Source organism: Limosilactobacillus agrestimuris (genome assembly GCF_943193105.1).
In the GTDB taxonomy this organism is placed as follows: domain Bacteria; phylum Bacillota; class Bacilli; order Lactobacillales; family Lactobacillaceae; genus Limosilactobacillus; species Limosilactobacillus agrestimuris.
Genome location: NZ_CALPCW010000003.1, coordinates 1 through 57,671, shown reverse-complemented (window position 1 = coordinate 57,671; position 57,671 = coordinate 1). Strand labels below are relative to the sequence as shown.

General features: G+C 39.1%; 61 protein-coding genes, 1 tRNA gene and 1 pseudogene (1 of these 63 running past the window's edge). 22 read left to right on the top strand and 41 right to left on the bottom strand.

Going from position 1 to position 57,671, the window contains the following annotated elements; genetic code table 11:
• Together NFR46_RS03070 and NFR46_RS03065 are read left to right on the top strand one after the other, a co-directional pair.
• Window positions 1-701, top strand: the 3' portion of a protein-coding gene (locus tag NFR46_RS03070) for a glucose 1-dehydrogenase (protein ID WP_251574601.1). The gene continues 37 nt to the left of window position 1, outside the view; 701 of the gene's 738 nt are visible here — the last part of the coding sequence; its start codon lies off the left edge, out of view; it ends in the stop codon at window positions 699-701.
• Window positions 702-1,042: 341 nt separating this feature from the next.
• Complete coding sequence (locus NFR46_RS03065; protein ID WP_251574600.1) at window positions 1,043-1,537, top strand: DUF805 domain-containing protein; 495 nt, start codon at window positions 1,043-1,045, stop codon at window positions 1,535-1,537.
• Window positions 1,538-1,631: 94 nt separating this feature from the next.
• Here the strand turns inward: NFR46_RS03065 and NFR46_RS03060 are convergent, their stop codons facing one another.
• Window positions 1,632-3,488: a hypothetical protein gene (locus NFR46_RS03060; RefSeq protein ID WP_251574599.1), complete on the bottom strand. Its 1,857-nt coding sequence runs from the start codon at window positions 3,486-3,488 to the stop codon at window positions 1,632-1,634.
• A 93-nt stretch (window positions 3,489-3,581) separates the two neighbouring features.
• On the bottom strand, window positions 3,582-3,860 hold the full coding sequence (locus NFR46_RS03055) for a hypothetical protein (protein ID WP_251574598.1): 279 nt from the start codon (window positions 3,858-3,860) through the stop codon (window positions 3,582-3,584).
• Window positions 3,861-4,034: 174 nt separating this feature from the next.
• Here NFR46_RS03055 and NFR46_RS03050 point away from each other — a divergent pair, with 174 nt between their 5' ends.
• The 3 genes from NFR46_RS03050 (at window position 4,035) to NFR46_RS03040 (ending at window position 6,520) form a co-directional block, all read left to right on the top strand.
• Window positions 4,035-4,322 carry a HigA family addiction module antitoxin gene (locus NFR46_RS03050; protein ID WP_251574596.1) on the top strand — a complete coding sequence of 96 codons (288 nt, stop codon included), beginning with the start codon at window positions 4,035-4,037 and terminating at the stop codon, window positions 4,320-4,322.
• A 636-nt stretch (window positions 4,323-4,958) separates the two neighbouring features.
• The gene (locus tag NFR46_RS03045; protein WP_251574593.1) at window positions 4,959-5,672 is read left to right on the top strand and encodes a helix-turn-helix domain-containing protein; all 714 of its coding nucleotides are present in this window, start codon (window positions 4,959-4,961) and stop codon (window positions 5,670-5,672) included.
• 137 nt (window positions 5,673-5,809) lie between these two features.
• Complete coding sequence (locus NFR46_RS03040; protein ID WP_251574591.1) at window positions 5,810-6,520, top strand: DDE-type integrase/transposase/recombinase; 711 nt, start codon at window positions 5,810-5,812, stop codon at window positions 6,518-6,520.
• Between the two features lie 63 nt (window positions 6,521-6,583).
• Here NFR46_RS03040 and NFR46_RS03035 read toward each other — a convergent pair whose 3' ends face one another.
• The 4 genes from NFR46_RS03035 to NFR46_RS03020 all read right to left on the bottom strand — a co-directional run bounded on the left by NFR46_RS03035 (window position 6,584) and on the right by NFR46_RS03020 (window position 10,208).
• Window positions 6,584-6,793, bottom strand: a complete 210-nt coding sequence (locus NFR46_RS03035; protein ID WP_251574586.1) for a hypothetical protein — start codon at window positions 6,791-6,793, stop codon at window positions 6,584-6,586.
• A 303-nt stretch (window positions 6,794-7,096) separates the two neighbouring features.
• Window positions 7,097-7,609 carry a hypothetical protein gene (locus NFR46_RS03030; RefSeq protein ID WP_251574584.1) on the bottom strand — a complete coding sequence of 171 codons (513 nt, stop codon included), beginning with the start codon at window positions 7,607-7,609 and terminating at the stop codon, window positions 7,097-7,099.
• Between the two features lie 366 nt (window positions 7,610-7,975).
• The gene (locus tag NFR46_RS03025) at window positions 7,976-9,064 is read right to left on the bottom strand and encodes a tyrosine-type recombinase/integrase (RefSeq protein WP_251574582.1); all 1,089 of its coding nucleotides are present in this window, start codon (window positions 9,062-9,064) and stop codon (window positions 7,976-7,978) included.
• A gap of 463 nt (window positions 9,065-9,527) precedes the next feature.
• Window positions 9,528-10,208: a helix-turn-helix domain-containing protein gene (locus NFR46_RS03020; protein WP_251574580.1), complete on the bottom strand. Its 681-nt coding sequence runs from the start codon at window positions 10,206-10,208 to the stop codon at window positions 9,528-9,530.
• A gap of 116 nt (window positions 10,209-10,324) precedes the next feature.
• On the opposite strand from NFR46_RS03020, the gene NFR46_RS03015 reads away from it, so the two are divergent.
• The 11 genes from NFR46_RS03015 to NFR46_RS02970 all read left to right on the top strand — a co-directional run bounded on the left by NFR46_RS03015 (window position 10,325) and on the right by NFR46_RS02970 (window position 17,986).
• Window positions 10,325-10,510: a helix-turn-helix domain-containing protein gene (locus NFR46_RS03015; protein WP_251574578.1), complete on the top strand. Its 186-nt coding sequence runs from the start codon at window positions 10,325-10,327 to the stop codon at window positions 10,508-10,510.
• 174 nt (window positions 10,511-10,684) lie between these two features.
• Entirely contained in the window at window positions 10,685-11,470 is a 786-nt protein-coding gene (locus NFR46_RS03010; protein WP_251574576.1) for a Rha family transcriptional regulator, read from the top strand.
• Window positions 11,470-11,772 carry a helix-turn-helix domain-containing protein gene (locus NFR46_RS03005; RefSeq protein ID WP_251574574.1) on the top strand — a complete coding sequence of 101 codons (303 nt, stop codon included), beginning with the start codon at window positions 11,470-11,472 and terminating at the stop codon, window positions 11,770-11,772. Before NFR46_RS03010 ends, NFR46_RS03005 begins: the two co-directional genes overlap by 1 nt.
• Before the next feature lie 193 nt (window positions 11,773-11,965).
• A complete protein-coding gene (locus tag NFR46_RS03000) occupies window positions 11,966-12,277 on the top strand; it encodes a hypothetical protein (RefSeq protein ID WP_251574572.1) in 312 nt (103 codons plus the stop codon).
• A 166-nt stretch (window positions 12,278-12,443) separates the two neighbouring features.
• Window positions 12,444-12,653, top strand: coding sequence for a hypothetical protein (locus tag NFR46_RS02995; protein WP_251574570.1), 210 nt, complete (start codon window positions 12,444-12,446; stop codon window positions 12,651-12,653).
• Window positions 12,644-13,114, top strand: a complete 471-nt coding sequence (locus tag NFR46_RS02990) for a hypothetical protein (RefSeq protein ID WP_251574568.1) — start codon at window positions 12,644-12,646, stop codon at window positions 13,112-13,114. Before NFR46_RS02995 ends, NFR46_RS02990 begins: the two co-directional genes overlap by 10 nt.
• A gap of 2 nt (window positions 13,115-13,116) precedes the next feature.
• Window positions 13,117-13,893 (top strand): bifunctional DNA primase/polymerase, encoded by a 777-nt coding sequence (locus NFR46_RS02985; protein ID WP_251574566.1) that lies wholly within the window; start codon window positions 13,117-13,119, stop codon window positions 13,891-13,893.
• Window positions 13,890-15,458, top strand: coding sequence for a DNA primase family protein (locus tag NFR46_RS02980; RefSeq protein WP_251574564.1), 1,569 nt, complete (start codon window positions 13,890-13,892; stop codon window positions 15,456-15,458). Before NFR46_RS02985 ends, NFR46_RS02980 begins: the two co-directional genes overlap by 4 nt.
• 909 nt (window positions 15,459-16,367) lie before the next feature.
• Window positions 16,368-16,499 carry a hypothetical protein gene (locus tag NFR46_RS09375; RefSeq protein WP_277612844.1) on the top strand — a complete coding sequence of 44 codons (132 nt, stop codon included), beginning with the start codon at window positions 16,368-16,370 and terminating at the stop codon, window positions 16,497-16,499.
• Entirely contained in the window at window positions 16,496-16,861 is a 366-nt protein-coding gene (locus NFR46_RS02975; protein WP_251574562.1) for a hypothetical protein, read from the top strand. Before NFR46_RS09375 ends, NFR46_RS02975 begins: the two co-directional genes overlap by 4 nt.
• 732 nt (window positions 16,862-17,593) lie before the next feature.
• Window positions 17,594-17,986: a hypothetical protein gene (locus tag NFR46_RS02970; protein WP_251574560.1), complete on the top strand. Its 393-nt coding sequence runs from the start codon at window positions 17,594-17,596 to the stop codon at window positions 17,984-17,986.
• A gap of 493 nt (window positions 17,987-18,479) precedes the next feature.
• Here the strand turns inward: NFR46_RS02970 and NFR46_RS02965 are convergent.
• The 8 genes from NFR46_RS02965 to uvrC form a co-directional block, all read right to left on the bottom strand.
• Window positions 18,480-18,568, bottom strand: a tRNA-Ser gene (locus NFR46_RS02965).
• Window positions 18,569-18,637: 69 nt separating this feature from the next.
• The gene (locus NFR46_RS02960; protein ID WP_251574557.1) at window positions 18,638-19,243 is read right to left on the bottom strand and encodes a DUF308 domain-containing protein; all 606 of its coding nucleotides are present in this window, start codon (window positions 19,241-19,243) and stop codon (window positions 18,638-18,640) included.
• 25 nt (window positions 19,244-19,268) lie between these two features.
• Window positions 19,269-19,787 (bottom strand): adenine phosphoribosyltransferase, encoded by a 519-nt coding sequence (locus NFR46_RS02955; RefSeq protein WP_191683742.1) that lies wholly within the window; start codon window positions 19,785-19,787, stop codon window positions 19,269-19,271.
• An 18-nt stretch (window positions 19,788-19,805) separates the two neighbouring features.
• Entirely contained in the window at window positions 19,806-22,130 is a 2,325-nt protein-coding gene (gene recJ, locus NFR46_RS02950) for a single-stranded-DNA-specific exonuclease RecJ (protein WP_251574555.1), read from the bottom strand.
• Between the two features lie 86 nt (window positions 22,131-22,216).
• Entirely contained in the window at window positions 22,217-23,050 is an 834-nt protein-coding gene (locus NFR46_RS02945) for an SDR family NAD(P)-dependent oxidoreductase (protein ID WP_251574553.1), read from the bottom strand.
• A 24-nt stretch (window positions 23,051-23,074) separates the two neighbouring features.
• On the bottom strand, window positions 23,075-24,004 hold the full coding sequence (gene rnz / locus NFR46_RS02940) for a ribonuclease Z (RefSeq protein ID WP_251574551.1): 930 nt from the start codon (window positions 24,002-24,004) through the stop codon (window positions 23,075-23,077).
• Between the two features lie 33 nt (window positions 24,005-24,037).
• Window positions 24,038-25,351 carry a GTPase ObgE gene (gene obgE / locus NFR46_RS02935; RefSeq protein WP_191683738.1) on the bottom strand — a complete coding sequence of 438 codons (1,314 nt, stop codon included), beginning with the start codon at window positions 25,349-25,351 and terminating at the stop codon, window positions 24,038-24,040.
• Window positions 25,352-25,416: 65 nt separating this feature from the next.
• The gene (gene uvrC / locus NFR46_RS02930) at window positions 25,417-27,228 is read right to left on the bottom strand and encodes an excinuclease ABC subunit UvrC (protein WP_251574549.1); all 1,812 of its coding nucleotides are present in this window, start codon (window positions 27,226-27,228) and stop codon (window positions 25,417-25,419) included.
• 136 nt (window positions 27,229-27,364) lie between these two features.
• On the opposite strand from uvrC, the gene NFR46_RS02925 reads away from it, so the two are divergent.
• Window positions 27,365-27,508, top strand: a complete 144-nt coding sequence (locus tag NFR46_RS02925; RefSeq protein WP_251574547.1) for an SPJ_0845 family protein — start codon at window positions 27,365-27,367, stop codon at window positions 27,506-27,508.
• A 60-nt stretch (window positions 27,509-27,568) separates the two neighbouring features.
• Here the strand turns inward: NFR46_RS02925 and NFR46_RS02920 are convergent, their stop codons facing one another.
• The 8 genes from NFR46_RS02920 to rpsO form a co-directional block, all read right to left on the bottom strand.
• Window positions 27,569-27,868 (bottom strand): nucleoside triphosphate pyrophosphohydrolase family protein, encoded by a 300-nt coding sequence (locus tag NFR46_RS02920; protein WP_251574545.1) that lies wholly within the window; start codon window positions 27,866-27,868, stop codon window positions 27,569-27,571.
• A gap of 6 nt (window positions 27,869-27,874) precedes the next feature.
• On the bottom strand, window positions 27,875-28,465 hold the full coding sequence (gene yihA / locus NFR46_RS02915; protein ID WP_251574543.1) for a ribosome biogenesis GTP-binding protein YihA/YsxC: 591 nt from the start codon (window positions 28,463-28,465) through the stop codon (window positions 27,875-27,877).
• Between the two features lie 25 nt (window positions 28,466-28,490).
• A complete protein-coding gene (gene clpX / locus NFR46_RS02910) occupies window positions 28,491-29,744 on the bottom strand; it encodes an ATP-dependent Clp protease ATP-binding subunit ClpX (RefSeq protein WP_251574541.1) in 1,254 nt (417 codons plus the stop codon).
• 162 nt (window positions 29,745-29,906) lie between these two features.
• Complete coding sequence (gene tig / locus NFR46_RS02905; RefSeq protein WP_251574539.1) at window positions 29,907-31,223, bottom strand: trigger factor; 1,317 nt, start codon at window positions 31,221-31,223, stop codon at window positions 29,907-29,909.
• Window positions 31,224-31,407: 184 nt separating this feature from the next.
• Window positions 31,408-32,598, bottom strand: coding sequence for an elongation factor Tu (tuf, locus tag NFR46_RS02900; RefSeq protein ID WP_251574537.1), 1,191 nt, complete (start codon window positions 32,596-32,598; stop codon window positions 31,408-31,410).
• A gap of 186 nt (window positions 32,599-32,784) precedes the next feature.
• Window positions 32,785-33,678: a hypothetical protein gene (locus tag NFR46_RS02895; RefSeq protein WP_251574535.1), complete on the bottom strand. Its 894-nt coding sequence runs from the start codon at window positions 33,676-33,678 to the stop codon at window positions 32,785-32,787.
• A 76-nt stretch (window positions 33,679-33,754) separates the two neighbouring features.
• Window positions 33,755-35,554 (bottom strand): ribonuclease J, encoded by a 1,800-nt coding sequence (locus NFR46_RS02890; RefSeq protein WP_251574533.1) that lies wholly within the window; start codon window positions 35,552-35,554, stop codon window positions 33,755-33,757.
• A 165-nt stretch (window positions 35,555-35,719) separates the two neighbouring features.
• Complete coding sequence (gene rpsO, locus NFR46_RS02885) at window positions 35,720-35,989, bottom strand: 30S ribosomal protein S15 (protein WP_102169068.1); 270 nt, start codon at window positions 35,987-35,989, stop codon at window positions 35,720-35,722.
• Between the two features lie 242 nt (window positions 35,990-36,231).
• Here rpsO and rpsT point away from each other — a divergent pair, with 242 nt between their 5' ends.
• The gene (rpsT, locus tag NFR46_RS02880) at window positions 36,232-36,486 is read left to right on the top strand and encodes a 30S ribosomal protein S20 (RefSeq protein ID WP_003716879.1); all 255 of its coding nucleotides are present in this window, start codon (window positions 36,232-36,234) and stop codon (window positions 36,484-36,486) included.
• 97 nt (window positions 36,487-36,583) lie between these two features.
• Here the strand turns inward: rpsT and holA are convergent, their stop codons facing one another.
• From holA to pdhA, 16 genes are all read right to left on the bottom strand, one after another.
• On the bottom strand, window positions 36,584-37,621 hold the full coding sequence (gene holA / locus NFR46_RS02875; protein ID WP_251574531.1) for a DNA polymerase III subunit delta: 1,038 nt from the start codon (window positions 37,619-37,621) through the stop codon (window positions 36,584-36,586).
• Complete coding sequence (locus NFR46_RS02870; protein ID WP_478335188.1) at window positions 37,591-39,654, bottom strand: DNA internalization-related competence protein ComEC/Rec2; 2,064 nt, start codon at window positions 39,652-39,654, stop codon at window positions 37,591-37,593. The genes holA and NFR46_RS02870 overlap by 31 nt, the downstream gene beginning before the upstream one ends.
• 206 nt (window positions 39,655-39,860) lie before the next feature.
• Window positions 39,861-40,346 carry a ComE operon protein 2 gene (locus NFR46_RS02865; RefSeq protein WP_251574527.1) on the bottom strand — a complete coding sequence of 162 codons (486 nt, stop codon included), beginning with the start codon at window positions 40,344-40,346 and terminating at the stop codon, window positions 39,861-39,863.
• Between the two features lie 63 nt (window positions 40,347-40,409).
• Window positions 40,410-41,054, bottom strand: coding sequence for a helix-hairpin-helix domain-containing protein (locus NFR46_RS02860; RefSeq protein ID WP_251574525.1), 645 nt, complete (start codon window positions 41,052-41,054; stop codon window positions 40,410-40,412).
• Window positions 41,055-41,158: 104 nt separating this feature from the next.
• Window positions 41,159-42,208 carry a SepM family pheromone-processing serine protease gene (locus NFR46_RS02855; RefSeq protein WP_251574523.1) on the bottom strand — a complete coding sequence of 350 codons (1,050 nt, stop codon included), beginning with the start codon at window positions 42,206-42,208 and terminating at the stop codon, window positions 41,159-41,161.
• Window positions 42,192-42,713, bottom strand: a complete 522-nt coding sequence (gene coaD / locus NFR46_RS02850; RefSeq protein ID WP_251574521.1) for a pantetheine-phosphate adenylyltransferase — start codon at window positions 42,711-42,713, stop codon at window positions 42,192-42,194. Before coaD ends, NFR46_RS02855 begins: the two co-directional genes overlap by 17 nt.
• Window positions 42,714-42,718: 5 nt before the next feature.
• Window positions 42,719-43,276, bottom strand: a complete 558-nt coding sequence (gene rsmD, locus NFR46_RS02845; RefSeq protein WP_251574519.1) for a 16S rRNA (guanine(966)-N(2))-methyltransferase RsmD — start codon at window positions 43,274-43,276, stop codon at window positions 42,719-42,721.
• A 2-nt stretch (window positions 43,277-43,278) separates the two neighbouring features.
• The gene (locus NFR46_RS02840; protein ID WP_251574517.1) at window positions 43,279-43,557 is read right to left on the bottom strand and encodes a DUF2129 domain-containing protein; all 279 of its coding nucleotides are present in this window, start codon (window positions 43,555-43,557) and stop codon (window positions 43,279-43,281) included.
• The gene (locus NFR46_RS02835; protein WP_420908576.1) at window positions 43,550-44,758 is read right to left on the bottom strand and encodes an FtsW/RodA/SpoVE family cell cycle protein; all 1,209 of its coding nucleotides are present in this window, start codon (window positions 44,756-44,758) and stop codon (window positions 43,550-43,552) included. The genes NFR46_RS02840 and NFR46_RS02835 overlap by 8 nt, the downstream gene beginning before the upstream one ends.
• A gap of 117 nt (window positions 44,759-44,875) precedes the next feature.
• Window positions 44,876-46,720, bottom strand: coding sequence for a translational GTPase TypA (gene typA / locus NFR46_RS02830; RefSeq protein WP_191683720.1), 1,845 nt, complete (start codon window positions 46,718-46,720; stop codon window positions 44,876-44,878).
• 107 nt (window positions 46,721-46,827) lie between these two features.
• Window positions 46,828-47,619 carry an inositol monophosphatase family protein gene (locus NFR46_RS02825; protein ID WP_251574513.1) on the bottom strand — a complete coding sequence of 264 codons (792 nt, stop codon included), beginning with the start codon at window positions 47,617-47,619 and terminating at the stop codon, window positions 46,828-46,830.
• Window positions 47,603-47,899, bottom strand: a complete 297-nt coding sequence (locus NFR46_RS02820) for a UPF0223 family protein (RefSeq protein ID WP_251574511.1) — start codon at window positions 47,897-47,899, stop codon at window positions 47,603-47,605. The genes NFR46_RS02825 and NFR46_RS02820 overlap by 17 nt, the downstream gene beginning before the upstream one ends.
• Before the next feature lie 119 nt (window positions 47,900-48,018).
• A complete protein-coding gene (lpdA, locus tag NFR46_RS02815; protein WP_251574508.1) occupies window positions 48,019-49,461 on the bottom strand; it encodes a dihydrolipoyl dehydrogenase in 1,443 nt (480 codons plus the stop codon).
• A 7-nt stretch (window positions 49,462-49,468) separates the two neighbouring features.
• Window positions 49,469-50,803, bottom strand: a complete 1,335-nt coding sequence (locus tag NFR46_RS02810; RefSeq protein ID WP_251574506.1) for a 2-oxo acid dehydrogenase subunit E2 — start codon at window positions 50,801-50,803, stop codon at window positions 49,469-49,471.
• A gap of 44 nt (window positions 50,804-50,847) precedes the next feature.
• Window positions 50,848-51,825: an alpha-ketoacid dehydrogenase subunit beta gene (locus NFR46_RS02805; protein ID WP_251574504.1), complete on the bottom strand. Its 978-nt coding sequence runs from the start codon at window positions 51,823-51,825 to the stop codon at window positions 50,848-50,850.
• A 2-nt stretch (window positions 51,826-51,827) separates the two neighbouring features.
• Complete coding sequence (gene pdhA, locus NFR46_RS02800) at window positions 51,828-52,934, bottom strand: pyruvate dehydrogenase (acetyl-transferring) E1 component subunit alpha (RefSeq protein ID WP_251574503.1); 1,107 nt, start codon at window positions 52,932-52,934, stop codon at window positions 51,828-51,830.
• A gap of 287 nt (window positions 52,935-53,221) precedes the next feature.
• Here pdhA and def point away from each other — a divergent pair, with 287 nt between their 5' ends.
• Complete coding sequence (def, locus tag NFR46_RS02795; protein ID WP_251574502.1) at window positions 53,222-53,785, top strand: peptide deformylase; 564 nt, start codon at window positions 53,222-53,224, stop codon at window positions 53,783-53,785.
• 104 nt (window positions 53,786-53,889) lie between these two features.
• Here the strand turns inward: def and NFR46_RS02790 are convergent, their stop codons facing one another.
• The gene (locus NFR46_RS02790; RefSeq protein ID WP_251574501.1) at window positions 53,890-54,363 is read right to left on the bottom strand and encodes a hypothetical protein; all 474 of its coding nucleotides are present in this window, start codon (window positions 54,361-54,363) and stop codon (window positions 53,890-53,892) included.
• A gap of 135 nt (window positions 54,364-54,498) precedes the next feature.
• Between NFR46_RS02790 and NFR46_RS02785 the strand changes: the two genes are divergently transcribed.
• Complete coding sequence (locus tag NFR46_RS02785; RefSeq protein WP_003716860.1) at window positions 54,499-54,711, top strand: DNA-directed RNA polymerase subunit epsilon; 213 nt, start codon at window positions 54,499-54,501, stop codon at window positions 54,709-54,711.
• A gap of 71 nt (window positions 54,712-54,782) precedes the next feature.
• Window positions 54,783-55,715 carry a diacylglycerol/lipid kinase family protein gene (locus NFR46_RS02780; protein WP_251574500.1) on the top strand — a complete coding sequence of 311 codons (933 nt, stop codon included), beginning with the start codon at window positions 54,783-54,785 and terminating at the stop codon, window positions 55,713-55,715.
• A gap of 68 nt (window positions 55,716-55,783) precedes the next feature.
• On the opposite strand, the pseudogene NFR46_RS02775 reads toward NFR46_RS02780, so the two are convergent.
• Window positions 55,784-56,419: pseudogene (locus NFR46_RS02775) on the bottom strand (DUF421 domain-containing protein).
• A 12-nt stretch (window positions 56,420-56,431) separates the two neighbouring features.
• Window positions 56,432-56,875 carry a DUF3290 family protein gene (locus tag NFR46_RS02770; protein ID WP_251574499.1) on the bottom strand — a complete coding sequence of 148 codons (444 nt, stop codon included), beginning with the start codon at window positions 56,873-56,875 and terminating at the stop codon, window positions 56,432-56,434.
• A 187-nt stretch (window positions 56,876-57,062) separates the two neighbouring features.
• Between NFR46_RS02770 and NFR46_RS02765 the strand changes: the two genes are divergently transcribed.
• Window positions 57,063-57,671 (top strand): transposase (locus tag NFR46_RS02765; RefSeq protein WP_478335187.1); only part of this gene is annotated, 609 nt, incomplete at its 3' end.

The window sequence follows — 57,671 nt, the reverse complement described above, 5'->3', positions numbered from 1 at the left end:
GTGCAGCCAAAGGTTTCGGCCTTGCAAGTACCAAGGCATTTATTAACGAAGGTGCCAAAGTTGTAATGACCGACGTTGACGATGCTGAAGGACAAAAGCAAGCAGACAAACTAGACGATAAGGCAATCTTTATCAAGCAAGACGTTTCAGATGAAAACTCTTGGCCAGAAGTATTCAAGAAGGCTGAAGAAACTTTCGGTCCAGTAAATATGCTATTAAATAATGCCGGAATTCTTCTTTTCGATAATGCTGAAGACGTTAAGATGGAAGACTTCCACAAGATTCTTTCCGTTGATCTGGACGGGGTCATGCTTGGGCAAAAGTACGCCATTAAGCACATGAAAGAAAATGGTGGTTCAATCATTAACCTTTGCTCAATCGCAGGCTTAATTGGGATTCCAAACCTCTTCTCTTACAACGCTGCTAAGGGTGCCGTTCGTCTGATTACTAAGTCAGCTGCCCTCAACTGCTGCGATAAGAAGTACCCAATCCGGATTAACTCTGTTCACCCTGGTTATGCTCACACCCCAATGGTTGACGCTTACCCAGAAATGCGGACTGATTTGGAAGCATTGCACCCAATGGGCCGGCTTGGGAATGCAGATGAAATTGCTAACATGTGTGTCTTCCTTGCCTCTGACCGTTCCTCCTTCAGTACCGGTTCAGAATTCGTCACTGACGGTGGATACACTGCCCAATAATCAGTCAACTAATTTTTAAGCCATTAATACCAAAATAAACTGCCGCTCGAGTTAATTCGAACGGCAGTTTATTTATGTTGTTATTAAAAAATTACTTTCCGTGAACCTTTGCAAAAATGCAAACTGGCAAAGCAATTGCACCGGTAATTAAACTAACAGCAGCAACTTTTTGCTTCTTTGAAAGTGGCTTCGTTACAATTTTCATTTGAAACAACTCCTTTGCATGAACAACCATCTAATCCTTTCCACACCCTTATTCTACTGGGAATTAACGATAATATAAAATGATATGCATTCTAAGTATGGTATAGTAAAATTGAAAAGAATTGGAGGAGTCAATTATGTTTAAAGCTTATAAATATTACTGGGAAAACTCATTTAAATACCAGGCTACATCTACACGCGCTGACTACTGGTGGCCCGTGTTAGCTAACTTAATTATTTACGCAATCTTATGGCTATTGCTCGTTGCTTGCGGTGTCTCATCATTTAGTTCATTAATTAATGGCAGTACTCAGGGACTGGGTGCAATCCTAATTATCGCAGTCTTAATGGCAGTCTTTGGGATTGCTAATATCTTCCCCGGAATTGCAATTACTGTTCGCCGGCTTCGGGACGTTGGCATCTCCGGCTGGTTCCTGTTTGCAGCTTGGTTACTTTCAATCATCTTGGGCAATGTTGACAACGAATTCTGCAACGGCTTAATGGCCATCCTAGAAATCGTCATCTGGGTTTTCATGTGCCTGCCAACCAACTACATCAGTAAGCAAGGCTGGTGGAGTCCAAACAAGAGTGAAGATAAGGAAATCCCTAGTTTGCGGAATGAAAATGAATAAGATTTGAATAGTATAACTAAAATAGCCACCTAGTTATTAAATCTCTTAATAATTAGGTGGCTTTTATATTGACTTTATTAATTAATAATTTCTACTACATCGATTTATGAAATAGTCGTGAGAATACCCCTTGTTTCTTTGGCTCATCTGGTGATAATTTCTTCATCATTTCCTGCATTAACTTAGTTTGGTTTTGAATTACCTGTTCTTGTTGTTGATCACGCTTCTTTTGTGATTCTAAAATCGCTGCTAATTGATCACCGCGTTTTTCAGCTTGATGAACCTTGTTGTAATAATTCCGAATTAACGGTTCACCAATATAGCGATCAAAATTATCGATATTCAAAATCATCCCGTTATCGTATTGATAAATAGCAACTCCCAGATCACGTGGAAACATGTTAAAGTAGTTATCTAACGTCTGGTTAATATTCTCATAGGTACTTCCCTTGATATTATTAAAAATTGCCTTAGAAACTGTAAACTGTTGATCGTCACCTTCTGTAAATGCAACGTGTTTAAAAGCATCATCCCGGATCAGCATTTTCCAAGTAATCCGGTTTCGATCAACCTTATAGTTATAATTTTGGTCAATAATTTCTGCTAGTTCTTTTTCCAAGCCAAAATGAGAAAATAGTTCCTTAATAATTGCTCGTGTCTGGCTTAAACAATCATCAATTAGTTCACTTTCTTGCATTCCCGGGAGGTTATTTAACCGTTCATTAAGTCTAGCGATTACGTAACGATAAATATGATCATTAGTGTTATTGACAAGAATTTCATAATTATGTTTTTGCTGCTTCCGTTCCAGCCATCCCGCTTCAAAAGAAAGATAATAAACTCGTTTGGTAATTTCTTCGAGGTTATTAATACTCTTACTTCCGGCATTATGGTTCATCGCAAAGATATTGACGTTATGAATCCCCTTAATCGTGTTCGACCACTGTTTGATCGCATTAGTAGAAACCTTACTATGAAGGAAATTCTCATTTAGTTCATCAATAATCATCGGTGAAATAAATCGACCTGATTGCAAATAATTACCGAGAAAGTCAACTGCCCGATTTGTGTGGGAACTAACTCCCTCATTAATTTGAATATACTCAATGTTTTCGGAACGATCACCGATAAAGCGTTTGAAGTAATCGCGAACTAATAATGTTTTTCCCGTGGTTCCTCGACCAATCAAGACCATCGATACAGGAACCTGATCCGGACTCTTAGCAAAGTTAGACTCCCGATAAATCTGACGGATTTTCCAGATTAATGGGGTCGTCATTAAGTACATAAAGGCTGACAGTGCTTGTTGGCTTTCATCTTGAATCTTGTTATAACGAAAGCTTTTAATTATTTGAATAAAGTTAACAACATCTTCGCGTGTTACATCATCCAAACTCACGGTTAGGGGATGAGAGGTATCCCCTGTCTCATTTGCAATGATAATTTGGTTATCGTCACTATAGGACCACATCGGCCGTGGATAGAGTGAGTTGGCCTTGATTTCCTGTTTCTCATTACCAGTAGTAAAACCCCGGTAAATAATTTTTTGTACCTTTTTCTGGGATTCTTGGAGATTCCGCCGTTTATTTCCCTTGGGAGTGTAAATTGTCTTTAAAACCTTAGTAGTTGCTTCCGGTAATAATTGGTAACTATCCGTTGACGGTTGCTTTTCACCGGTAACTTTAGCAATCTCTTCGGCCTTAAACGATAGTTGATTATTTTGTACCTGACTAAAAAGGTCACCAAGTAACATTTCACTAACTTCTTGGAGAGACTTACCGCGTAAATCTTTAATTGTTTTCCGGTCTAGGTATTCATTACTCTCCTCACCAAAGTTTTGCTTAAATAATTGCAAATGAGCTTGATACAGAGAATCATCATCTTTTCGTTCACCAGAATACATCCACATCAATTCATGATTTGAACTAGTTGCTCGCTTTGTTAAGTTCATGGAACCATTAAAGATTCGAAAGCTGTTCTCATTCTCAAGGATAAAATGCTTACTATGAAATAACGGTCCCTTGGTAAATTTTAAATGGAGGGTTTAATCCGCTAACCGTTTGAGGAAGTCTTCGTTTACTCTTGCTAATTCTTTAGCTTTTTGACTGATATTAAAGTACTGATTAAGGACTTGACTCGTTTTCTGGTCTTCCAATCCTAAGACAAGATCCACTTGTTTGAATCGCGGTAGTAATTTTTGTTCGATGATTTTAAAATCACCAACAAACGAGACACCCTTAAATGTCTCATAACCCTCAAGGAGGGAAAAGAAATCTGGCTTTCCTAGCATTACTTGCTGTTTTAAGTCATAAATATTGAGCATCGATAATCTCCTTAAATTATATTTCTTGAGTTACTTCACCAAAGTTTAAAAATAAATATTATAACATGGCTTTTCTAGCATTACAAACTATGGTTCAAAATTATTTGATGCTCTAGGTTAAAATAATACTAAAGATGGTGAGAACGTCGATTATCATTAGGAAGGAGTCATATTATGAAAGATATTCCAATACCAACGATTGGTGAAATTTTAAAAGAAGAATTCATGGAACCATTTGGACTTTCAGCATACCGTGTTGCAAAAGAAATTGATGTCCCCACATCAAGAATTCAAGATATTCTTCATGATAGAAGGCAAATTACAGTTAACACCTCAATCCGTTTAGGAAGATTGTTTGGTGTTTCTGATCGATACTTCTTGAACTTACAGAACGACATCGACATTCGCAATGCCGAAGAAAAAAGTAGCAATGAATTCAATCAAATAAAAGCATCTCCCTAGTTGGATTTTTCGTCCAATTAGGGGGCTCACTTCATTTTATATGTTTTATATTCGCTACAAAAGTTTTCAACTGCCCATTAACTGAACTCTTGAAACTTCGATACAAGTTACTCACTCCTCCGACAATTCTTTATTTAATAATAGGTAGCCTAATATTTGTGTTCCTTTTATATTTTAGTTTATTTACGTTTTCATAGAGAACTGTTAATTCTGTTAAAAGTGTTGAATTATTAATCAACCAATTAAATATCCTCTTAAATATGTGAATAAAAATCAAAAGTATAATTACATATACTGCTTCATTTATCACTAACTCACCAAAATTTTTACTTAATGATGCCACCTTATCAGTAATCCTATCATTCAACAATAATAAAATTGTCCCACTACCAATTAAGGAAAAAACAATATTAATAGTCTTCCTTAATTCATTGCTCTTACTTTTAATTTCATTAATCCTTTAATTCAATAAGTGATCTACATAATTAAGATCTAAATCATATCGAAATGATGCGACATAGATACTACTATATGTAAAGGACGATTATAAAATGTAGGACATCGGCGGGGCTATAATGCCCTCTAAGTATACAGGTGAAATAGAAAATTCATCTGATACTTGGAGGGTATTTCTATATGGGAAGAAGATCTAAATTTTCACTCCAACAAAAACTAAGTATTATTAATGAAGCTAAAATAGTATCCACTGAAAAAGTAGCTAAGAAATTTGGTGTGAGCGCTCATACCATCAAAAGATGGCAAGAAATCTTTCAATATCAAGGAATTGATGGGCTTGAAAATACCCATCATAATAAAAATTATTCTATCGAGTTCAAACGACAATTGGTTGTAGAATTTGAGCAATCAATGGACTCTTTAGAGAATTTTGCCTTAAAACACGGTTTAAAATCCGATTGGCAACTAGCAAATTGGATTATCCAGTATAATGAATCAAAACTGAAGGCTTATATGCCAAGAAAGCGGGATTCAATTATGCCAGAACGTAAGACTACTTTTGAAGAACGATTATTGATAATTGAAAAACTGATTAAACATGATATTAACTACAACTGGACAGTGAACAAATATCATGTTAGTTACCAACAAGTTTATGGTTGGTATCGAAAATACCGTAAAAGTGGTAATGACCCGCAATCACTTCGTGATCGGCGGGGTAAAGTCAAGCCGAAGGAAGCCTGGACAGAAGTTGATCGACTAAAAGCTGAAGATCGATTATTAAAGGCCCAACTTCTTCGTAAAGAAATGGAAGATGCCTACTCAAAAAAAGTAATGGAAATACGCAATCGGGAGGCGAACGATTCCTCAAACAACAAGCTATCAAAGAACTGAGTCAAGAACATGACTGGCCAATTAGTATCTTGTATCAGATCGCTGACATAACTAGAGATGCTTATTACAAGTGACTTCATAGAAAGCCAAGTAATTATAAAGTTGAATAATCAGAGCTGCTTGAAGCAATTCTAGAATTGGAGGAGAAGCATAAGTGGACACTGGGTTACTTAGCGATGACAACTCAACTAGCCTTCGAAAATAAACTAAGTTTCAAGGCGGGATTAAAGCGGGTAACTAATTGTATGAGAAATCATGGAATCAGGGCTAATATCCAGAAGAAGAAACATAATCGCGTTAAGCGTTATGAAGAATATATTAATGACAATTTACTCAATGAACAATTTGCTCGTCAGAGTAAAAACGAAGTTTGGGTAAGCGATACTACAGAGGTTCTGTACGGGATAGATCAAGTAAAGACGGCTCGCGTGCATGTGGTTTTGGACCTGTATAGACGTTACGCTTTGAGCTACAATATCTCACCCACAGAAACAGCAGTGTCAGCAATTGAAGTATTTAAGCGTGCCTTCAAAGTGGAACCAGATGCCCATCCGCTGATCCATACGGATCGCGGATCAGCATATTGTTCAATGGTCTTCAATGATTATTTAGCCGATCAAAACTGTATTCACAGCATGTCACATCCAGGTCATCCTTGGGAGAACTCACCAATGGAACGTTGGTGGAATGATTTTAAGCTCATTTGGTTAGCTAAACGGTCACGACCTAAAACATTGGTGGAATTGAAGCAATCGGTAAAAGAAGCTATTAAATATTTCAACACTCAACGAGCTTATGCGTCCAAAAACGACTTGACCGCGGAAAAATTCCGCGCTCAAGCCGCATAAACTATTTTTCTATTTGAACTGTATACTTGACAGGCACCAGTGCCACCGCCGATTTCCTACATTTTATAATCGTCCTTTACAACAGGGTACAGTACCACTTTTTAAATCAAACATTTCATAATTCAGATCGATGATCTCACGCGTTTCATCATCAGTCCATTGTTGACCTTTATCGGGTAACATCTCTAGCTTTGCACCAAGTTTAATAATTTCATTTGCATCATCATATTCTTGTTGATCATTTGCTAATTCAGTATAAATTAAATCATTCATGGTTTCACACTTCCTTTTGCTACTTAAACCATAACAAAATGACCCTGCCAAGTGTAAAGTAAAATATGTCAGCTAAAAATCGATACATTAAGTGAGTGTTATATGTAAAAGGCACTAATCCGTGTTATAATTATGTATAGAAAAACAGGCCCGCTAAAAAGACGGTGGCCTAGTTACATTAGATCAATAAAAGATCGTCCGTAAACTCGCCAAAGTTATATGAGGACGGTCTTTTTATTATAATCATGAGTAAAATGGTATTTCTGATAAATAACACCCAAGTTAATCCTGGGCGTTATTTTTTTACCGCCATACGCAATTCGGTGATGAACCAATGGTGAAATTACGCCAATCCCAGACAGCCTTAGCAATAAGATAGTCAGTTGAATTGGTACCCTTGTGTTTCTCTAGGTATTTAAGAAAATAATTAAAGGGTACAACAGTCTTGCTTTTACCGGCAACAACGAAATAATAATACTCTTCAAACACGTCACTCCAGACTGGAAAATACAACATTAAATGACGACGAGCTTGCCCATATTTATGATTAAAGTTAACCACATTTTGGAACATTTCTTCCTCACTTGGATCATAACGATAGACTTCCTTGTAGATACCCACTACAAGAGCATAGAAGTACTTCACCGCCTTAGTAGTATCCTTCTTTGTTTGGTTTGCTACCGCTAAAGCTTCTTTATCATAATCTACAGCCCTTTGTTTAACTTGATTATACTTGGCTGTATAGTCACTAACCCTTTTGGCAGCTTGACGGGAAACAGCAATCGGATCAATATTCTTCTTTTCAACATTAGTCATAAATATGACCTCCTTGAAACATTTAACTTTATACTAACAAAAACGACCACCAGGGAGGCCAAGTAAAAATTATTAGGAAAATAACTACCAATTAATCAGAATAAGTATTAAAAAAAAAGGCCGCTCTAATCAGTGCCCTTTTCCGTACTAATAAAATAAGGAACCTTTATATTTGAGAACATTTTGAGAACACTTACTTTGTCTTTCTTAAAGTTAAATAAAAAAGAAAATCCTCAAAACGCTATTATATCAACGTATTTGAGGTTCCTTAAACTTACATATAATTTAAATAAGGAGAGTACAGGATTATAATGTGTTGATATATCAACGTTTACGGCGCTTTTTTCCGCACTTTTTCCGCAAATTTTACAATTCTGCTAATTTGTCGATTATCAAAGTTTCATTTTTAGCCTTATATTCCTCAATCAAATAAGAATAAGCGTTTAAAGTAACTGTTATATTTGAATGTCCTAATCGTTTACTAATTGCGTATATATCAACACCCTTGCCAAGTAGATAGGCTACATGAACATGTCGCAAGGAATGAAAGTGGAAACCTTGCTTTTTAATACCACACTCTTTCATAATAGAGCGTAGACACTTGTTAAGAGCGGGACTTGTCGGAATTGTCCCTAATACATTTTGAAATACCATTGTTGTACGATTAGCCTTTAATTCAGCTAAGTAGTTGAGTAATTGACGATTAACTTTAATCACACGGTTACTTGATTCAGTCTTAGTTGTCTTAAAGGCTTTTTTCGTATCATCCCATGACTTATTGATTGAAATTGTAGCGTGAAGAAAATCTATATCTTTCCACGTGAGAGCCTGTATTTCACTCTTTCGCATCCCCGTATAAATTGCAGTAAGTATCATGTAACGACTAGTGTTGTAATGGTTAAGATTATCAACTAGTGCATCCGTAAGAGTATGTAACTCTTTTTCTGTTAGATATTCAATCTTACGCTTGCTCTTTTTGTTAAAGACTAGTTGAACGTTATGAGTGAAGTCTTTTGTCAAAATATCATCATCGATCGCATAACTAACCATTGCCCTAACAGCACCGTTTAACTTTGATACTGAACTAGCACCGTGATTCTTACCGTACCAGTTAATGAACTGCTGATAGTCTGAACGCCTTATCGTTGCAAGCTCTCTATTTTTGAAGTAACTCGCTATTGTCTTGCTGAACGTTTTATAACGGCTCTTTGATATATCTGATAATGAACTATCTTTCTTATAAATCGTGTACCATCGCTCGTAATAATCAGTGAAAGAAATGTGTTGTAGGTCTAAATTAACTTGCTCTAATTCCTTTTCTAGCTTACTAGCTTCAACCAACGCTTCACGCTTCAACTTAAAACAGCCAACTGATTTCTGGTGTCGCTTCCCGTCTTGGTCTCTGTATTCTGCTATTCCGTAATAGCCTTTTTTCGCTTTCTTTGTATAACTCATAAAATTACCTCTTTCTTTTCGCACAGCTTGCCAACGTGGAATTTGAGAGGTTGTTATTTTATGTATTGAGTTGTTCAAATGGCTAGTTGGTGCAACGGGAAGTACACAAGCATGGTACTAATTAGCACCGTAACAGTTACCTAGTAGTGGGCTTGTTAATGCACCTAAAAGTAGTGTTATTAGTGGTGTTAACAGTAGCAATAACAGTGGTGATATTAGTAGCGTTAAATTTTTGACGCTTTTAACATCCCCAGCAATCGGGGGATGTTTCTATATACTTCAGAAGTATTTAGAAGCTATATTCAGCTATCTATCTAGCTATATCAGCAATAAATCAGCAAAAAAGCAAAACGATTAAAGCTTGTTATATCAAGGATTGACAAACAATTAAAAAGAAAAACCAGCAGAAAAACCGTAGATTAAACCTATCTTTTTCATGTTTCCTCCTTGTAGTTTTTTATCATCAATCATGTTCGGACATAGGTTTGTTTTTTTCGTCATTATTAGATTTTATAAACTTCTTATGCGCTTCTTCAACGCGGTGCTCATCATATTTATCAAAATACATATTTTCTATTTCTTTAATGCAACTTTTAGCAACGGTATCCCCATTTTGCGCACTAAAAAACATTTCACTAACAATGCTAAGAATATAATTATATGTTCCTACAGGCTCAGGCAAATCGTTAAAACCATTAATATATTTTGAATTAGCTATTATATCCTCATATTTTGATTTTTCTTCTGGTTGCTTCGAAAAAAGAGCGTCAATAATTGATCTAGCATTCTCAAAGGCCCTTTTACTATAGTCATCGCTATAAAGTGCATCCTCAATTACTGAAACTTTTTCAATTATTTTCCAATCAGGATTACCGTTTTTGTCAAACATTAAAGGTCTTAACTTATTAAGCTCAGCTTCATCCTGCTTAGTATAATCACTTACCCCTTGTAGATATGGCACAGGAACATCAAAAAAACTAGCAAGTTTTAACCAAGTTTCAAGTTTTGGTTCCCGTTTCCCATTTTCGTATCGGCTAATCGTATTGTTACCAACACCAATAGCATCCGCTACCTGTTGTAAAGTCAGCCCTTTTTCTTTTCTTAGCTCCGCAATTCTATTGTGGGGCTTTTTACTTTCAAACATATACATCACCCACCTAAATTTTAGCACGTATTCTACCATTTTGGTATAAAATTGTTGACATTCCCAAAATGGGAGAATAATATTATTACCAAAATGGGAGAAAGGAAGTGAACAATATGACTGAATATTTTAGCTACCAAGAAGCAATGAATTACATGGGTTTCAAAACTCAAGACACTTTGCGGACTTACATCAAACAAGGCTTACCCACTATCCAAGTAGGCAAGTCAAAGCGGATCAGTAAGTCTGATATTGATAAATTCATGGCTGATCATCGTGTCGTAGTTAAGCAGGAAAAGTAGCGTTTTTAGCAAACTGAAGTAATTAACACAGAGCTGAAAAGCATTGATAGACTGCTATTAATCAAGAGAGAAAGGAGTTCTGAAATTTGTTTTTTGAGATTTAGGGAGCAAATAGTTTTAATCGCTCAATCGTTGATAGCATGGCATTAATCACTATTAAGGGGATGTTAAATCATGACACCAGATATTTTATTCAACGTGATTATTAAGAATCGAAGCGCAGTAGTTAACAGCCGAGACGTGGCGAAAGTATTCCACAAGCGACACAACCACTTGTTGCGAGATATTGACCGCTTAAGAACGGACTGGAAGAAATTAGTTTCAGTTACTGAATCCAAAAATGGACACAGTTCAACAATTACTGAACCCAAAAATGGGGGCAGTAAAAATAAAACACTGAACCCAAATTTGAGCCCAGTTGACTTAGAAACATTGAACAACGTTAGCAAATTGAAGTTTGATGATTGCTTTATTCCGTCAACCTACATCACAAAGGACGGGCGGACAGTTCGATCGTTTGATATGAACCGAGACGGCTTCACGTTGCTAACAATGGGCTTTAATGGGCGTGACGCTCTCGCCTTCAAATTGGCTTACATCAACCGCTTTAACTCAATGGAGCAGGAATTGACCAAGCGAACCACGTTATACGACCTTGAAAAGTATTTACGTAAACAGCTAACTGATACCATTCAGCGATACTACACAGGCGACAATTTAGGGCGTGAAATCATGCAATTAACCAATTTACTGTACATGGTGGCAACTGGTCACAATGCAACGAAATTAAAGCGTGATCAGGGCTTTAATAAAGACGTTTCAGCGTTTGCCGAAGTATTAACCAGTGAAGAACGTGAAACATATATCAGCGCAGAAAACCGCTTGATTGGTCTATATACAAGTGGCGTTAATGATTATCACGAACTTAAAGAGAGACTAGGGCAAAAACAACCAGCCTAATGATTGGAGATGATGACATGGAAAGCTTAAAAGTGCAGTTGCCAAACGACTTGCAGGAAGCAACCAAGAAAATGATCGCCGATTCACTGAATAGCGCATTAAAAGAGCTTGAAATAAAAAATAGCTTCCCACCTTACATGAATAAGACGGAAGCTAGAAAGTATTTACATATTTCATCAAAGACACTACTTGACTGGGAAACACAATATGACGACATCCCCATTATCGTTATTGACGGGATTCAGCGTTATAAGCGCACCGATCTAGATGAATGGATGCAACAACATAGATTAAACAAATAACACGGCTTGCCAACGTGGAATGAATGAGAGGGGCTTATTTTATGAAGCTACTAGCAACTATCGACAGACACATATTAGCTTATTGGAACACAGAACCAGAGGATCGCTTGTGGGCTTACCTTGCGAACTTGCCCGTTGTGGTTCTGGTATTCGATGCAGTCGCTCAAATTATCAAATAAAGGGGATGCACTAAATGGAGCATTTAGACAAGAACGAGCAAAAGATTTATGACTTACTACCAAAAGGAATTGACCGCCCACGACCACTAAAAGAACTAGTGAAGTTATCAGGGCTTAAAAATCGTGAAGTTCGGGGAATCATCTATCGTTTAATCGTATTACACCATGTTCCGATTGGTTCACAATACAAGCGCCCTAATGGCTATTACGTTATTACCAATAACGAGGAACGACAGCAAGCCCTAGCACCGCTTACCTCACAAATAGCAATGATGAGTAAACGGGCGCAAGTAATCGGCAATGTTGAACTGGAGAATGAAGAATAATGTTCAGACAAAATAAAAAAGCCGTCAAATGCTATCAATCGACCAAAACCGTTAGCATTTAACAGCCTAAACAATAAGCACAACGGGGCTTCCCGTTGCTTGCTTATTCTACCATGTAACTTTGAATTACGGGGAAATCATCCCCAATAACTGGAGGAATAAGACAATGAATAACGATAATTACAAATTTATTTTAGCAGACGACCACAAAGGAAATAAGGTGCTAGCCATTATTAAGGGCAAGCTATCTACTGAATTAGTAAGTCACGCTAAGACAATTACCGATACCCGTTTTAATGCAGTTGCTGATCAACTTAAAAAGATTATTGATTCAGCAAGCGTTATTGAAAAGGACAGTGAACAGTCATGCAATTAGTGACCCTTACCGCCCCAGACGGACACCGTGAACGTTGGGACATGAAAACTACTTACCTCGCCTTGTTGTCGTGGTATTCATATCTCAAAGACACGGACAACGCCAAAGAACCAACTAAGATCGCTAAGCAGATTGGCAAGTTCGTTGGGGATGATATTAAACAGGTGCATATGTACCTAGTTTATCTTGACGGCTTCAACGGTGATCTATATTCCAAACTGTCGCTATTAGCTCACAACAGCAATAAAAGCACCGTGCAACTGTATTTTGTGATGAAATCAATTAACAACACTGACTATTTACCGCACAGCAAGCAAAAGGAACGCCAACGACAGAAAACAATTGAACGTATTAATCAAATAACTAATAACGACCCAGAAACTCTAAAACGGCTCACAGAGCTAACTAAATTATTTGTTAACGGTCAATTACATTACAGCAAATTAAAGGGGATGAAATAGCATTGAACAAATTACAGAGCGCAATTCAATACGCCCAAAAAGGTTTCTATGTTTTACCAACACAAGGCAAGCAACCATTGATTAAGTTTGCTAACACCCCACCACTTACAGTTGAACAAGTTAAGTATTACTGGAGCAAGTACCCAGACGCTAACATCGCATTAAGAACAGTTGATTTTTTTGTGTTAGACATAGACACAAAAGAAGTACATGGAAAAGACGGTATGAAGTCTTACAAAACTCTAAAAAATACAGGTTTAATTGCCCCCACCCTAGCACAATTAACGGCAAGCGGTGGAAATCAATTGTTTTACAAAAAGCCTAAAAACATCCCCGTTAATCAAGTTATTGGATTGAAGCAAGGGATAGACATTAAAGCGCACATTAATAACTATGTTATCGTTCCACCCTCTACCACACCAAAAGGTAGTTACCAATGGCTCAACAAATTACCAATGAGAGAGCCAAAAACAGAGTTAGTTAAGTTTATTAACAAACATCATCCCCTCAACAATCCTAAGAACGACTGGAGCAAACACCATACGGGCAAAAAGTGGACGGGAATTGTGTTAGATAACTTAGTTAAGGGCGCACCAGAGGGACAAAGAAACGATTATATGACCCGTTTATGCGGTCAAATGATACACGCTGGAGCGGACGACAACACTGTTTGGCTACTGCTTCAATATGCTAACTCTTTCAATTCCCCACCATTGGAGAACAAAGAACTTGAAAAAATATTGTCTAGCATAATCAGAGAGGAGATCGGTAAATCTTGAAAAACAGAGCATTGGCAACAAATAACCCAGCGTCACAAGGTTTAAAAGCCTTATTCAGAGAACATAAGGAAGCAAAAGAAAAGCACAGTCAAGATCGAACCATTAAAAGTAACCATGATTTACTTAATCTCTTAAAAGAAACAGGTAAAAAATGGCGAGAGGAACACAAAGAAGTTAAAAAGAAAAACGGGCAAGAAGTAGAAATTGTACATCATGTTCCAGCCCGTTCAATTGCTTACATGTTAGAAAAGCATTTGAAAACTGCAGTTATTGGAGATAGTGCAAAAGACGTGGAAAATGCCCCTCTATCTTTCTATGATTTAGACACTGGACTTTATACCAACAGCGATCGATTGCTTGATAGTTTCATCTTAGCTGTTGACGACACCACTAACTCACGTGATAGAAAAGACATTCGAGAATGGTTACGGATTGAAGCTCCCACCAAGTCTATTAATAAGAACATCAACCTTGTTCCCGTTGGTAATGGCATATTCGATAAGGAAAATAAAAAGTTGCTACCATTCAATCCGAAATACGTTTTTACCAGTAAAGTTTCCACAAAATACGTAGACAATGACATCCCCGAACCCACCTTTAATGGCTGGACATTCAGCAAGTGGATTGAAGAATTATCAAATGGTGACGAGGATAAAACCACACTCTTATGGCAAATGATAGCTAGTGTTATTCAGAACAGACGGACTAGCAACGTTTTATTTTGTTTAATCGATAACGGCGAGGGGCGCACTGGTAAAAGTACATTTGAAGCCTTATTAATGAACCTAGTCGGTAAGAACAACTACACCGCCTTAAAATTAGAGGAATTCGACCATTCTTTTTTGTTAGCACAAGCCTATGGAGCTAGTTTAATCATTGGAGATGATAACGATCCAAAAGGATATATCGACAACGGTAGCACCTTAAAAAGTATTGTCACTAATGAATTGGTATTAATCAATCCAAAAGGACAACGCCCTTTTTCTGCTAAGTTCTACTGTACGATTGTTCAATCTATGAACGGCTTCCCACGATTCAAAGACACATCAGGCGGTCTATATAGACGGTTTAGGTTAATTCAGTTTATCCATCAATACCCAGATACCCCAGACGGACGAAAAGTCAAAGATGAATACGTTAAAGACCAGCGCTTGTTGCAATGGATACTAAAAAAAGCTTTGCAAGCTAATATTGATACCATTATCAACACACAAGAAAGCCAAGAAGCAGTCAATGATTTACAACTGGAGAATGACATCGTTTTATCTTTCGTTAATGAAGTTGTTCCTAACTTAGAAAGTAAACGGGTTCCAATTGCTTTATTATTTGCCCTATTTCGTAAATATGTTGACGACAATAACAGCAAAAATAGCATGACCAGAGCAACTTTTACCAGACGAGTTAAACCATTAATGGAACGTAACGGCTGGAATTACAAAAATGCTAGACCAGCGGAGTTTTTAAGCGATAGTGATATTAACCAACTTAAAAGCACACCGTATTATGATTACAACAATTTTAGAAAGAACGACCATAAAAACCAACGCTGTTTTATTAAAGAATAATGTTACAGTTACGCTTTTAGTTACATTTATTTTTAAAAAGTGTAACTAATAGAAGCATTGGTATGTCAGCATCTATCCTACTTTGTTACGTTGTTCCACTTATATTTAGTAAATTAAGATATAGGAGTAAAAATAGGCTATAAATACATCTATGTAAGAACGAACAAAAAAATAAGCGTAACACGTAACAAAATTGCTCAATCACTAGAGCGACAAGGGATTAGACGTGTTACGCCTAGTGTAACAAGGTGTAACTAACAGAAAATTAGATTTAAGAGAGCCTATAAAGAGATTTTCCTACAAAAAATGTTGTTTGTTGATATTGGCTCATAAACTCAGTATTACCAACGAATTACGGCACCAACAAGTAGCACCAACAGGATATTTTAAACTGTTGGTTGTTGGCATAGGCAGATTGGACACCCCTATAAAAGGGATAACCAGGTACCATGTTCAGATTTTGCACCCTTAAAAAAGTAATGGCAGATTAGACAGCCTATAAAAGGGCGGTTAGGGCGCACTATAAAAATAATGCTGACATTTCTAACACCCTAAAAGGACTTAACCGTGCATTATCCTATTTTGACTTTTCGATTGTGACTATTTGTCCTAATCGGTTATAACAAGTAAAACCGTCTAATAACAGCATCCCCTAATTACTGATATATCAACAATAACGAGGGAATGTTTTTATTTATTTGTCGGAAAAGGAACAGAATTGTAGTTAATTTTTTTAGTATTTTGTTTCTTAACCAGTGCTAAGATTCAGAACATACGTTTATTTTAAAAAATTGCCCTGTTTTAAAACGAGTAATAGGTAATTAATATAATTAATCATTTAAGAGTTAGAACGGCTTAGACGGCTTTAAAACAAAAATTAGAGCATATAGAAAAATGGAGTTGATTTAAATGTTTCTTGCATCGTGTCTGTTAATTGTTGCTATCGCTTGTAGTTTAGCTAGTCTTATCGCTGATATTGCAGTTATATGGCTATTCACTCACTACATGAAAGACCAGTACAAAGGGGATGATTCTAAATGAGTTGGTATCGTGGTAGATATGTTACAAGTAGACGCACCCTAGCCCAGTGGATGACTGACAGCAAGAAAGATTACTATTTCAGAGTGAGAAACAAGGACAAAGCAGAACCAACAGTCGTTAGTTTCGTGTTCTCTGACAACATCAAAAAGGATCGGCGCTTATATGTTGCTAGTCGGGTTATTTATAATCATTACTTAGATTATTGCTATCAGCAGGACTTAACACCGCTTAACAACCGTCAATTTAAAACCAACATGGAGTTGTTAGGGTTCGTATATCAAAAGCACCACCGCTTTTATGTTGGCTATTACGGTAACAAGGTAACAACCGCATACAAAAATATTGGAATTGTTAAACGGTAAATGTTCCATGTAGTGTCCAATTCATCAAACCGACCTAAGCGTTGATATAACAGCAATCTTAATTAGAAATCATTGCCCAAAATTGGACATTATCGGGGATGTTTGTAGTTAAAAAAATGCTAACAAATGTTGGTGTTTTTTATAATTCGTAGTTAGGTTGGAGCTGATAACATGATTCTATTCTTTGATTCCACCTATTGGACGTATGAACTAACCGCAGTTATTGCAGTGATTATCATTGTTTTACTGGTTATTAAGTACAGACACTAGAATCTCACAAAACACTACTTTTTTAATTAATTCGTAGTTGATTATGATTGCTTATGACTTGTTAGCTGTAGCCATTGATTTAATCATGTTTTACGTCAAAACTAAAAGCAAAAACGAGCAATGATCGCCCCTCTTTTGCTATTAAAATAGGACATACTAAAAAGCCCCCGTTTCTATTTAACGGGGGCTAGTTTGTTAATATTGCAGGAACGCGCATCGACTTTTACACACGATAAATTCCAACAATTAATTTTAATAATGGCAATAAAAAAAAGCCCGTTGTCTTTATCATCGACAACGAGCGGAGTATTTTAATTAGCAGTATTATAACAAAAAAGCACGCCAATTGACGCACCCTCTGCTGTAGTGGTTAAAAATATTATAACAAAAAAGCACCCCTAATAAAAGTGCCCGGTTTGGTATAAAAATAAAGCAAACTAATTATATTGGAGCGAGTTAACAGTGTCAATCATCCCCACTATTGACGACAAGACAGCCGTTAAAATTGCTAAGACTTACCTCAAGCAGAACCACGACTACTCACTAATTGCCAAGCGCCTAACCTTTAAGAATGCTAATTACATTACAGCAAAAGATGAAACTACCCACTCAATGGCTTTATATGAGCTTAAAGAACGGGAGAATATCATCAACAAGGTTAAGCAACACGACTTAACCAGTGGATTGATTATTGAGTATCGCTTTATCAATTCATATTCAGTTAGCCACACGCTGGAGCAATTGCAACAGCAAGGGATGAAAATATCAGAGCGTACACTTCAAAAGAAACAACATGAAGCGTTGTTATTGGTGTATTCACTGATACCAGATAAAGACACTAAGCTAATCAAATAAAAAAGACACCCGAATAGGAGCGCCCTTGAGATATTAATAAAAGCAAATCAGAATGATTATATCATCCCCCGCCCCTCTATTCATCTCAAAAAGAGCGCACACATTGCCGTCACCTTGCACGTAAACCCTAGTTTTAAAAATTTTTAGGTAGGGGGGCTGGATATGCTAATCACTGATACAGTCGTATTCTGTCTTACCGTTGCCCTTTTATTTGTGCCTGTTTTACGGTGCAATCAGTGGGGATGATTATGTATTTTTCCGACAATTCAGACCCCTAAAAGAGAAATAGCCGTATTTTTCCGCAGATGTTTCCGCAGGCAAAATAAAAAGACCACCAAAACGGTAGTCTATCACGTTGGCAAGAAGATTTATTTTTTCCGCAATTTTTCCGCACATGTGGCAAAAAATAGCATTTATAGGCTTTTCCGTAAAAAATAAAATGCCTTTATATCAACGTTTACACGCTATTTAAATCTATTTAAAATAGCAAAAAAGGAGAGTACAGGATTTGAACCTGCGCGCCCGCTCTACACGGGTTCGCCGGATTTCGAGTCCGGTGCATTACCACTCTGCCAACTCTCCATAATTGGTTGTTCAAAATAACTCCGAACAACCAAATTGTATCAAAATTGTGTCCCACAGTAAAGGTAATTATTGGTTTGCAATGTCGTAAGTTGTCTTACCATTCTTTGCTGTATACATAGCTTGACTATCATCGCCTGGATTCATGATACTGATTGAGTAATCAGTCCCAATTGCCTTGTCGATGTCCTTTGAGTTCTTCTTGAAGGAATCGGTCAACTTACTCCAACCCATCTGCTCTGCCTGGCTTGGATCCTGGGCCAACTGCTTAAGCGCATTGACAGTATTATCATCGGTTGGTGTTACCTTGTAGGTCTTAGTCTTACTATCAAAAGAAACATCCCCAAACTTAGCATATCCCTTTTGTAATTGCCGCAAGATTACCATTTCCTTATTTTCTTGAGAAGCTGAACCATTTCCAGAGCCGATATTTGCTTTGTTAGAAAAGGCTGCGCTCCCGCTAGTAGTCGTTACTTGAGAAGAGCGGGCTTCAGAAGAGTGCTGCTTATTATGGTTAAATGCTGGCAAATTAATTACCCCATAGATAACCGCAGCTAAACTAAGGACAACGATGATCGTTCCACCTTTCCACTCACGGTATTGTTGCCATGAATTAGCAAGGTAAAAGCCACCCAAGATTAACATTAAGCCACCAAAAACAATCAAGAAAATCATTAATAATTACCCCTATTTTTTGACACTAGAATTCCATTAAGGCCTTCATATCATAGTCCTTGATCTTTTCTCGACCATGAAGATCCTTTAATTCAATTAAGAAGGCACATCCAACAACAATTCCACCCATTTCTTCCACCATCTTAATGGTTGCGGAAATAGTACCACCAGTAGCCAAAAGGTCATCTACGACCAAAACACGTTGGCCTGGTTTAATTGAATCGGCTTCCATTTGAAGAGTTGCTTGACCGTATTCCAGATCATAACTTGCACTAACGGCCTTCCGTGGTAGTTTGCCCTTCTTTCGGGCTGGAGCAAACCCAACCTGCAACTCGCGGGCAATTGGGCAACCAACAATAAAGCCCCGTGCCTCAGGACCAACAACCATATCAACTTGCTTATCCTTTGCATAGTCACAAAGTTCATCAGTTGCCTGCTTAAAAGCTGCTCCATTAGCCATTAACGGTAAAATATCCCGAAAAGTTACTCCCTTTTCCGGAAAATCTGGAACACTCGCAACGTACTTGTAGAGGTCTAAAGTCATAAGAAAAAATTGTCTCCTTTAATGTATGTTTAGACAGTTTAATACCCACTTTGTCAGGAACTTACTATCGCTAAATAATAATACTTGTTCAGCTTTATACTGGGCGATGCGCCGCTGATATGGGCTTGTTTCTTTAATGTCAGTTTTATCCACATCACTGACTGGTTTTAAAATACCATCTTTTATTGTAACAAATCCAGCCGCAGAAAACACTCTTAACATAAAAATTAATCGTTCTGCATTAATCCTTAACCGTGTACTTAATTGGTTCAACTGGCGGTTTAAATCAATCTGCGGTACCTGAACCACGAGCCGATATAATCGGGCAAATTCGTCCCGAACTGGCATCCCGTTTAGGTAGACGCTGTGCGGTTGGAATAGAAATAAGCGGATCAATGATGGAGCATGCTGATCATTACTAAATAATTTTTCAAACTCTTTCAAACTTGGCGGACAGTCCACCAACGTTACCTGTTGCCCAGAGAAATCGGTCTCCAGTGCTTCTTCTGGTGATAATGCCTGTCCATTAGGAAGGTGGGGCTGGATATTATCTCGCAACTTTTTATCAAACGCGATGTAATAGCCTTGTTCATTAAAAAGTTGGGGATTCAGTTTATTGGTTCGTTGATCAAGGATTACCGGACCATCAACGCAAATATCCGTAAGCATTAATTGGACCGTCCGCTTCCCTCGCCACTCATTAATTGAAAGCTTAACTGCCAGATTAACTTGGCTTGCAACTGCCGATTTTAGGATTGGCGCTAATTGTCCCTTTCCAAAGGCAATCACCGTAACTTTCGTCTGGCCATCACTTACCGTAAATTTTAGGTGTGAATTATCCTTCCCCATGGTCACAATATCATCAATCTGGTCAGGAGCTAATTCAAAAATTGGTTGTTCATTTCCCGGTCCAAATGGCGAAAGAGCTACCAATTGTTCATACAACTGCATATTAATCTTTGCTGGATTAATCGAGCTAGCAATCTCTAATGGCTGTTTTTCCCGACCATCAAATCCCTGCTTCTGTGCTTCTTCAACTAGCACATTCCGCAGAGCTTCAAGATTACTAACATCAAAGCTCAAACCGCACGCAGCCGGGTGACCACCAAATGACGTCATCAACTCCCGGTGACTATCCAATGCCGCAAATAGGTTAAAGCTATCAACACTTCGACCGGAACCCTTAGCAATTGATTGATCATCATTCGAACTAGCAACAATTACCGGCTTCCCGATTTGATCCATCAAGCGACTAGCAACAATCCCTAGCACTCCTTGATGCCAGTCATGACCGACTATCAAGAATACTGGTTGAGCTTGGTCTAATTGGCTTAACTGCTGCTGAGCCTCAGCCATAATTTCATTTACTAATTCCTGGCGCTTATTATTCGCTTGATCAACCATCTTGGCTAATTTTCCCGCCTGGTCTTCATCAAGAGTGGTTAAGAGCTTAACGCCATCGTTAGCATCCGCAATCCGGCCTAATGCATTTAGCCGAGGAGCAATCACAAAGCCAATATCCTGGTCGGTCAAATATTGCTCACTGACCCCGGCTTCCTTGATCAAGGCATATAGTCCCGGTCGCATCCCCTGACGAAGCTCTTGGATCCCAGCCATAATCAATGGCCGATTTTCATCAGTCACACTAACCACGTCGGCGATTTCACCAATGGCAACTAGGTCAAGAAAGTCTTCAGGGAATTCATCCATCAGCGCCCAAGCAACCTTAAATGCTACCCCAACTCCAGATAGATCAGCAAATGGGTAATCACTACCTGGGTAACGAGGGTGCACAATTGCATAAGCATCGGGTAATTCTTCTGGCATTTCGTGGTGATCTGTTACAATCACATCAATTCCCTGCTTCATTACTGGGTCAATCACCGCTTTACCACTGACACCATTATCAACAGTGATAATCAACTTGGTCCCCTGCTCGACAATTCGTTGGTATGCATCCGCATTGGGACCATATCCATCACGAAAGCGGTTAGGAACATAATAATTAACATTTGCTCCGGCATCCCGGAGGACCTCATACATCAAAGCGGTACTGGTGATGCCATCCGCATCGTAGTCACCATAAACAGTAATCTGTTCTTCATTTTCCATTGCTTCCCGAATCCGTTTAACCGCCTTATCCATATCATGGAGCTGGTGTGGATCATGGATCATCTCCATTGACGGCTGAAGATAACTATGAGCCGTATCTAAACTAGTAATCCCCCGCTCAACTAATAAGCGGGCAATCACAGGACTTATCGAGAGTTCTTGACTCAGTTGGCTAACTACCTGCTTATCCGGTGCCTTTATCCGTTGCCAATCATACTGTGCTTTTACCATTCAAACCACCATTCATTTTTAAAATCAAGAAAGAAGCTGGGAAAAACAAACCATTTTTCCTAGCCTCCCATTGCCACGAGAGTCAATTATAGTTCTCGCTTATTTTGTTGAAAATCAAAGAACTTTTTAATCGCCCAGTCACCAAGTCCTGGAATGATACTGTAGATCCAACTGAGACAACCCATGTAACCCGGCAGGTTAATTTCGCGTGTCTTATAACCGACATTATTCCAAATTTGTTCAGCAAGTTCAGTTGGTGAAACAAACATCCACCTTGGCAAGTGTGCGCGGTATTTTCCTTGAACATCAGCCTTTTCAAAGAATGGTGTATCAATTGGACCAGGATTAACGGTTAAGACCTGGACTCCATAATCAGCTACTTCCATCCGTAAAACATTATCAAATTGGTTTACACCTGCTTTGGTTGCAGAATATGCAGCACTGTTAGGGGTTGGAATTTTTCCAGCAATTGAACCCAGATTAATAATTGCTCCATAACCTTGATCCATCATTTGCCGGGCAACACAACGACTAATGTACATGAGGGCAAGGAGGTTCACATCAGTCATTCTTTTAAGAGTGGTAAATGATTCGCCGGTTGCTGGTGCAAAATCACCTAATCCCGCAGAATTAACAAGGGCATCAATCCCACCAACCTCATGTTGGATTTGGGATAATACCGCATCAATCTGGTCTGGATCAGTAACGTCTAATTCATAAGAAAATGCTGGACGACCAGACAAAATCAAGCATTGGTTAGCAACCTTTTCTAGATGCTTCTTGTTACGTGCGACCACAATAACAATCGCACCCCGACGAGCAGCTTCAAGAGCCAATGCTTTACCAATCCCACTATCGCCACCAGTGATCAATACAACCTTATTTTTTAAGAATCGCAGTTGTTTGAACCTCTTTTTCATCTTAAAGGCCTCCTTGCCAATTACCTATTTTTTAAATGGTATATCAATAACATCAAAATCATTTACTACCCTGGTATCCCGAACAACGTCACGTACCTGGTATGCCAACTGGTAAGCAGCCTTCCCGGTATAACGTGCTGAAATATGAGTTAGCAATAGTTTCTTTGCGCCTGCTTGCTTAGCAACTTCTGCCGCTTGAAGACTAGTTGAGTGGTAGTAGTTATGAGCCATCTTAGCCTCGTTCTTAGCAAACGTTGCTTCATGAACAAGGATATCTGCCTGATGGGCAAGCACGACTGCATTTGGTGTCTGCCGAGTATCACCGAGGATGGCAACAATCCGTCCTGGTTGTGGCTTGCCAATGTAGTCTTTTCCGTCAACCACTCTACCATCATCAAGCTTTACTGTTTCACCAGCTTTCAACTGACCATAAACTGGTCCAGAAGGAATATGGGCTTGACGTAATTTTTCAACCTGTAATTCACCAGGGTGGTCTGCTTCTTCGATCCGGTAACCATAACAAGCGATCTTATGGTCAAGTGACATGGTAGTCACTTTAAATCCCCGTTCATTAAATAACTCCTGGTTATGATCAATTTCCACAAATCTTAGCGGGTAACTTAACCGTGATTCACTTACCTGAAGGGACGTTGTAACAAAGCGCTTAATCCCAACGGGTCCGTAAATTGTGAGTGGCTCATTTCCACCTTGGAAGGACCGTGAGCTTAAAAAACCTGGTAGTCCAAAGATGTGATCCCCATGAAGGTGGGTAATAAAGATCTTTGTAACCTTTCGTGGCCGAATGGTTGTATGGAGAATTTGGTGTTGGGTTGCTTCTCCAGCATCAAATAACCAAATCTCATTTAGTTCTTCCAAAAGTTTTAAGGCAACACTAGTAACATTTCGCTGTTTACTCGGTGAGCCGGCTCCAGTTCCTAAAAATTCAAGCTGCATGCTCTTTCCTCAATTCCTTCTGATTTTTATTTATTATTGTACAAATTCAAAAACAAACTTATCAATTCGAACGGTATCGCCATCCTTGATCCCCTTAGCCCGTAATGCTTCATCAACACCCATATGACGGAGTTGACGGGCAAACCGTAATTGACTTTCTTCGTGGGTCAAGTCGGTCATCTTAAACAACCGCAGAAGCTTTTCCCCACCAAGGACCCACGTACCGTCTTCATCACGACTAATCGTAAAGTCGGCTTGATCCTTCTCTGGTGCTTCAGCCTTGTAGACCGCTTCAAGTTGTTCGTCATGACTCTCACTATCAAACGCTGGCGTCTTATCTAACAAGTCAGCTGTTAATTGCATTAACTGTTGAACCCCTTGGTGAGTAACCGCAGAGATTGGGAAAATCTCAGGTTGCTTTTCAAGAGTATCATCAGCAGCAAGATCCTTCTTAAAGGCAGCCAAATTCTTCTCGGCATTCGGCAGATCCATCTTCGTCGCAACAACAATTTGTGGACGCTTTAATAGTTCAGGATCATAGTTAGCTAATTCATGGTTAATCTTCTTAAACCGTTCAATTGCTTGCTTAGGATCATCACTGCTCATGTCAACCAAGTGAAGGAGAACCCGGGTCCGTTCAATATGCCGGAGGAACTTTAATCCAAGACCAACACCCTTAGATGCCCCTTCAATCAATCCTGGCATATCAGCCATTGCAAAGTCACGGCCGTCAGGTAACAGCACCATCCCCAAATTAGGGACCAATGTCGTAAATTCATACGCCGCAATCTTCGGCTTAGCACCCGTAACAACAGATAACAGGGTAGACTTCCCAACAGATGGGAATCCAACCAGTCCAACGTCTGCTAACATCTTTAATTCAAGTTCAAGGTAACGATCTTGTCCAGGTTCACCATTTTCCGCAATTTCTGGTGCCGGATTCTTCGCACTTGCAAAGTGAATGTTACCACGACCACCACGGCCACCCTTAGCCACAACTAAGGTCTGACCGTTTTCAACGAGATCACCAATGATTTTACCAGTGTCCAGATCGCGAACCGTCGTCCCTTGAGGAACACTGATTACGGTATCTTCAGCACTTGGGCCAGTCATCTGCTTGCTCATCCCGTTTCCACCATTCTTTGCCTTAAAAATTCGGTGGTAGCGGAAGTCCATCAGGGTTCGTAATCCCTCATCGACTTTTAAAACAATATTGCCTCCATGGCCACCATCACCACCGGATGGTCCACCATTAGGTACGTATTTTTCACGCCGGAAGGAAACCATTCCGTTTCCACCCTTTCCAGCGTGAGCTTCAATTTTAATTTGATCAACAAAAGTGTTCATAAGTTGATTTCTCCGTTCCTATGTTCTAAATACAAGTATATTGGAAAAAATTACCAGCGTCAAAATCAATCGTGACTACTGCCCTTGGCCACGTCCGCATTTCCTTGAAGTGAAACTTTAATTAGTTGCGCAGTCTTCATGTTAATTCCTAATGAATGGATCTCTTCTACTGATGCCGCAGCAATTTTAGGAATTGAACCGTAATTCTGCAGTAACTTTGTCCGTGTTCGTGGTCCAACACCCTTAATTGCATCGAGCCGTGAAGCCATCGAATGTCGAGCATGAACGCGCCGGTGGAAGGTAATTGCAAAGCGGTGAACCTCATCCTGAATCCGCTGAACTAGGTAAAATCCCTGGCTTCGTGGATCAAGGTTAATATGTTCATCGTGCTCACCAAAAAGAAGATCAGCCGTCTTGTGCTTATCATTCTTAACCATTCCAACTACCGGAATATCGAGACCTAGTTCATTTTCCAAGACGTCCTTAACGGCATTCATTTGAATTTCGCCACCATCCATAAAAATCATATCCGGCATTGGCTTATTTTCCTTCAACAGACGCGAATAGCGACGACGAATTACCTCGCGAGTACTTGCGGCTTCGTCCGCGTGATTAATCACACTTTTCAGTTTATACTTCCGGTAAAGTTTCTTTGCTGGTTCACCATCGACAAAAACAACCATTGCACTAACCGGATCCGCCCCTTGAATGTGCGAATGATCAAATGCTTCAATCTTGTGACCCTCTGGTAAGCCAAGTGCATCCGTAATCTCTTTCATTGCCCCGGTTGTTTTTCGGGTATCCAATTCAAGAAGGCGGAACTTTTCATCAAGAGACAGTTGAGCATTTTCACGAGCCATTTCCATTAGATCACGCTTTTCACCGCGTTCTGGTGTTCTTACTGGCACCCCTAAGATTTCACTAATTTCCTTATTTGGCAATCCCTTGGGGAGTAAAATTTCCTTGGGCAAGACATTATTCCGCCGGTTATAAAACTGAAGAATAAAACTGGTCATTTCTTCTACGTCCGTATCAACTACCGGGAATAACCTTTTTTCTCGTTTCATGAGTCGGGCCTGGCGGATAAAGAAGACTTGAATTGAAAGCCAGCCCTTATCCATATAGAAATTAAAGAGATCGCGAGGCGTTTGATCGTTAGAAATAATCTTCTGTTTTTCAACAGTTACCTTAATGTAATGGAGTTGGTCGCGAATTTCAGCTGCCCGTTCAAACTCTAAATTTGCAGCAGCATCATTCATTCGTTTTGTTAACTGCCGCTTTACATTTGCAGTATTTCCATTCAAGAAGGATTTGATCCGTTTAATCTGCTCATCATATTTTTCTTTTGGAACCGTCTTAAAGCAGGCACCCAAACACTGCCCCATATGGTAATACAAACATGGACGGTTTTGAAAACCATTGCACCGCCGTAATGGGTAAACCTTTTGGATAAAATGCAAGGTCTCTTCAGACGCATACACATTTGGGTATGGTCCAAAGTAGTAGGCACCATCCTTTTTTACTTGGCCAGTAATCATTGTTCGCGGATCACGTTCATTTGTGATCTTAATATACGGATAGCCGGTTCCTCGCTTTAACTTGATATTAAAATAAGGCTGGTGCTTTTGGATTAGCGTGATTTCAAGCAAAAATGATTCCTTATTTGTTGAAGTAACAATCGTTTCAAAATCTGCCACCTCAGAAACCATCTTGGCAACTTTTCCCGTATGTGAACTCTTAAAGTAAGAGCGAACTCGATTTTTTAAGTTTTTGGCTTTGCCGACATAGATAATCTGATCATTGATGTTTTTCATTAAATAACAACCAGGTTTATCTGGTAATAATGCCAGTTTATGTTCAAGATGTTCACTTGCCATAAAGATTCCTCCACTTAAATTGCTAGGTATTAATTATACGTTAAATTACGGAGGCAACGCAAAGGATCTGTCCACATAATTGTACTTTCCTGCCTTTTTATGCTAGAGTATGAAAAAACTAGAGGAAGTGTTAATAATGGGACTTGTTACTCGCCGAAGTATGCAGCTAGATAAACTTTTTGATCAGTTTGCGGTTGATCCCAAAAAGACGAAGAAGCAACCAAAAGATTCCGCAAAGTATAAAGATAAAGCTGACAAAAAGGACGATAAGAAGGATTAAATTAAATATTATTAATAATTAGAGGCCAGAAAACAAATTGTTTTCCGGCCTCTTTCTTTGTTAATCCTGCTTTTTAAACCCTTGCGGATAACGCTTATTTAATTCTTCAATATTTGTCGTTGCCACTTCATCAAATGGAATGTCAGCCCATTCTGCGACCTGTGAAAGGTACCAGAGGACATCGCCCATTTCATGAATTAGTTGCTGACGATCAAGTTTCCGTCCACGGAAAGTATAGTTCTTTACTAGATCAACGACCTGGCCAGATTCACCAGCTAGTCCCAAAGCACAATTAGTTAATACTTGTTCATTACCGTAGAGCGTTCGCTTTGCCGCATTTTGATATTGATTAAAATCCATTTAGCATTATTCCTCCCCAATTCGCTGTTCGATCCAATCCCAAACTTGATCTTTACCCTGCTTTTTTACCGCAGAGAAAAGAACCAACGACGTTTCAGGCGCCAGATCTAGTGTTTTAATAACATCATTTTTCACCCTATTTCGAGCATTTGGTTTAACCTTATCAATCTTCGTCCCAACGATTAGGGTCGGAATATTATAATAGGCAAGCCATTGATACATTGAAACATCATCAGCTGTAGGCTTATGGCGACCATCAACTAACTGAATTACTCCCCGCAATTGCTGCCGCGTTGTCAAATATTCTTCAATCATCTTTCCGAAACGTTCCCGTTCTTTTTTAGAAACCTTGGCATAACCATAGCCAGGAACATCCACAAAGTATAGTTGATCTTCAACGTTATAAAAGTTCAAAGTTTGAGTTTTACCCGGTTGACTGGACGTATGAGCAAAGTTACGGCGATTAATAAGGACGTTTGTTAGTGACGATTTACCAACGTTAGAACGGCCCACAAGCGCAATTTCTGGGTAATCAGTTGCGGGATACTGTTTCGGTTCAACGGCACTAATTGTTAAATCAACATTATTGACTTGCACTAGCTTGCACTCACCTTTCTCTAAATTATGAAGCTTCCTTTTCACCCTTCATAATATAACGTGGTTCTGTGTGTTGAGTTACGCAACGTTTATCGATAATTACCTTTTCAACATCTTTACGACTTGGTAAATCAAACATGACATCACGCATTACATCTTCAATAATTGAACGAAGACCACGGGCACCAGTATTACGCTTGATTGCTAATTGAGCCATTGCCCGTAAAGCACCATCAGTAAAGCTTAATTCACTTCCATCCAAACGAATTAACTCCCGATACTGCTTAACAAGTGCGTTCTTTGGTTCAGTTAAGATCCGAACAAGGTCATCTTCATCAAGCTTTTGCAATGCCGTCATTACTGGGAGCCGTCCAATAAATTCGGGAATTAAACCAAACTTTAGCAGATCCTCAGGGATAACATGTTGCAAAATGTTCTTTTCGGTAACATTGGCTGCTTCGTCTGAGTTAGTACCAAATCCGATTGTCTTATCCCCAAGGCGTTCTTTGACGATTGTTTCAATCCCATCAAAGGCCCCACCAACAATAAAGAGAATATTCTTCGTGTCGACCTGGATAAATTCTTGTTGTGGGTGCTTCCGTCCCCCTTGAGGCGGAACATTAGCAATTGTCCCTTCAAGAATCTTTAAAAGGGCCTGTTGAACCCCTTCACCGGAAACATCACGGGTAATTGAAACATTCTCGCTCTTCTTGGCGATCTTATCAATTTCATCAATATAAATGATGCCTTTTTCAGCAGCTTCAACATCAAAGTTTGCAGCTTGAAGGAGCTTCAAAATGATGTTTTCAACATCTTCACCAACGTACCCCGCTTCAGTAAGAGTGGTAGCATCCGCAATTGCAAAGGGAACATTCAAAATCCGCGCTAATGATTGAGCCAAGTAAGTCTTCCCCGAACCAGTAGGCCCGATCACTGCAATGTTACTCTTTTGTAATTCAGTATCATTATTATCACCAGTTGTCATTGCATTAACCCGCTTATAGTGGTTATAAACCGCAACTGATAATGTTTTTTTAGCGTCAGATTGACCAATTACGTAATCATCCAACTTACTCATAATTTCTTCAGGAGTTGGCACCTTGAATGTACTATTTTTCCGGTCCTCTTCAAGTTCCTGATCAATAATTTCTTGGCACAGAGCAACACATTCATTACAAATGTATACCCCAGGCCCTGCAACAATTTTCTTAACTTCATCCTGTGACTTTCCACAAAATGAACAGTGGACTGAATCCATACCACTAGTATCTTCAAACATGGATTGTAGCCTCCTATTAAATCTACTGGTCCTATAATAACAGACTTATATGATTAATTCGAATTATTAGTTTATAAAAATAATCAAAGTTAGAAGAAGGGACTGTAATGGAGTACTCCACTACGGTCCCTTTTCTAAAAGTATTTAGCTGATAAGAAGTGATTACTTATCTTCCTTCTTGTCGTCAGCCTTTTCAACTTGCTTTGCAGAATCAGCTACCAAGTCAACGGCCTTACGAATCTTAATATCATGTGTAAGCATGTCTTCAGATAAGGCATTCTTAACTTGGTCTTCCTTCATGCCGTATTGCTTAGCAAGATCACTGATTTCGTTCTTGATTTCGTCATCAGTAGCAGTTAACTTAGCATCGTCAACGATTGCTTCAAGAACAAGGTTAGTCTTAACACGTTGTTCAGCATCAGCAGCAAATTGCTTCTTCAAATCATCTTCCTTAGTACCAGTGATTTGGAAGTACATTTGTGGGCTGATACCCTGTTGCTGCATACCAGCTAAGTATTGTTGCATTTGACGGTTGGTGTCTTCATCCAACATTGATTGTGGAATGTCTTGGATTTCAGCATTTTCAACCGCTGCGTTAATAGCTGCGTCTTCAATAGCAGCCTTAGCTTGGTTATCCTTGTTTTCTTGTAATTGCTTCTTAGTCTTGTCCTTTAATTCGGCAAGAGTATCAACGTCTTCGTCAACGTCCTTAGCAAAGTCATCGTCAAGTTCTGGCAATTGCTTTTCCTTGATTTCGTGAACCTTTACCTTGAAAATAGCATCCTTACCAGCTAATTCCTTAGCGTGGTAGTCTTCTGGGAAGGTTACCTTAACATCAACATCATCATCGGTGTTGTGACCGATTAATTGATCTTCGAAACCAGGAATAAATGAGCCTGAACCTAATTCAAGGGAGTAGTTGTCAGCAGATCCGCCGTCAAACTTCTTACCATCAACGCTACCTTCGTAGTCGATAACAACAGTGTCACCCTTTTCAGCTGGCTTGCCTTCCTTCAATACAAGTTCAGCTTGTTGTTGACGCTTCTTTTCAAGTTCAGCGTCAACATCAGCATCACTAACAGTGGTATCTTGCTTTGGAACTTCCATACCCTTGTAGTCGCCAAGCTTTACTTCAGGCTTAACGTCAACAGTAGCAGTCAATACCCAAGTTTGATCCTTTTCCATGCTCTTAATGTTAATTTGTGGTTGAGCAACTGGTTCAATCCCAGCTTCCTTAACTGCATCACTGTAAGCTTGTGGCAATACCTTGTTCAAAGCATCTTGGTAAAGAGATTCTTCACCGTACATTTGGTCAAAGATTTGACGAGGTACACGACCCTTACGGAAACCTGGAACAGTAATCTTCTTCTTGGTTTCTACGAAGGCTTCGTCAAGTCCCTTCTTAATAGTGTCGACATCAATTTCAAATGTCAAAGTACCTTTGCTGGCGTCGCTATCGCGTTCCCATTTTGCTGACATTTTATTTCCTCCAATATACATCAGATTGACCAAACACTAATCAGGCTGGTCTTTACATACTCTACTAGTTTACCGTACGTAAGTAGTAATTGCAACTAATCAAAGAATTCGATCAGATTAAAATTTAAAAAAGAAAAAAGGCCCGGAAAACCGAACCTTTTTCTCACTGAAACTAATAATTAAATTAGTCTAAGATGTCGGATACAACACCGGCACCAACAGTGTGTCCACCTTCACGAATAGTGAACTTAAGACCCTTTTCAAGGGCAACTGGCTTTTGTAATTCAACAGTAAATGTAACGTTATCACCAGGCATAACCATTTCTACACCATCTGGCAATTCAATAGTACCAGTAACATCAGTTGTGTGGAAGTAGAATTGTGGACGGTAGTTTGAGAAGAATGGAGTGTGACGACCCCCTTCTTCCTTGGTCATAACATAAACTTCACCCTTGAACTTCTTGTGAGTTTGGATGGAACCTGGTTCAGCAAGAACTTGACCACGTTCGATTTGGTCGTGTGAAATACCACGAAGCAATACACCAACGTTGTCCCCGGCTTCACCAAGATCAAGAGTCTTGTGGAACATTTCCAAACCAGTAACAGTTGACTTAAGAACGTCTTCAGTCAAACCAACGATTTCAACTTCGTCACCGATCTTAACAGTACCACGGTCGATACGACCAGAAGCAACAGTACCACGACCAGTGATAGTAAATACGTCTTCGACAGGCATCATGAATGGCTTGTCAGTAGGACGCTTTGGAGTTGGGATGTAGTCATCGATAACATCCATCAAGTGAAGGATAACCTTTTCTTGTTCTGGGTCACCTTCAAGTGCCTTAAGAGCGGAACCACGAATAACTGGAACATCGTCACCAGGGAAATCGTATTCGCTAAGTAAGTCACGAACTTCCATTTCAACCAAGTCAACCAATTCATCATCGTCAACCAAGTCAGTCTTGTTCAAGAATACAACGATGTATTGAACACCAACCTGACGGGCAAGAAGAATGTGTTCACGAGTTTGTGGCATAGGACCATCAGTTGCAGCAACAACAAGGATAGCACCATCCATTTGTGCGGCACCGGTGATCATGTTCTTAACGTAGTCCGCGTGCCCTGGAGCGTCGATGTGAGCATAGTGACGCTTTTCAGTTTCGTATTCAACGTGGGCAGTGTTAATAGTGATACCACGTTCCTTTTCTTCTGGAGCTGCATCGATATCAGCGTAGTCTTCAGCCTTAGCCAAGCCCTTTTCTGATAATACCTTAGTGATAGCAGCAGTTAAAGTAGTCTTCCCATGGTCAACGTGGCCAATAGTACCAATGTTTACATGGGGCTTTGTACGTTCATAATGTTCTTTTTCAGCCATTAATGAAAACCTCCTGTGAATTTACAAGTATAATGCCAGTCATTTCAGAAAAATAACTGACACACCCTTATGGATATTGTACTACTTCTTTTCGCCAATGAAAAGATTAATCAAATGGCTCTCAAGAAGAATTCTATAACATAATATCAACTATCCGTCGATTTGTAAATAATTTAAATCATGTTTTTATTGTAATTTATCAATGAATTGGTTTAATTTCTCTTGCCAATGAATAATATGCTTGTTTTTACTAGAATATTCACCGGTTGTCGCTCGTTTTAACATTACGTTGACCCATTCCTTAGGATCAGTAATCACTTCATCGATCAACGGATTCAAAAGAATTGCCTGAAGATCTAACTGGATTAATAAAGCCCGTAAAATCTGCGGATCGGTTTGCTCTAGCTGATCTTTTAATATTTTTTGACACTCAGCTATCAGTGGATTTTGATAGACCATTGATAATTTAGCTGGAACAATTTGGTGTTCTTTTTCATCAATACAGAGCATTGCGATTTTTTCCTGACATTTAATTTGTTGCAGAATATTTAAAATATCCGCCTTAACAAATTGATGGGTAAACGGATCGCGAAGTAAAAACTTAGCACCAACCATAAAATCAGCCATTGGAAGTTGATCCGCTGCTAATAATCGTTTTCGTTGTTCTACCAGTGGATAGTCGCCAAGATGGTAAAAAGCACGTAACTGGTTTTGAACTGTCGTTTTAAACTCTTGACGATACTTTGCTTCAGCATCTTGAACTAATGGGAGCAACTTGTTAGCAACTTCCTCAAGCTGGCGTAAAATCATCGCCCGAGTGGAAATAAAATGTTGGGCCTTCAGACAAACTTGCACAAGAAAATCTAAATTATTTGCAAACACCTGTGGAGATTGAACAGCGACCTGGTATGCGAGCTTAAACTGATTTGAATTGTAAAGTGCCTTGGTTGCCCATATTATTATTTCTTTATCATCTACCTGGTTACGCAGATCAAGAAAAATTGCTGCAGCATCTCGCCACTTATTTTCTGCTGATAATTTTTTTGCTTTTTCAAATTGTTTCATTTGTTCAGAATTCATACTGTTTCCTCACCTTTAAATTAAGAAATCAGGGAATCCAGCCACTGCTGCCCAACTCCCTGATTTCAAGTTTTACCTATTCATTATTTTTATTTGCTTGGTGCTTTCGTCCACGGCCCCGGCCACGACTTGAACGTCTCTTAGCCTTTTTCTTGTTCTCTTGTTGGTTGGAACTATTCTCTTCGGCTTTTTGAGTTCCATTCTTCTTTCGTGAGTGTTGGTTAACTTCCATAATCACTGGAAGAATTACTGGGTGACGTTTAGTTTGGTCAAATAAGAACCGGTTTAACTTTTCACGCACATCTTGTTTTAAGTGTCCCCAATCAAACTCTTTTTGGTCAAGGTTTTCTTGAACAACCTTTTCAACTAAATCAGCACTTTGCTTCATCAATTGACGGTTTGTTTTAACGAAAACAAAGCCACGGGACGTAATTTGCGGACGGGCAACGATTTTCTTATTCTTCCGGTCAATAGTTGCCACCACAACAAATATTCCATCTTCTGACAAGACTCGACGATCCCGCAAAACGATGTTACCGATATCGCCAATCCCAGTACCATCAATCATGGTATTGGCAACATCAATATGTTCACCAACATGGAACTTACTGTTCTTGTAGGTTAAAACATCTCCCTTATTAACAATAAAGATGTTTTCTGCCGGAATTCCAACTTCTTCAGCTAATTCAGCATGCCGATCTAATAGACGGTATTCACCTTGAATTGGAATAAAGAACTTTGGCTTCATAAAGTTAAGCATCAGCTGTTCATCATTTTGATTAGCGTGACCAGACGGGTTAAGGTCATCTGAGATAAACTTAACTTCTGCCCCAGTACGATAAATCATGTCCTTAGTCTTTTGTACTTCTGTTTCCTGTGCATATGAAGGAGTAGTTGTAACAAAGACTAAATCACTATCTGACAGGTGAAGCTTAGGGTTATCACCATTAGCAATCTGTTGAAGTGACTTGATTGGCTCACCCATTTTCCCAGTTTCTAAAATGACAACCTGGTTTGGTTCAAGTTCATCAGCCTTTTCCATGCTAATTAACAGATCCTTAGGTAACTTTAACTTACCTAGTTGCATTGCAGTATCGATAATCTGCTCGATATCTTCCCCTGAAAGTACTAATTTACGACCAACCTTAACTGCGGCATCAATAATCTGTTGTACACGCATAATGTTAGAAGCAACACTTGCAACAATAATGCGACCCTTTTGATATTTGAAAGTCTCAAGAATATATTCGCCGATATCCTTTTCTCGTGCTGAAGCACCAGTAATTCCAGCACCAGCTGAATCACTTAATAGTGCTAATACTCCTTGAGAACCAATTTCAGCTAGCCGTGCCAGGTCAGTTTGGTATCCCGTACTAGCAGTTTGGTCAAACTTAAAGTCGCCAGTATAAACAATGTTACCTTCAGGTGTCTCTAAGACAATCCCCAAAGTTTCTGGGATTGTATGAGTTGTAGAGAAGAAAGAAACGGTAACATCATTAAAGTCAATTGCTGTTGATTCGTCTACCACATGGAAGTCGTTAAACTTTTTAACTTTCTTGTGATTCTTTACCGCTAACTTAGCTAAAGCAATTGTCATTTCACTACCAAAGACCGGAACATTAAAGTCCATTAAGAAGTATGGCAATGCACCAATCGCATCAGCATGGCCGTGGGTAAGGAAAACACCCACAATATCGTCTTTCCGCTTCTTGAGGTATTCCCAGTCAGGAATAACTACATCAATCCCCATTAATTCGTTTTCGGGATATTTTAGACCAGCATCAAGAATGAAAATCCGATTTTCAACCTCAACCGCATACATATTTTTTCCATTTTCGCGTACTCCACCAAATGGAATCATTTTTATACTACTCATTTAGCGAGCTCCTTTGTTTAGTTTTACCCTTATTAGGCATTTTATCGTACAAAATCACTATATAATATCTTACCACAGAATCAGCAAAAATTGGAATAAGAGTAACTGGAGCAAAATTTTAAAAAGAAAAAAGCCAGGGAATTAACCCTAGCCTTTCTTGATGAATTACCGACGAAGACCTAACTTTTGGATAAGTTCACGGTAAGCGTTCAAATCAGTCCGACGTAAGTAAGCCAAAAGGTTACGACGGTGACCAATCTTCTTCATCAAACCACGTTGTGAGTGGTAATCATGCTTGTGTGTACGCAAGTGGTCGTTTAATTCGTTGATATCAGCAGTTAAAACAGCAACTTGTACTTGGGTAGAACCAGTGTCACCTTCGTGAGTTGCGAATTCCTTGATAATTTGATCCTTACGTTCTTTAGAAATAGCCATGCTATTTTCCCACCTTTCAATTATTAATGCGCCAAGTTCTAAGTATTACGTCGGTGAGGATCGCAAAACTGAGAAGAGGCATAGTTTAAGTAAACCTTTAATAATATAACTAATTTCCCACCAAGATGCAAGTCAATTGTTCGAAATTCCTCTTTACTATTGCATTGAGCACCAGTCTTTTGTATAATGACAAATGTTGAAAATTCTGGTCAACTGAATATTGGGTAACGGAGGTGAAACTCATGCCAATTATTAAATCAGCAATTGAACGTGTTCGTACTAGCGAAAAGGCTGAAGCACGTAACGCATCCCAATTAAGCAAAATGCGTACTGCTATCAAGAAGTTTGACAAGGCAAAGCTTGCTGGCGCAGACAACCTTGATGATCTTTACAAGGCTGCTATCTCAGCAATTGACCGTGCCCACTCAAAGGGTCTTATCAAGGCTAACAAGGCTGCTCGTGACAAGTCACGTCTTTCAGCACGTTACGCTAAGTAATTAGTAAAATGAGAAGCGGGATTTACATCCTGCTTCTCATTTTTTATACTCAAAAACTCCTGAGCTTTCAAAAGCACCAGGAGTTTTTTGATCTTAATTAAACCATGCCAATCTTCTGCTGTTGGCCATATTGGAGCATAAACAATTGAAACAGTAATCTAGGATCCCGTTGGGTTGTCTTTAATGCTTTTTCAATGTTGACTAATCCTAAGTAAGCATTCTCTAAGGCAAGCAAGCTAAATTGACGAACAGTTTGCAGTCCTAACTTTACCCTGTAAGGATGAACCCTTAATTTTTGTGCTAAGCTCCCCTGACTTAGGCCACGAGAACTTAGTACTTTAATTTGTAACAATAACCGGAACTGACTAATCAAGACCGCATTAATTCTCAACGGCGGTTGTTGACCAGCAATTAGCTGATCATATAAATCAATTGACTTGGTTTGATCATGCCGAAGAACTGCATTAACTAAATCAAATACGTTCTCATCGAGAGATTGTGGCACTAGGTCCTGAACCGCTTGCTTAGTGATATGGCGGTCTTGATATGTTAATAATTTCAGCTTACTTAAATTAGCATTCATTAATTCATAATCAGCGTTAGTTCGCTGGACAAGTTCATCAATTGCTTCGTTATCAATCGTATACTTATCATCAGCTAAACTATTTTGAATCTGTCGTCGGGCATGAGCCTCATCTAAGGGAGCGGTATCAATCATTACCGCTGCTTTTTTTAATTCTTTAACAATCTTTTTACGACCATCTAGTTTTTCATATGGCGCTAGGAAAACTAAGATAGTTGAAGGTTCGGGATGCTGTAAATAATTACTTAAGGATTCCAGTTCATGATCAATTTTTGCGTGCCCCTTATCTCCGGTAAAGAAATATGGCTTATTAACCAGGACCAACCGTCGTTCACCAAAAAACGGGGTAGCCATTGCATCATCAAGTGCTACGGCAAGCGGTGTAGTTTCCATATCATAACTACCAACATTCATCACACGTTCTTCTTTAGGAATTAAATTAATAAACATCTCCCGTACTTGTTGTAAAAGCACTTGCTGTGTTCCTAATGCAAGATAAACCATCGCAGGTGTCTTACTCGTTATTTGTTGTTTAAGCGTGGTAACATCCACCTGTACTCATCTCCCTTTAACTTTGTCTGCCAATGACTATTAATCTTAAAATAACGATACCGAATCATTCCGTATTGCTGAGTTGAAATCGCCTTAATATTATTTTCGCGTAAAGTGTTCAACGTCTCCTGGTTAGGGTGACCATAACGATTTTGACGACCAGCAGAAATAATCCCTATCTTTGGTGCTATTCGTTTTATAAATTGGGGATCACTTGACGTTTTACTACCATGATGACCTAATTTTAAAATATCTACTTGTAGGTTAGGATAATTACGAATTATTTCTTGTTCACCATGACGATCAAGATCCCCCATAAACATAAACTTTAACTGGCCAAAAGTTCCCACTAAAACCATCGAATCTTCATTCTTTCCTTCTCCTTTATTAAAGGGGTGAAGAACATGGAGCTTTGACTTTGGAATCATGTCACCATTTTTTACAGGAATTATCTGGGAAACCTGCAAGCAGTCCGGGGAAAACAGTTTAAGCAAAGCTCGTTGACGCTCCATTCCACTTGGTACCACAACTTTTTGGACTTTAAAATTCCGCAAGATCGTTGTCAGGTACCCAATATGGTCTACATCATGGTGACTAAGGTAAATTGTATCAATCTTACTAATCCCACAGCTTTTCAAGTAATTAACACTCGTTCTCGTCGCATAATCACTTCGAGATCGAGCAATTGGCCTACCGAACTGTAGTTTTCCGCCTGTATCAATCATCTCTACTCGATTACTAACTGGATAACGAATAATTGCACTATCTCCCTGACCAATATCTACAAAGGTAATTTCACCAGATAGTGGGATATGAATACCCATAAACACAATCAGATACAAACCACTAAGGATTAATAGTGACTTCCCACGATAATGATCAAGTAAAAAGAGTGTCGCAATAAATAGTAGCCAGGTAGCGGTAATTGTTGGCTTACCAAAACTAATCATCCCCGGACAGCAGCTAAGCTCACCCAATAAACATTCAAATCCTCTCAAGACACTATTAATTAATAACGGAAAAATAGGCACACAGTTAAATAAAAGTGCACTAATAATTACTGCTGGAAAAATAAAATTTGAGAAGACAGGGATAATTAGGAAACTACAAACAAACGTTAAGAGGTGCACTTCATAAACAAATGTCAGAATGGACGGTAAACTAATTAAATTTAGCAATAACGACTGACGAAAACCACGGATATTATCCGGAATAACTTGCAAGGCGAATGACAGTAAATAACTTAACTGTCCACCAAGAGTTAGCAGAAGCCACGGATCCACTATTAACCCACCAAGAAGACTGGTTGCCCAACCATCAAGTGAGCTTAGGTGCGTCACCCGTTGAATCAGTCCCATTTCAGCCATAATGACCGCCCGAACCAAGCTAACGGAACCACCACCAATAATTAAGTAAAAGGGTAGTGCAACAATTAGGATCCATTCAATATCCTCACGATTAAAATGTAACCGGATTAGAGCTTTCCTTAAGCAATCGGTTAGTAATACTACATGCATTCCTGAAATACAGAACAAATGTAACAGTCCCAACCGTTTAACATTTTGCATTAACTCCGCAGTTTGTGTATTTTTCATCCCCAGAATTAATTGCTGACAATAGCCAGCAAGCGGGTGTGGAAAAGATTCAAAATAATGATATAAACGAGCACGTAAAATATGACATTTTTGAAGGATATTCGGTTGCTGCTCAATTTTAATTTGGAGTTGTTTACACCTTACCTGGTTATAGATACGGAACTGACGATAATAACGTTGTGAATCAAACTGGTTAAAATTCGTCGCTGGTTCAATCGGCTGCTCATTACCAGAAATTATCCATTTCATCATGTTCGGGTTCTGACAAATCTTTTGGGCTTCTCGATCACTCCGCGGAAAGTAAACTAAACTTACCCTCTCACCAGTTTGGCAATCCGTTGCCTGAGCATTAATTAGGTTTGTGTTGAATGTTACTTGATCGGGCAAGACCGTATATACCTTACCGGTTACCTCCTTTTGCTGAGTCACGGTCGTCACGGTATCCTTATGTAATTCACAAAAACACAGGAGAGACATTAGTGCTATAACCAAACAAGTCACAATCACTACTAGCCGTTCATTCAAGCTAATAATTCGATATAAGCATAAACAAAGAAGGAGCAACAACCAATAATAATGGTTAAGGATAGTCACAGTTACTAATCCAGCAGTAATTGCTGGAAAAATAATCCGGTTATAAATCGTTACTTTTGCTCTGGATGAATATATTGATCCAGAGCAACCTGTTCAAGGATATTATCGTCTAATTTAATTTGATTAAGGCGGATATTCTTTAACTTAATTAGTTGCTTAGCATACTCGTCATTATGGTAATTACGAATGTAGTTAATCTCTCTTATTCCCGCTTGTAAGAGACTCTTCGTGCATTGCAGACAAGGAAAATCAGTAACATACAGGCTTGCACCATCAGTAGAAATCCCAAATTTAGCGCACTGCAAGATCGCATTCATTTCAGCATGAATTGTTCGTACACAATGACCATTACGCAAGCAGCAACCATCATCAATGCAGTGAGTATCACCAGAAACGGAACCATTATATCCACCAGCAATTATTCGTTTGTCCCGAACTAAAACCGCACCAACAGATAAGCGATTACAGGTGCTCCTTGATGCCAGTAAAGCTGCCTGGATCATAAAATACTGATCCCAATCAATCCTCTTCTTCATTCTATCCACACTTTCCAAATACTTTTGATGACTAGTATAACAAAATTAAAATCAAACTAAAAATTAGACTGCCAACATTGGCTTTAATTTAGCAACAGTTTTTTCACCAAAGCCATTAATATTTTTCAAATCATCAACAGAATTAAAATTACCGTGTTCCTGCCGATATTGGAGGATCAGGTCTGCTTTTTTGTCACCGATTCCCGTAATTTTACAGAGTTGTTCTTTCGTTGCGGTGTTAAGGTTGGTAATTTCTTGGGTAGCACTATCCCCACCATTATTTACTGGTGCGGCAGTAGCCATTCCCCCTGCTAAGGTTGGTGGAACCTGTTCCCCCTTTCTCGGAATGTAAATAACCTGAGCATCCACCAGCTGTTTAGCCAAGTTTACTTGGTTCATATCTGCATCCGGTGTTTCACGACCTGCTGCGGCTAAAGCTTCGTTCACTCGTGATCCACCCGGCAAACGATAGACTCCCGGATGAGTAACAGCTCCCTTAATATCGACGCAAACAGCCTTTCTTCCTCTTACCGGCGATCCTTTTTGAGTTGATGAAGATTTTTTATTGGTAGTTGTAAAGGGATCATCAATCTTATTTGGTTGAGGTTGGTAATACTTTCCGCCAACAATAACAATGCCCACCAGGATAACTACTGCAATAATGATTTGCTTTCGATAATTAAGCCAGATTTCCTCTAAGCGTTCCATAATAACCTCCTACTAATAAAGAACGCAAAAAAGGAGCTTTTGCACTTTATAAATTAAAAAAGCAGGAAAGAACTTATTCAAAAGTTCTCTTCTGCTTTTCTTATTTATGGATGTGTCTCTAAATACTTAACTGCATCAGTAAACGATGATACTGGAACAACTTTCATTCCTGGTGCGGCTTTATTAGCTGTCTTCTTTGCCATTTGGTAATTAGTCATATGCTGCTCTTCATATTTAAGAAGCAACTTTGATGGTTTAACATACGGGGCAAAGAAAATTTTTGCACCAGCTTTGTGAGCAGCAATAACTTTCTTATCAATCCCACCAATTTCGCCAACAGAGCCATCTGGGTTGATCGTTCCTGTCCCGGCAATCTTTCGACCGTGACGTAGATCCTGCCCCGTTAATTGTTGGTATATTTGCAAAGTAAACATCAAACCACCAGAAGGTCCACCGAGCTGCCCGGGATTTACCTTAACTGGAATCTTAGTATGAACTTTGACATTATCAGTTAAAACAATCCCGATTCCCGCCCGAGAACTAGCAATCTTTACTAAGGGTTTAGTAACAGTGTGCTGGTGCCCATCATGAAGATAGGTAACCGTCAACGGAGTACCAATTTTTCGTTTAGCAATGTACTTCTGGAACCCTTGAGCAGTATCGAAGTGGTGACCATTCACCTTTGTAATCGTGTCACCAACCTTAATATCATTCTTGAATTTCGAATTTTTTTCAACTTCAAGAACATAAATTCCCAAGTAACGTTTGCTTACTTCTTGGTGAGCGGCCTTATAGGCATTTGCGATCGCTTCATTAATCGCACTTTGCATATAAAAATCTTGAACCTTATTAAAAGTAGCGTTATTTTGACCGCCAGTAACATCCTGCTTATTTTCAATCGTGGTATAGGGTGTTACCTTAGCCCAAAGGTAGGTTATTGGACGCGCTTGCTGAAGGTAAACAGAGGTAATCATAAAGCTCCCTTTCTGCTTATCAGGATGCCCTTTCACCTTAACGTAAGAACGTAAACTATCAGCAGTTCCCGGGCTCTCAATATACTTATTAAGGGGCCAAAATAAGAACCAACCAATAAATAAAACGGCAAATAGTGTAACCAGTATTCGCCGCATAATTAATTTATCTTGTTTTTTCATTATGCTCCTTAACCTGTTTTAATTTTTCTTCCTTAATTCGTTGCTTTAGTGCTTCGTTAATATTCTTTGGAAGGTAAGCAGAAATATCACCACCAGAAGATGTCACTTCCTTTAAGATACTACTAGAAAGGTGTTGATATTCAGGCTTTGCAAGGAAGAAGACCGTTTCGCACTGATCATCCAAGAAATTGTTCATTGCGGCAATATCTCGTTCATATTGAAAATCAGTGGTATTTCTCAAGCCACGCATTAAGTAATCGGCACCAATCTTATTCATCAAGTCGACCGTCAACCCATCAGTTGTAATCACCGAAACATTATCTAAACCTGAAACGGCCTCCTTAATTTGCTCAACCCGTTCCTCTACGGTAAATAATGGCTTCTTATTCTGATTTGTCATTACGGCAACGGCCAATTGATCAAACAGGGCACTTCCCCGCTTAATTAAATCTAAATGACCTAATGTTAATGGATCAAATGTCCCAGGAAATACTGCAACTTTCATCTTATTTACCCTCTTTCAAATCGATAAAAATTTAAAACTGTAATACCATAACTTTGTTTTTTAATAAATTTAAACGAATTAATATCATTTGGCAAATCTGCTTCTTGATTAGTTTCAGCAACTATTAACGCATTATCATTCAAAAGGTCAAGTTCGACCATTCGACTCATGTCCTTAACAATTTGCTGCTTAGCATAAGGGGGATCAAGGTAAATCAAGTCAAACTTTTTCCCTTGCTTTTGAAGAACCGTGAGCGCCCTTCGTGAATCCATTTTTAAAACGGTAAACTTTTCTGGGTGCTTGGTCACCTCAATGTTACTCTTAATAGTCTTAATTGCTGGATAAGCGCGATCAACCAAAACCGCATGTTCGATCCCTCGCGAGACTCCTTCGATACTTAGTCCTCCACTACCACCATATAGGTCAAGACTAATTCCACCCTTAAAGTAAGGACCAATAATATTGAACAATGCCTCTTTCACTTTATCAGTTGTTGGTCGGGTTGCCATTCCAGGAACAGCACTTAGTCGACGACCACCGAAATCACCAGCAACAATTCTCATTTCTAATCATCCTCATCATGTTGTTTATATAGTCCAGTTTGTTCTAAATCGGTCAATGTTGGATCAAGATCAGGCCGTGCAGAATCAATCACCCGCTTTACCGAACGAAGGTGTTGAACCTTTTTCTTCACCTCATCATAAGAATCCTGGTTAACATACAAAACCGCATAGTGAAAATGTTTTGATGTATACCTTAATTGACCATAGTGATGGAGGGTTCGTATTACTCGATATCCATTGTAGTAAACGATCAAGGCTCGTCGCTTAGTTAAATTAAACACTCACTTTCCCTCCTTGATGGACATTTTTCCGCAATGCTCGACGTTTATTTTGACGAATGCTAATATTCATGATTAATCCAACAGTAAATGACAGGATCAACATACTTGAACCACCATAACTAATAAAAGGAAATGTCACACCAGTAATTGGTAATAAACCGAGGACCCCACCAATATTAAAAAATGTTTCAATTAAAATAAACGTTGCTGAACCATAACATAATAGCATTTCATACATGGAATTACTACGAACGCCCACCTGGATCATTCGACAAATAATTACCATTAACAATATCAAAATTACGCTGACACCAACTAAGCCTAGTTCCTCACTTGTAATCGACATAATGAAGTCAGTGTTTGGCTCAGGAAGATACCCCATTTTCTGGACACTATTACCTAAACCAGAACCAAAAATTCCACCATTACTAATAGCGTAATAAGAATTAACCAATTGGCTTCCTGAACCAGAAGCATTCCCAAATGGATTTAAAAAGGCAACAAAACGTGCCATCCGGTACCCGTGAATCAAACCATTTTCAACCGCTTTTTCGATCAATAAGTAACCCATAATCGGAATAAACAGTAAAACACTAATACCAAAGCTCCACCGAAAATCACAGGCTAAGAAGAGAACCGCAACGATCATAATATTAATTGCCATCCCACCAATATCTGGTTGAAGAGCAATCAGAAGTAAGCACAGGGCTACCACAAGCCACGGTCCACCACCTGAACTAATAAAGTGAGCATCTCGTGAGCGTACTCGTGCCATCCGATCCGATAGGTACAAAATAAAATAAACCTTACAAATTTCAACCGGCTGAATATTAATAACTCCAAGATTAATCCAGCCTTTTGCACCATTCACAGCATGACTCAACACGAGAACAAATAAAAGCATCCCCACCATAATAAATGTCGAATCACGTAAAAAGCGTGGCGTTCGATAATGCTCTAAAGAATAATTAGCACCAAAAACCAAACAACAAATTCCCATTATGACATAGATTATTTGTTTAATCAGGTACGCAGTTGGTGATCCGCCGTTCTGCATTTCGATTGCCGCACTGGAAGAATATACCATCACAATGCCGATCATACAAAGAACTAAGTAGGGCACCATTAAATAATAATCCCAGTAATGAAAGTTTTTCCAAACCTGGGAAAAATGAATTTTACGAATATGCTTAACTTTCACTATTGCACCCACCTAATTGAAAAAAATTCTCTTTTATTATACACCAAAAATAAAAATAGTCCTGAAGCTGGTGCAAGAAGTCATCTTCAGGACTATTTTTAAAATAATATTATTAACTTACTTCCGTGAGGCAGCACGACGGCGCTTAGCATCCTTTTCACGGGCGTTAGTATTCAAAATCTTCTTCCGTAAACGAATATTTTCAGGTGTTACTTCACAGTATTCATCTTCGTTTAAGAATTCAAGGGATTCTTCAAGGGAGAAGTGGGTAGGGGTTTTAATGTGGGCCATTTCATCAGAACCAGCCGCACGAACGTTAGTTAGGTTCTTACCCTTAGTAATGTTAACCGTAATATCATTTTCACGGCTGTTTTCCCCAACGATCATTCCTTCATATACTTCTGTACCTGGATCAATCAATAATTGACCACGACTTTCAATTCCCATCATGGCGTAAGTTGTAGCCTTACCAGCATTCATTGAAACAAGAGTACCCTTTTGACGACCAGGGTTCCAGTTCTTAATAACTGGAGCATACTTTTCAAAGGTATGACTCATAATTCCGTAACCACGAGTCATTGTCATGAATTCAGTTGAATAACCAATCAACCCACGTGATGGTGCTAAGAAGATTAACCGGGTTTGACCATTGTCACCTGGTTCCATGTTCTTCATTTCACCCTTCCGCTTGGAAAGACTATCAATAACTGCACCTGTGTATTCATCAGGAGTATCAATTTGAACTTCTTCGTATGGTTCGCACATTACACCATCAATTTCACGATAGATAACTTCTGGACGTGAAACTGATAATTCGTATCCTTCACGCCGTAATGTTTCAATTAAAATTGAAAGGTGTAATTCACCACGACCAGAAACAGTCCAGGCACCTGGATCATCAGTATCTTCAACCTTTAATGATACATCAGTTTGTGTTTCACGCTTCAAACGATCTTCAAGTTGACGGGCAGTAACAAACTTACCTTCACGACCAGCAAATGGAGAATCGTTAGTCCGGAAAGTCATCCGTAATGTAGGTGGATCAATTCGCAATGGTGTAATTGCTTCTGGATGTTGAGGATCAGCAACAGTTTCCCCAACGTTGATATCTTCCATTCCTGAAACAGCAATCAAGTCACCGGCTTCGGCTTCCTTAATTTCCAACCGCTTTAGACCGAAGAAACCAAAAAGCTTAGTAACCCGGAAGTTCTTCTTGGAGCCATCAAGCTTCAATAAGGTAACGTTATCACCGACCTTGATCTTACCACGGAAGACACGACCAATACCAATCCGACCAACAAAGTCGTTATAATCCAAGATTGCCACTTGGAATTGAAGTGGTTCATCAGAATTATCAACTGGTGCTGGAATAGTCTTAACAATAGTATCAAACAATGGCTTCATGGTATGTTCTTGAGTAGAAATATCAGAGTCATAGCTTGAAGTACCGTTCATAGCTGAAGTGTAAACAACAGGGAAGTCAAGTTGATCTTCATCAGCACCTAATTCAATGAAGAGGTCAAGAACTTCATCGACAACTTCTTCAGGACGTGCACCCTTACGGTCAACCTTGTTAATAACTACGATTGGTGTTAAGTGTTGTTCAAGAGCCTTCTTCAAAACAAACCGTGTTTGTGGCATTGTTCCTTCAAAAGCATCAACAACAAGAAGGACACCATCAACCATCTTCATAACCCGTTCAACTTCTCCACCGAAGTCAGCGTGTCCTGGTGTATCAAGAATGTTGATTTGGTACTTACCGTACTTAACAGCAGTGTTCTTAGATAAGATAGTAATACCACGTTCACGTTCAATAGCGTTAGTATCCATTGCCCGATCTTCAATTGAGAAGTGTTCTGGCAAAGTATCTGATTGTTTCAACATTTCGTTAACCAAAGTAGTCTTACCGTGGTCAACGTGGGCAATAATCGCAATGTTCCGAATGTCGTCACGAGATTTCAAGATTCGATCTTCCTTTCATCTTAACTCTACTCTAACAAGTTCAGTATACACTGTCCCGCGAGTGATTTCATAAAAAAACTGCGACAAATTAGTCACAGCTTCGACAACTATTTAGTAATTTGCCAAACATCCTGACAAACTTTTTTCGTTGCTACTAATACAGTGTTTGATGATAGCACATTAATTGGTTGGTCGTCAATTGTTTTCACAATCAAACCAAGTTCTTCTGCAATTACCCTTCCGGCAGCAATGTCCCACGGCTTTAGCCTTGATGTATAACCACCAAGCTGGCCTTTTAGGACATGAATGATTTCTATTCCTGCACTTCCATACATCCTTAATCCAGCGGCTCTCTTTGCAATTTCTTGATGGTGAAAATTATTTTTCATTAACTGCCAACCATTAATTGCAATGAGACTCTCATTGAGATGCGCATCGACCGGCTTTACCAGCTGTTTATCATCCGCATATGCTCCATGGTCTCGCCAAGCATGATATAAGTGCTTATTCATTACGTCCATAATGTAGCCCAGTGTTGGTTGCCCATCACAATATAGAGCTAACATGATTGCAAAATGATCCCGTTGTTTAACAAAATTCAATGTCCCATCGATCGGATCAATAATCCAAATATTGCCACTCAAATCTTGATCAAGTTGGTGGTGAAAGCTCTCTTCTTCACCAACAATACGTGCTGATGGATCAATTTCCATAAGTTGCCTTCTCATCAATCGTTCATTCTGCCGATCAACATTAGTCACTAAATCATTAGCAGAAGATTTGGTATCAACTACTAGTGGCGTATTCATTAGTTCAATCGTCTGGTCTCTGACTGCCCACAGAAGTTTCTGTGCTTTACGGTCAAATTCTTTTAACTCTTTATTATTTGGCATCCGCATTTACTCGTATCTTCCCGGCCTGTTTTTCCTTTGTCATTTGCATAACTTTATACAGCGAATAACCCGATACATCCTCAAAACGCTTCCTCAGTTGCTTTTCATATGCTTTTGAATTTGCAACCTGCTTAAACTTTTTATATTGATCGAGTACTGCCTGACGATTAACGCCAACTTCGTATGCATCCTCAACGACACGAAACATCCCCACTACTGCACTAATTTCTTCGTTTGTCCAGTCCGGATCAATCGGATAGGAATAGTTATTTTGTTTTATACCCATCGTTATCACGCTCTTTTCGTAAACTTTAATTTACCACATATCTTATTTTAGCTTTAAACCCACAAAACACGCTACCTTAATGATAGCGTGTTTTGGGATTTTGGATGTTTTACGACATTCTAAATGTGAGTTGGAAGCCCAAGGGCAACATCAGCTGCTTCTTGAATTGGTTCATTCAATGTTGGGTGTGGGTGAATTGTCAAAGCAACATCTTCGACATTCATACCGCAGTTAACAATCAATGAAAGTTCGCCAGCTAAAGTACTTGCTTCTGGGCCGACAACTTGTGCACCAACGATGTTCTTCTTATCCTTAGTGTAGATAAAGCGAACAAATCCTTCTGGCTCATCAAGTGAAACAGCACGTGCGTTACCAGCGAATGGGAATTGTGAAGTAGCAACTTCGATTCCCTTTTCCTTAGCTTGTTCAACATTCATACCAACTTCGGCTAATTCAGGATCAGTGAAGCAAACTGCAGGAACACCAACCCAGTCATTAGCGGTATTCTTACCAGCAATTGCACCAGCAGCAGTCTTACCTTCAAAGAAGGCCTTGTGAGCCAATGCAGGACCTGGAACAATATCACCAATAGCGTAGATATGATCAACGTTAGTCTTACCCTGCTTATCAACAATTATCTGGTGATGATCATTCAACTTAACTGAAGTCATGTCTAAGCCAAAGTTATCTGTGTTTGGCTTCCGACCAACTGAAACCATGCAGTAGTCAGCTTTAATGGTATTTTCTTTACCATCAACTTCGTAAGTAACGGTAACACTAGAATCATCTTGAGAAGAATTCTTAGCCATTGCATTAGTAACAATGTCAATGCCCTTCTTCTTCAGGTTCTTTTCAACAACCTTTACCATATCCTTATCAAAGCCACCGAGAATTGAGTCAGAGCCTTCAAGGATGGTAACGTGTGAACCTAAGTCAGCATAAGCACCTGCCAATTCAGTACCGATGTATCCACCACCGATAACTACGAATTCTTTTGGTATTTCAGTGAGACCAAGTCCACCAGTGGAATCAATTACCCGACCTTCAAATTTGAAGTTAGGAATTTCAACTGGACGAGAACCAGTAGCCAAAATTAGGTTATTCCAAGTGATCGTACGTCCACCGTCAAAGTCCATAAACTGCTTTGGACCAGCCTTAAGTACCCGTAACTGATGATCGTTGTCCATTACGGCTTCACCATCAATTACTTCAACCTTATGCTTCTTTAAAAGCATCTTAACTCCACGGGTCATCCGGTCAACGACCTTCTTTTGCTTCCATTCTTGAGTCTTATTAAAATCAATCTTTGAATCGGTCTTAGAAATACCATAAGTTGAGGAATCAAGAGCTTGTTGTAGACGATGACCAGCAGCAATTAGGGCCTTAGAAGGAACACATCCAACGTTCAGGCAAACACCACCAAGTCCAGTGTGGTTAGGCTCGCCACTGCCCTTTTCAATTAAGGTAACTTTTTGGCCGAGTTCTGAGGCACGAATGGCGGCAACATAACCACCAGGACCTCCCCCGACAATAACTGTATCTTTCTTTTCAACATCAGCCATAATTTAATTAGCCCTCCATCATTAACAATTCAGGATCTTCAAGAAGCTTCTTCAAGTAGTTCAAAGCTTCAGTAGCTAAAGCACCATCAATCAAACGGTGATCAACAGTTAATGACAACTTCATGTTGTGACCAACAACGATTTCACCATCAGCATTAACAATTGGTTCAGTAGCAATGGTACCCATACCAAGAATAGCAACTTCTGGTTGGTTAATAATTGGAGTGAACCAACCACCACGCATTGAACCAATATTAGAGATGGTCATTGAGCCGTGAGCCATGCTATCTGGACTAAGCTTGTTATCTTCTGCTGCTTGAGCATTATCAGAAATTTCCTTAGCAATTTCAAACATACTCTTTGAATCTGCATTCTTAATATTAGGGTTGTACAGACCGTGATCAGTACTTGTAGCAATACCAATGTTGTAGTAGTGCTTTTGAACTAATTCTTGAGTACTGTCGTCAATTGAGCAATTGAATTCTGGGTACTTCTTCATCATCGCAATCAAAGCCTTAACAACATAAGGTAAGAATGTTAGGTGAATACCTTGATCAGCAGCAACAGCCTTGTACTTCTTCCGGTTAGCCATCATCTTAGAAACTTCTGCGTTAGCGAAGACAGTTACCATTGGGCTAATATCTACTGAATCACGCATGTTCTTAGCAATGATCTTCCGCATGTTAGATAATGGTTCACGAGTTTCAGCATCCTTACCGGCACCTTCATATGGCTTGATAGTGTTACCGGCAGCTGAAGCACTAGCTGCAGCAGTAGCGTTAGTAGCTGGAGTAGAAGCAGCATTACCGTTGAAGTTATCAATATCAATCTTCAATACTTGACCGTGGTTACCAGTTGGTTGTACTAAGGAAATGTCAACACCCTTATCACGAGCGTATTGACGTACTGAAGGCATTGCCATAACTAACTTGTTTGGTTCAGCTAATGGTGCAACGCCACCCTTTTTAGCGGCTGGAGCAGGCTCACTTGAAGCTGCAGGAGCTTCACTTTCAGCTGGAGCACTTGATTCTTCTGCAGCAGTGTCGTCTGCATCATCAGAATCTTCACTATCTGCATCATCAACGTTAGTGCTTACGCCATCCTTGCCATCATCAATGATTACAAGGTCGTCGCCCTTTTCAACGTGGTCATCTTCTTTTGCCTCAATCTTCTTGATTGTACCAGCAACAGGAGAAACAAGTTGAGTGGTTGATTTATCAGTTTGAATTTCTACTAATGGGTCACCATCTTTGACTTGGTCGCCTTCCTTTACTAAGAAAGAAGCGATGTCCCCTTCAGTCAAACCTTCACCCATTTCAGGTAGTCTAAATTTATAAGCCATATCGATTTAACTTCCTTTCTTAATCAGTAGTGTATCCACTGTGATTAATAATTAACAGCTTGTGTTGCGGCATCTTCAATGTCATCAGCACCAGGAAGCCATACATTTTCTGCTTGTGGGAATGGGTAAACAGAGTTTGGAGCAGCTACACGAATAACTGGAGCATCCAAGTACATGATGGCACCTTCAGAAATAGCAGAAGCAACTTGTGCACCGACACCAGCCATCTTTTGTGCTTCTTGAACGATTACTACACGATGAGTCTTCTTGATTGATTCAAAGATAGTATCAGTGTCAAGTGGGTAAAGTGAACGAAGGTCGATAATTTCTGCAGAAATATTCTTCTTAGCAAGCTTCTTAGCAGCCTTTTGTGCTTCTGAAACTTCACCACCATAAGCGATAATAGTTACATCGCTACCTTCTTGAACAACATTAGCCTTGTCCAATGGAACAGTGTACTTCTTATCAGGAACTTCACCCTTAACAGAACGGTAAAGACGAAGGTTTTCAAGGAAGAGAACTGGGTCATTGTTTTCAATAGCAGAAATAACAAGTCCCTTAGCATCATAAGCTGAACTTGGTGTAACAACACGAAGTCCTGGAATACCTACGAAGAAGTTTTCAAGATCATCCCCGTGCAATTCAGCAGTATGAGTACCACCACCATATGGAGTACGGATAGTAATTGGCATGTTCTTAGTACCATCATATTGGAAACGTACACGTGACATCTGTCCAGCAATTGAGTCCATTGCTTCAAAAGTGAAGCCCATGAATTGAATTTCTGGAACTGGACGCCAACCAGTTGCAGCTAAACCAATTGATAAACCTAAAATACCAGATTCAGCTAATGGTGTACTAAATACACGGTCCTTCCCGTACTTTTCTTGTAGGCCGTTAGTAGCACGGAAGACACCACCGTTCTTACCAACATCTTCACCGAAGACCAAGGTCTTAGGATCTTCAGACAAAGCAATGTCAATACCTTCAGTAATAGCTTTGATATAAGTCTTTTTAGCCATGATTACTTCGACTCCTTTGCTTCGTACTTCTTAATTTGTTCTTTGATATCTGGGGTTGGAACTTCGAAGGTCCGCTTAAGCATATCTGTAACCTTTTCTGGTTCTACAGAGTCAGCTTCCTTCATAGCCTTCTTGAAGTCTTCCTTGCATTCTTCAGCATACTTAGTTTCTTCGTCTTCAGACCAGAGACCCTTCTTAGTTAAGTACTTACGAAGCCGAATCAATGGATCCTTGTCGAACCATGGTTTTTCTTCTTCCTTGGTACGGTAACGACTAGGATCGTCACCAGCAGAACTGTGAGCACCGAACCGGTAAGTCAAAGTTTCAATTAATACTGGACCATTTCCGGCAGCAGCGAATTCACGAGCTTCCTTGGCAACTTCGTAACATGCCAAAACATCCATCCCATCAACTTGAACACCTGGAATACCAGCTGCAACACCCTTTTGGGCAATAGTTTGAGCATATGTTTGAAGCTTCCGTGGGAATGAAATTGCCCAACCGTTATTTTGAATGATAAATACGGCAGGAGCTTGGAATGCACCAGCAAAGTTCATCCCTTCGTAGGTGTCACCTTGTGATGAACCACCTTCACCGGTATATGCATAAGCAACGGCATCCTTTTCACCGTTCTTCTTAATACCAAGGGCACCACCGGCCATTTCAACCATTTGGGCACCAATAATAATTTGTGGACGTAATGCACGAGCGTCAAACATGTTACCTTTAAGGTGACCTTTTGACCAAAGGTACATTTGAGCAACAGTTGCACCGTGTTGAATCAATTGAGGTAAGTCACGATATGCAGGGAATAAGAAGTCATTCTTCTTAAATGCAGCCGCGGTCCCCATTTCTGAGGCCTCTTCACCCCAAGTTGGGGCATAAAATCCTAAACGACCTTGCTTAGAGAAACTCATGGTTTGTTCGTGAAGTGCACGTTCCCAAACCATCTTCTTCATTAAGTCAACTAACAGATCATCACTGAAGTTAGCCATTAAATCCTTGTTAACGACATTCCCATCATTATCGAGAATTTGAACAGGCTTTGCATATGGAGCGCCTTCTTCAGCTTTAATCTTTGCAAAGTCAACAGCTTTGGTATTGGCCATTATAAAACATCCCTTTCCAAATCCAATTAACATCATCGTAAGCGATTACTTACCTTACTTACATTATTTAGTATACCGCTCTTTCAATATAATACAAGCGCTTTCATTAACTTATTTTAATTAATTAGACTAAGAATTTATTAATTTGTATACGTTTTCAGTAAAAATAGTTAGTTAGGCTTTACTTATTTTATATTTTGGCGAAATTTTTATTCAATATTAGTTTGTGATAAACTACTATTTGTTTGAACTATAACAATAATAATTAAATTTGGAGGATGATCATTGTGTATTTAATGAAAGATATTGTTCGCGATGGTGACCCTGTCTTACGTAAACGCGCCGCAAAAGTCGAATTTCCATTATCAAAAGAGGACCAAGAATTCGCCAAGCGTGCTATGGAATACCTTGAAGTAAGTCAGGATCCAGAACTATGCAAGAAATATAAACTCCGCGCAGGTGTTGGTTTAGCTGCCCCTCAAGTTGGGATTTCAAAGCAAATGGCTGCGGTTCTCGTTCCATCTTTAGATGAAGATGATGATAAGCCTTCTTTTAAGGACGTTATTATCAACCCCGTTATCGTTAGCGAATCTGTCCAGTACGGAGCACTAACAGAAGGTGAAGGTTGTCTTTCTGTCGATAAAGATGTTCCTGGTTACGTTCCACGTCACGATCGCATTACGCTTCGTTACCAAGATGTTAATGGTGAGACTCACCAAGTTCGGCTTAAAAATTACCCAGCAATTGTTTGTCAACATGAAATCGATCACCTTCATGGCGTCCTTTTCTACGACCATATCAATAAGAAAGATCCATTCAAGGCTCCTGACGATACTATTATGATTAGCTAAAAAATAAAGAGGCCGGTGAAATTTTCACCGACCCCTTTTTGCTTTTTAAATACTGTAAAAGTTTAACTACGAAGAATAATAAAAGACGTTTCCCAAAGTCCCGCTTATTTATGCTGATCTAGACGCCGTAAATCTGCAATGTATTCACGAGTTGCTTCATTTAAAACATAAGCAACATCGATATGCAAGATATTTTCATAAGTCCACCAATCAGTTACCTTAAATATGGTCGAATTTTCTTTACACGCCTGAACTTTATTCTTTTTTGCATACTCAGTTAGCTTTTGTTCAAGAATATTCCTATTAAGTTGATCCTTTGTTAAGTGATATTTTGCTGGATCAAAATGGAACTCAAACGCAAGAACACCTTTCCCCCAAACATCTGCAACAATCTCAGAAGAAAGACTAAATGTTTGACCACTTAATTGACCAAGACAATTATTTACCGCCTCATTAGTTACTGACTGGGCTTGGTTTTTCAATATTAAAGTTGCGTGATTAATCAGCAAGCGATGAACAACAACATAAATAATGATTACAGCGATAACCGCCAAAAGAACTAGCCAAAAAAATGACATAGGCTCATCCCATTTCTTAATTATATTTAACTTAATCATACCATTTTCCAATTTTAAGTAACACAATTGATTAGATGTGCTAAAATAATTTAAGTAACTAAAGTTTAAATTAAATAATAAGGAGCATTTTACAGTATGACTTTTAAGGTATACTATCAACCCGATGCAACTAAGCGACCGGTTCGTGAAAATACTCAATCATTGTACATTGAAGCTGACTCAGAAGCTCAAGCTTTACTACTGGTTGAAGAAAATACTGACTACAACATCGAATTCGTTGAGCAATTAGACGATAAAGCTTTGGAATACGAAAAGCAAAATCCAAACTTTAAGATTACTAAATTCTAATTGCTAATTAAGACAGTCGGGAATTCAATTCTCTCGGCTGTCTTTTGCTTGATATTAAGGGAGGTCTAATTATGCATTACGAGATAATCCTAAATCCGACTGCAGGAAACGGGAAAGCTCAAAAGACTTGGAACATTCTCCGTCCCACCATTGAAGGACAGTTAGATTATTCCCTCCATCAAACTAGCTACGCTAAACACGAAGCATTTTTGGCAAAAAAGATTTCCGCAAACTCTAATAAAAATACCGTTGTAATTGTAATTGGTGGGGATGGCACTCTGCATAACGTTCTTAATGGCTTAATAAAAGCTGGAGCACCCCTTCCCTTATCATACATTCCTACTGGTACTGGTAATGATTTTGCACGTGGCTACGGAATTTCATTAAATCCCGAAAAGGCTCTTCAACAAATTACCTCTACCACAGAAGCACGAACCATTACGATTGGTCATTATTTTGAATCAATCAAAAAAGAAGAAGGCTTCTTCTTAAATAATATTGGAATCGGTTTTGATGCCGCAATCGTTAGCCGGACTAACTCATCTAGTACGAAGAAAAGGTTAAATAGGATCCGATTAGGGAGTCTTTCCTACTTAAGTAAGGCTTTTGGTGTCATATATGACCAACAACCTTTCCAGCTAACTCTTCAGGAACAAAACCATCATTATATTTTTCCTAAAGCTTTTATTGTGGTAGCAACTAACCATCCTTATCTTGGGGGCGGCTTCCAAATTGATCGGTCCGCAAATGTTGGTGAAGATGCTATTAATATGGTGATCGCTGAACGAAAAAATTGGCTTCTTACTTTTTGGGAAGTAATTCAGCTTGCACGGGGTAAACTAGCTGAATCACGATTTGCTCACCGATTTCACGCAAAGAAGCTTCACTATTCCACGACTTCTTTAGAGTTTGGCCAAATTGATGGCGAAAACATGGGAAATCGTTTTTATGATCTAACAGTTAACACTAGTCATTATCAATTTTGGCAGGACCCATTGAAATAAGTTAGTGTAAAAAAGTTCCCAAGTTCGGTTTACCGAGCTTGGGAACTTTTTTATATTCTTTACATTGACTAGTTCTTTGGATAACCGACCAAGTGTAATTTACCATGGATATATTCACCAAGATAAATATCATTAACATTACTAAAGCCGGCATCTTTGACCTGCCGTTCAAGCCATTCCTTATCATGATGGATCAACTCAAGAACATCACTATTAATTTGACCATCATTGATTAAGGGAAAGCGAACATTTTCTTCATTATTTTCAATTACCACTAGTTGACCATTCTGTTCTAAAATTCCACTCTTAACTTTTGAAATTTCATAAATTCCGTGACTTCGCAAGCGGAACATTAACTCGTTAGCTGTCATTCCAGCTCACATACAATTACCAACAAGGACCTGACCATTTTTAATCAGTAAACGCGGTTGTCCATCAATAACGTTTTGAATAAGCACATTATGTTCCTTAGCATATTTAACAACAAATACAATAAGCGTCCAAATTAGTAAAACCATCACAAACTGTAATACAGTAATATCTTGGTTATAAATAATGCCACCGATTATTCCCCCAAGGACATAATTCTGTACCTGGTCAATTGCAGAGGTCGGTGCTAAATTTCCCTTTCCCAAAATATTAATTTGGAAAATTAGACAAACCATCCCTAAAACAAACTTAATAGTGATTAAACCATAATCCATAACTTTATCCCCCTACTTTTCAATAATCACAGGATGCTCGACAACGTGAGCGCGAGTAAGAGTATAATTGTCCCCATTAGGACTTAAATTTACTCGATAATCTTTTTTATTAAAGCGAACAATAATTCCGTCAGTTAATGTTGTTGAATTAACCACCACTTTATCTGAACTAATATTATGGTCTCTAGCAACCGCACGAATAAATGGGCGCATTTGTAATGATTGGGATTGTTGAGAGTAACTTTTTTCTAAATTGGTGATTTGAAGACCCGCAAAAATTAGTAAAAGCAAGAAGTATATAATTCCTAGATCACGGTAGCGAGTCTGTAACTGGTGGTGAAGGTAGCGAAATGAATTAATTAACACTAAAATGATTAAAACTAAAATTACTGCATAGTTAATAATACTATTAAACTGTTGCTGGTGTAAAAAATAGTCCTCCGTATAAAAGGTCATATATTGTTCTCCTTATCAGCTTAATAAACAAAAAAGAAACTAGGCAAAACCTGGTTTCTTTTGGGTATACACTTTTTGGTATTGATGAAAAATCAATGCCAGTTTTTTTGTACACAAAAAGGACAGCTGCTGCCCTCGTGTTGTACAATCAATTCACCACAAAAATCATGTAAAGAAGGTTATGCAGATGTCCCAAAACAATTCTATCCTAAATCTCCTCGAAATTGAAGACCAGAATATCAAGGTTCTCAAAGTCGAAACTATTTTGAAAAACAATGAAGAGTGGAAACTGATTCATGCTTCACTGACTTATCCCGTGGATCGCTGTAAAAACTGTGGATTTAAATCAGTGGTCAAAAACGGCTTGCGAAAAAGTCATCTTCGTTTGGCAAGTCTTAACGGTACTCGATATGAAATGATTCTAGCTAAGCAACTTTACTATTGTTCCAATTGTCAAACTACTTTTGGTGCTATTACACAATTAACTAAACATAATCATACTCTTTCCCAAGATCTTAAAAATCAAATCATGGCATTAGTTCGTGAAGGTTTGAATGGCGAGCTAATCGCTCGCCTTTGTCATTGTTCAGCCAGTAGTGTTCGTCGGACCATCACCGAACGAGTTGAACCTCATTATCGAATGGCCGTCCTGCCTAAACACCTCTGCTTTGATGAATTCCGTTCGACGAAGTCCATCATGTCATTTATCTGTTGTGACGGTGAAACTCACCAACTGGTAGTTAAGCTCCACGATCGACTCTCACCTTCCATTATCGACTACTTTGAGAATCGCTAT

Bases quoted from the DNA above. Each gene is read 5' to 3' on its own strand.
- NFR46_RS02955 (WP_191683742.1), bottom strand. From the start codon at position 19,787: ATGACTTTAGACCTCTACAAGTACGTTGCGAGTGTTCCAGATTTTCCG.
- NFR46_RS03030 (WP_251574584.1), bottom strand. From the start codon at position 7,609: ATGACTAATGTTGAAAAGAAGAATATTGATCCGATTGCTGTTTCCCGT.
- NFR46_RS03065 (WP_251574600.1), top strand. From the start codon at position 1,043: ATGTTTAAAGCTTATAAATATTACTGGGAAAACTCATTTAAATACCAG.
- NFR46_RS03015 (WP_251574578.1), top strand. From the start codon at position 10,325: ATGACTGAATATTTTAGCTACCAAGAAGCAATGAATTACATGGGTTTC.
- NFR46_RS03025 (WP_251574582.1), bottom strand. From the start codon at position 9,064: ATGAGTTATACAAAGAAAGCGAAAAAAGGCTATTACGGAATAGCAGAA.
- NFR46_RS02925 (WP_251574547.1), top strand. From the start codon at position 27,365: ATGGGACTTGTTACTCGCCGAAGTATGCAGCTAGATAAACTTTTTGAT.
- NFR46_RS03020 (WP_251574580.1), bottom strand. From the start codon at position 10,208: ATGTTTGAAAGTAAAAAGCCCCACAATAGAATTGCGGAGCTAAGAAAA.
- NFR46_RS03000 (WP_251574572.1), top strand. From the start codon at position 11,966: ATGGAGCATTTAGACAAGAACGAGCAAAAGATTTATGACTTACTACCA.
- recJ (WP_251574555.1), bottom strand. From the start codon at position 22,130: ATGGTAAAAGCACAGTATGATTGGCAACGGATAAAGGCACCGGATAAG.
- tig (WP_251574539.1), bottom strand. From the start codon at position 31,223: ATGTCAGCAAAATGGGAACGCGATAGCGACGCCAGCAAAGGTACTTTG.
- lpdA (WP_251574508.1), bottom strand. From the start codon at position 49,461: ATGGCTGATGTTGAAAAGAAAGATACAGTTATTGTCGGGGGAGGTCCT.
- NFR46_RS03045 (WP_251574593.1), top strand. From the start codon at position 4,959: ATGGGAAGAAGATCTAAATTTTCACTCCAACAAAAACTAAGTATTATT.
- NFR46_RS02945 (WP_251574553.1), bottom strand. From the start codon at position 23,050: ATGAAAAAGAGGTTCAAACAACTGCGATTCTTAAAAAATAAGGTTGTA.
- NFR46_RS03050 (WP_251574596.1), top strand. From the start codon at position 4,035: ATGAAAGATATTCCAATACCAACGATTGGTGAAATTTTAAAAGAAGAA.
- NFR46_RS03055 (WP_251574598.1), bottom strand. From the start codon at position 3,860: ATGCTCAATATTTATGACTTAAAACAGCAAGTAATGCTAGGAAAGCCA.
- NFR46_RS03060 (WP_251574599.1), bottom strand. From the start codon at position 3,488: ATGAACTTAACAAAGCGAGCAACTAGTTCAAATCATGAATTGATGTGG.
- rpsO (WP_102169068.1), bottom strand. From the start codon at position 35,989: ATGGCTATTTCTAAAGAACGTAAGGATCAAATTATCAAGGAATTCGCA.
- NFR46_RS02810 (WP_251574506.1), bottom strand. From the start codon at position 50,803: ATGGCTTATAAATTTAGACTACCTGAAATGGGTGAAGGTTTGACTGAA.
- rsmD (WP_251574519.1), bottom strand. From the start codon at position 43,276: ATGAGAATTGTTGCTGGTGATTTCGGTGGTCGTCGACTAAGTGCTGTT.
- NFR46_RS02805 (WP_251574504.1), bottom strand. From the start codon at position 51,825: ATGGCTAAAAAGACTTATATCAAAGCTATTACTGAAGGTATTGACATT.
- NFR46_RS02895 (WP_251574535.1), bottom strand. From the start codon at position 33,678: ATGAATTCTGAACAAATGAAACAATTTGAAAAAGCAAAAAAATTATCA.
- NFR46_RS02780 (WP_251574500.1), top strand. From the start codon at position 54,783: ATGCATTACGAGATAATCCTAAATCCGACTGCAGGAAACGGGAAAGCT.
- NFR46_RS02865 (WP_251574527.1), bottom strand. From the start codon at position 40,346: ATGAAGAAGAGGATTGATTGGGATCAGTATTTTATGATCCAGGCAGCT.
- uvrC (WP_251574549.1), bottom strand. From the start codon at position 27,228: ATGGCAAGTGAACATCTTGAACATAAACTGGCATTATTACCAGATAAA.
- NFR46_RS02920 (WP_251574545.1), bottom strand. From the start codon at position 27,868: ATGGATTTTAATCAATATCAAAATGCGGCAAAGCGAACGCTCTACGGT.
- NFR46_RS02990 (WP_251574568.1), top strand. From the start codon at position 12,644: ATGCAATTAGTGACCCTTACCGCCCCAGACGGACACCGTGAACGTTGG.
- NFR46_RS02960 (WP_251574557.1), bottom strand. From the start codon at position 19,243: ATGATTTTCTTGATTGTTTTTGGTGGCTTAATGTTAATCTTGGGTGGC.
- NFR46_RS02825 (WP_251574513.1), bottom strand. From the start codon at position 47,619: ATGCGGATGCCAAATAATAAAGAGTTAAAAGAATTTGACCGTAAAGCA.
- coaD (WP_251574521.1), bottom strand. From the start codon at position 42,713: ATGAAAGTTGCAGTATTTCCTGGGACATTTGATCCATTAACATTAGGT.
- pdhA (WP_251574503.1), bottom strand. From the start codon at position 52,934: ATGGCCAATACCAAAGCTGTTGACTTTGCAAAGATTAAAGCTGAAGAA.
- NFR46_RS03035 (WP_251574586.1), bottom strand. From the start codon at position 6,793: ATGAATGATTTAATTTATACTGAATTAGCAAATGATCAACAAGAATAT.
- NFR46_RS02785 (WP_003716860.1), top strand. From the start codon at position 54,499: ATGACTTTTAAGGTATACTATCAACCCGATGCAACTAAGCGACCGGTT.
- obgE (WP_191683738.1), bottom strand. From the start codon at position 25,351: ATGAACACTTTTGTTGATCAAATTAAAATTGAAGCTCACGCTGGAAAG.
- NFR46_RS02860 (WP_251574525.1), bottom strand. From the start codon at position 41,054: ATGGAACGCTTAGAGGAAATCTGGCTTAATTATCGAAAGCAAATCATT.
- NFR46_RS02975 (WP_251574562.1), top strand. From the start codon at position 16,496: ATGAGTTGGTATCGTGGTAGATATGTTACAAGTAGACGCACCCTAGCC.
- clpX (WP_251574541.1), bottom strand. From the start codon at position 29,744: ATGTTTGAAGATACTAGTGGTATGGATTCAGTCCACTGTTCATTTTGT.
- NFR46_RS03010 (WP_251574576.1), top strand. From the start codon at position 10,685: ATGACACCAGATATTTTATTCAACGTGATTATTAAGAATCGAAGCGCA.
- NFR46_RS02790 (WP_251574501.1), bottom strand. From the start codon at position 54,363: ATGTCATTTTTTTGGCTAGTTCTTTTGGCGGTTATCGCTGTAATCATT.
- NFR46_RS02855 (WP_251574523.1), bottom strand. From the start codon at position 42,208: ATGAAAAAACAAGATAAATTAATTATGCGGCGAATACTGGTTACACTA.
- NFR46_RS02995 (WP_251574570.1), top strand. From the start codon at position 12,444: ATGAATAACGATAATTACAAATTTATTTTAGCAGACGACCACAAAGGA.
- NFR46_RS09375 (WP_277612844.1), top strand. From the start codon at position 16,368: ATGTTTCTTGCATCGTGTCTGTTAATTGTTGCTATCGCTTGTAGTTTA.
- NFR46_RS02770 (WP_251574499.1), bottom strand. From the start codon at position 56,875: ATGACCTTTTATACGGAGGACTATTTTTTACACCAGCAACAGTTTAAT.
- rpsT (WP_003716879.1), top strand. From the start codon at position 36,232: ATGCCAATTATTAAATCAGCAATTGAACGTGTTCGTACTAGCGAAAAG.
- NFR46_RS03005 (WP_251574574.1), top strand. From the start codon at position 11,470: ATGATTGGAGATGATGACATGGAAAGCTTAAAAGTGCAGTTGCCAAAC.
- tuf (WP_251574537.1), bottom strand. From the start codon at position 32,598: ATGGCTGAAAAAGAACATTATGAACGTACAAAGCCCCATGTAAACATT.
- rnz (WP_251574551.1), bottom strand. From the start codon at position 24,004: ATGCAGCTTGAATTTTTAGGAACTGGAGCCGGCTCACCGAGTAAACAG.
- NFR46_RS02820 (WP_251574511.1), bottom strand. From the start codon at position 47,899: ATGGGTATAAAACAAAATAACTATTCCTATCCGATTGATCCGGACTGG.
- NFR46_RS02890 (WP_251574533.1), bottom strand. From the start codon at position 35,554: ATGAGTAGTATAAAAATGATTCCATTTGGTGGAGTACGCGAAAATGGA.